The sequence below is a fragment of the Oceanobacillus sp. FSL W8-0428 genome, from assembly GCF_038004405.1.
GTDB classification, from domain to species: Bacteria; Bacillota; Bacilli; order Bacillales; family Amphibacillaceae; genus Oceanobacillus; species Oceanobacillus sojae.
Genome location: NZ_JBBORB010000001.1, coordinates 3056586 through 3114256 on the forward strand (window position 1 = coordinate 3056586; position 57671 = coordinate 3114256).

At 37.5% G+C, this 57671-nt stretch carries 56 protein-coding genes, 1 riboswitch and 1 other annotated feature (1 of these 58 only partly in view); of the genes, 38 read left to right on the plus strand and 18 right to left on the minus strand.

Going from position 1 to position 57671, the window contains the following annotated elements; translation table 11 throughout:
- The first annotated feature begins 4 nt into the window (after positions 1–4).
- Positions 5–222 (plus strand) — a binding site (T-box leader).
- A gap of 331 nt (positions 223–553) precedes the next feature.
- From thrS to MKY30_RS14605, 14 genes are all read left to right on the plus strand, one after another.
- The gene (gene thrS / locus MKY30_RS14540; protein ID WP_147209709.1) at positions 554–2485 is read left to right on the plus strand and encodes a threonine--tRNA ligase; all 1932 of its coding nucleotides are present in this window, start codon (positions 554–556) and stop codon (positions 2483–2485) included.
- Between the two features lie 111 nt (positions 2486–2596).
- Positions 2597–3052, plus strand: a complete 456-nt coding sequence (locus MKY30_RS14545) for a GNAT family N-acetyltransferase (protein WP_147209708.1) — start codon at positions 2597–2599, stop codon at positions 3050–3052.
- A gap of 276 nt (positions 3053–3328) precedes the next feature.
- Positions 3329–4054: a GntR family transcriptional regulator gene (locus MKY30_RS14550; RefSeq protein ID WP_147209707.1), complete on the plus strand. Its 726-nt coding sequence runs from the start codon at positions 3329–3331 to the stop codon at positions 4052–4054.
- A 59-nt stretch (positions 4055–4113) separates the two neighbouring features.
- Positions 4114–5166: a TRAP transporter substrate-binding protein gene (locus tag MKY30_RS14555; protein WP_198048702.1), complete on the plus strand. Its 1053-nt coding sequence runs from the start codon at positions 4114–4116 to the stop codon at positions 5164–5166.
- Positions 5167–5178: 12 nt separating this feature from the next.
- On the plus strand, positions 5179–7080 hold the full coding sequence (locus MKY30_RS14560; RefSeq protein WP_341084452.1) for a TRAP transporter large permease: 1902 nt from the start codon (positions 5179–5181) through the stop codon (positions 7078–7080).
- A 30-nt stretch (positions 7081–7110) separates the two neighbouring features.
- A complete protein-coding gene (locus MKY30_RS14565; protein WP_156987204.1) occupies positions 7111–8301 on the plus strand; it encodes an iron-containing alcohol dehydrogenase in 1191 nt (396 codons plus the stop codon).
- Between the two features lie 157 nt (positions 8302–8458).
- Positions 8459–9373, plus strand: a complete 915-nt coding sequence (locus MKY30_RS14570; RefSeq protein WP_147209704.1) for a selenium metabolism-associated LysR family transcriptional regulator — start codon at positions 8459–8461, stop codon at positions 9371–9373.
- Positions 9374–9517: 144 nt separating this feature from the next.
- Entirely contained in the window at positions 9518–11296 is a 1779-nt protein-coding gene (xsc, locus tag MKY30_RS14575) for a sulfoacetaldehyde acetyltransferase (RefSeq protein WP_339285502.1), read from the plus strand.
- Positions 11297–11492: 196 nt separating this feature from the next.
- Positions 11493–12650 carry a YeiH family protein gene (locus MKY30_RS14580; RefSeq protein ID WP_341084455.1) on the plus strand — a complete coding sequence of 386 codons (1158 nt, stop codon included), beginning with the start codon at positions 11493–11495 and terminating at the stop codon, positions 12648–12650.
- Positions 12651–12911: 261 nt separating this feature from the next.
- Positions 12912–13454 carry a GNAT family N-acetyltransferase gene (locus MKY30_RS14585; protein WP_339285506.1) on the plus strand — a complete coding sequence of 181 codons (543 nt, stop codon included), beginning with the start codon at positions 12912–12914 and terminating at the stop codon, positions 13452–13454.
- Between the two features lie 12 nt (positions 13455–13466).
- Positions 13467–13913, plus strand: coding sequence for a metallothiol transferase FosB (gene fosB / locus MKY30_RS14590; protein WP_147209701.1), 447 nt, complete (start codon positions 13467–13469; stop codon positions 13911–13913).
- Positions 13914–14078: 165 nt separating this feature from the next.
- Positions 14079–14612: a cysteine hydrolase family protein gene (locus tag MKY30_RS14595; protein WP_147209700.1), complete on the plus strand. Its 534-nt coding sequence runs from the start codon at positions 14079–14081 to the stop codon at positions 14610–14612.
- Between the two features lie 328 nt (positions 14613–14940).
- Positions 14941–15126, plus strand: a complete 186-nt coding sequence (locus tag MKY30_RS14600) for a hypothetical protein (RefSeq protein WP_147209699.1) — start codon at positions 14941–14943, stop codon at positions 15124–15126.
- 15 nt (positions 15127–15141) lie between these two features.
- Positions 15142–15396, plus strand: a complete 255-nt coding sequence (locus MKY30_RS14605; protein WP_077603737.1) for a spore coat protein — start codon at positions 15142–15144, stop codon at positions 15394–15396.
- A gap of 123 nt (positions 15397–15519) precedes the next feature.
- On the opposite strand, the gene MKY30_RS14610 is transcribed toward MKY30_RS14605, so the two are convergent.
- Positions 15520–16143, minus strand: coding sequence for a response regulator transcription factor (locus MKY30_RS14610; RefSeq protein WP_186813576.1), 624 nt, complete (start codon positions 16141–16143; stop codon positions 15520–15522).
- Between the two features lie 309 nt (positions 16144–16452).
- Positions 16453–16833 (minus strand): SLAP domain-containing protein, encoded by a 381-nt coding sequence (locus tag MKY30_RS14615; RefSeq protein WP_341084459.1) that lies wholly within the window; start codon positions 16831–16833, stop codon positions 16453–16455.
- Between the two features lie 158 nt (positions 16834–16991).
- Here MKY30_RS14615 and MKY30_RS14620 point away from each other — a divergent pair, with 158 nt between their 5' ends.
- On the plus strand, positions 16992–17207 hold the full coding sequence (locus MKY30_RS14620; protein WP_147209696.1) for a DUF2187 family protein: 216 nt from the start codon (positions 16992–16994) through the stop codon (positions 17205–17207).
- Between the two features lie 116 nt (positions 17208–17323).
- Here the strand turns inward: MKY30_RS14620 and MKY30_RS14625 are convergent, their stop codons facing one another.
- The 6 genes from MKY30_RS14625 to MKY30_RS14650 form a co-directional block, all read right to left on the minus strand.
- Entirely contained in the window at positions 17324–18376 is a 1053-nt protein-coding gene (locus MKY30_RS14625) for a hypothetical protein (RefSeq protein ID WP_186813575.1), read from the minus strand.
- A 15-nt stretch (positions 18377–18391) separates the two neighbouring features.
- A complete protein-coding gene (locus MKY30_RS14630; RefSeq protein ID WP_341084461.1) occupies positions 18392–19348 on the minus strand; it encodes an acetamidase/formamidase family protein in 957 nt (318 codons plus the stop codon).
- 222 nt (positions 19349–19570) lie between these two features.
- A complete protein-coding gene (locus MKY30_RS14635) occupies positions 19571–21454 on the minus strand; it encodes a PTS fructose transporter subunit IIABC (RefSeq protein WP_341084463.1) in 1884 nt (627 codons plus the stop codon).
- Positions 21455–21468: 14 nt separating this feature from the next.
- Positions 21469–22383, minus strand: coding sequence for a 1-phosphofructokinase (gene pfkB, locus MKY30_RS14640; protein ID WP_341084465.1), 915 nt, complete (start codon positions 22381–22383; stop codon positions 21469–21471).
- Positions 22384–23130: a DeoR/GlpR family DNA-binding transcription regulator gene (locus tag MKY30_RS14645; RefSeq protein ID WP_339285515.1), complete on the minus strand. Its 747-nt coding sequence runs from the start codon at positions 23128–23130 to the stop codon at positions 22384–22386.
- Between the two features lie 398 nt (positions 23131–23528).
- Positions 23529–24437 (minus strand): helix-turn-helix transcriptional regulator, encoded by a 909-nt coding sequence (locus MKY30_RS14650; protein ID WP_339285517.1) that lies wholly within the window; start codon positions 24435–24437, stop codon positions 23529–23531.
- 75 nt (positions 24438–24512) lie between these two features.
- On the opposite strand from MKY30_RS14650, the gene MKY30_RS14655 reads away from it, so the two are divergent.
- Complete coding sequence (locus tag MKY30_RS14655) at positions 24513–24965, plus strand: VOC family protein (protein WP_147209934.1); 453 nt, start codon at positions 24513–24515, stop codon at positions 24963–24965.
- 123 nt (positions 24966–25088) lie between these two features.
- Here MKY30_RS14655 and MKY30_RS14660 read toward each other — a convergent pair whose 3' ends face one another.
- A complete protein-coding gene (locus MKY30_RS14660; RefSeq protein WP_339285519.1) occupies positions 25089–27002 on the minus strand; it encodes a vWA domain-containing protein in 1914 nt (637 codons plus the stop codon).
- A gap of 19 nt (positions 27003–27021) precedes the next feature.
- Entirely contained in the window at positions 27022–27891 is an 870-nt protein-coding gene (locus MKY30_RS14665; RefSeq protein ID WP_147209689.1) for an ATP-binding protein, read from the minus strand.
- 601 nt (positions 27892–28492) lie between these two features.
- Here MKY30_RS14665 and MKY30_RS14670 point away from each other — a divergent pair.
- The 3 genes from MKY30_RS14670 to MKY30_RS14680 all read left to right on the plus strand — a co-directional run bounded on the left by MKY30_RS14670 (position 28493) and on the right by MKY30_RS14680 (position 30920).
- Positions 28493–29446, plus strand: a complete 954-nt coding sequence (locus MKY30_RS14670; protein ID WP_147212341.1) for a D-2-hydroxyacid dehydrogenase — start codon at positions 28493–28495, stop codon at positions 29444–29446.
- 46 nt (positions 29447–29492) lie between these two features.
- On the plus strand, positions 29493–30023 hold the full coding sequence (locus tag MKY30_RS14675; protein ID WP_339285522.1) for a thermonuclease family protein: 531 nt from the start codon (positions 29493–29495) through the stop codon (positions 30021–30023).
- Between the two features lie 300 nt (positions 30024–30323).
- Positions 30324–30920: a peptidoglycan-binding domain-containing protein gene (locus MKY30_RS14680; protein WP_147212342.1), complete on the plus strand. Its 597-nt coding sequence runs from the start codon at positions 30324–30326 to the stop codon at positions 30918–30920.
- Positions 30921–31419: 499 nt separating this feature from the next.
- On the opposite strand, the gene MKY30_RS14685 is transcribed toward MKY30_RS14680, so the two are convergent.
- The gene (locus MKY30_RS14685; RefSeq protein WP_147212343.1) at positions 31420–32292 is read right to left on the minus strand and encodes a GNAT family N-acetyltransferase; all 873 of its coding nucleotides are present in this window, start codon (positions 32290–32292) and stop codon (positions 31420–31422) included.
- 173 nt (positions 32293–32465) lie between these two features.
- On the opposite strand from MKY30_RS14685, the gene MKY30_RS14690 reads away from it, so the two are divergent.
- The 3 genes from MKY30_RS14690 (at position 32466) to MKY30_RS14700 (ending at position 33980) form a co-directional block, all read left to right on the plus strand.
- Positions 32466–32753 carry a GNAT family N-acetyltransferase gene (locus tag MKY30_RS14690; protein ID WP_147212344.1) on the plus strand — a complete coding sequence of 96 codons (288 nt, stop codon included), beginning with the start codon at positions 32466–32468 and terminating at the stop codon, positions 32751–32753.
- Entirely contained in the window at positions 32754–32984 is a 231-nt protein-coding gene (locus tag MKY30_RS14695; protein ID WP_147212345.1) for an excisionase family DNA-binding protein, read from the plus strand. It begins immediately after the preceding gene.
- Positions 32985–33068: 84 nt separating this feature from the next.
- Positions 33069–33980 carry an RluA family pseudouridine synthase gene (locus MKY30_RS14700; protein ID WP_341084469.1) on the plus strand — a complete coding sequence of 304 codons (912 nt, stop codon included), beginning with the start codon at positions 33069–33071 and terminating at the stop codon, positions 33978–33980.
- A gap of 82 nt (positions 33981–34062) precedes the next feature.
- Here the strand turns inward: MKY30_RS14700 and MKY30_RS14705 are convergent, their stop codons facing one another.
- Entirely contained in the window at positions 34063–35049 is a 987-nt protein-coding gene (locus MKY30_RS14705; RefSeq protein WP_341084470.1) for a P1 family peptidase, read from the minus strand.
- 98 nt (positions 35050–35147) lie between these two features.
- On the opposite strand from MKY30_RS14705, the gene MKY30_RS14710 reads away from it, so the two are divergent.
- The 6 genes from MKY30_RS14710 (at position 35148) to MKY30_RS14735 (ending at position 40181) form a co-directional block, all read left to right on the plus strand.
- On the plus strand, positions 35148–35669 hold the full coding sequence (locus MKY30_RS14710; protein ID WP_147212348.1) for a TlpA family protein disulfide reductase: 522 nt from the start codon (positions 35148–35150) through the stop codon (positions 35667–35669).
- Positions 35670–35826: 157 nt separating this feature from the next.
- Complete coding sequence (locus MKY30_RS14715) at positions 35827–36159, plus strand: PadR family transcriptional regulator (RefSeq protein ID WP_147212349.1); 333 nt, start codon at positions 35827–35829, stop codon at positions 36157–36159.
- 1 nt (position 36160) lies between these two features.
- Complete coding sequence (locus MKY30_RS14720; RefSeq protein ID WP_339285531.1) at positions 36161–36784, plus strand: permease prefix domain 1-containing protein; 624 nt, start codon at positions 36161–36163, stop codon at positions 36782–36784.
- A gap of 240 nt (positions 36785–37024) precedes the next feature.
- A complete protein-coding gene (locus MKY30_RS14725; protein ID WP_147212351.1) occupies positions 37025–37210 on the plus strand; it encodes a hypothetical protein in 186 nt (61 codons plus the stop codon).
- 28 nt (positions 37211–37238) lie between these two features.
- Positions 37239–39128: an ABC-F family ATP-binding cassette domain-containing protein gene (locus tag MKY30_RS14730; protein ID WP_341084472.1), complete on the plus strand. Its 1890-nt coding sequence runs from the start codon at positions 37239–37241 to the stop codon at positions 39126–39128.
- A 384-nt stretch (positions 39129–39512) separates the two neighbouring features.
- Positions 39513–40181: a hypothetical protein gene (locus MKY30_RS14735; RefSeq protein WP_147212353.1), complete on the plus strand. Its 669-nt coding sequence runs from the start codon at positions 39513–39515 to the stop codon at positions 40179–40181.
- A 104-nt stretch (positions 40182–40285) separates the two neighbouring features.
- Here MKY30_RS14735 and MKY30_RS14740 read toward each other — a convergent pair whose 3' ends face one another.
- On the minus strand, positions 40286–41635 hold the full coding sequence (locus MKY30_RS14740; RefSeq protein ID WP_341084473.1) for a CoA-disulfide reductase: 1350 nt from the start codon (positions 41633–41635) through the stop codon (positions 40286–40288).
- A gap of 399 nt (positions 41636–42034) precedes the next feature.
- Positions 42035–43390 (minus strand): sodium-dependent transporter, encoded by a 1356-nt coding sequence (locus MKY30_RS14745; RefSeq protein ID WP_341084475.1) that lies wholly within the window; start codon positions 43388–43390, stop codon positions 42035–42037.
- Positions 43391–43623: 233 nt separating this feature from the next.
- Between MKY30_RS14745 and MKY30_RS14750 the strand changes: the two genes are divergently transcribed.
- Both MKY30_RS14750 and MKY30_RS14755 read left to right on the plus strand, forming a co-directional pair.
- Positions 43624–45123, plus strand: a complete 1500-nt coding sequence (locus tag MKY30_RS14750) for an aldehyde dehydrogenase family protein (RefSeq protein WP_341084476.1) — start codon at positions 43624–43626, stop codon at positions 45121–45123.
- Between the two features lie 45 nt (positions 45124–45168).
- A complete protein-coding gene (locus tag MKY30_RS14755) occupies positions 45169–46341 on the plus strand; it encodes a saccharopine dehydrogenase family protein (protein WP_341084477.1) in 1173 nt (390 codons plus the stop codon).
- Between the two features lie 326 nt (positions 46342–46667).
- On the opposite strand, the gene mreBH is transcribed toward MKY30_RS14755, so the two are convergent.
- The gene (gene mreBH / locus MKY30_RS14760; RefSeq protein ID WP_147212358.1) at positions 46668–47675 is read right to left on the minus strand and encodes a rod-share determining protein MreBH; all 1008 of its coding nucleotides are present in this window, start codon (positions 47673–47675) and stop codon (positions 46668–46670) included.
- A gap of 589 nt (positions 47676–48264) precedes the next feature.
- Between mreBH and MKY30_RS14765 the strand changes: the two genes are divergently transcribed.
- Positions 48265–48990 carry a CAP domain-containing protein gene (locus tag MKY30_RS14765; RefSeq protein WP_147212359.1) on the plus strand — a complete coding sequence of 242 codons (726 nt, stop codon included), beginning with the start codon at positions 48265–48267 and terminating at the stop codon, positions 48988–48990.
- Positions 48991–49084: 94 nt separating this feature from the next.
- Here MKY30_RS14765 and MKY30_RS14770 read toward each other — a convergent pair whose 3' ends face one another.
- The 3 genes from MKY30_RS14770 to MKY30_RS14780 all read right to left on the minus strand — a co-directional run bounded on the left by MKY30_RS14770 (position 49085) and on the right by MKY30_RS14780 (position 52102).
- Positions 49085–50305 carry a CaiB/BaiF CoA transferase family protein gene (locus MKY30_RS14770; protein ID WP_147212360.1) on the minus strand — a complete coding sequence of 407 codons (1221 nt, stop codon included), beginning with the start codon at positions 50303–50305 and terminating at the stop codon, positions 49085–49087.
- Between the two features lie 33 nt (positions 50306–50338).
- Entirely contained in the window at positions 50339–51115 is a 777-nt protein-coding gene (locus MKY30_RS14775; RefSeq protein WP_147212361.1) for an enoyl-CoA hydratase/isomerase family protein, read from the minus strand.
- Positions 51116–51286: 171 nt separating this feature from the next.
- On the minus strand, positions 51287–52102 hold the full coding sequence (locus tag MKY30_RS14780) for a MetQ/NlpA family ABC transporter substrate-binding protein (RefSeq protein WP_341084479.1): 816 nt from the start codon (positions 52100–52102) through the stop codon (positions 51287–51289).
- Positions 52103–52196: 94 nt separating this feature from the next.
- Positions 52197–52307: riboswitch (SAM riboswitch) on the minus strand.
- A 236-nt stretch (positions 52308–52543) separates the two neighbouring features.
- Between MKY30_RS14780 and MKY30_RS14785 the strand changes: the two genes are divergently transcribed.
- The 7 genes from MKY30_RS14785 to MKY30_RS14815 all read left to right on the plus strand — a co-directional run.
- Positions 52544–53539, plus strand: coding sequence for a glutaminase (locus tag MKY30_RS14785; protein WP_147212363.1), 996 nt, complete (start codon positions 52544–52546; stop codon positions 53537–53539).
- Between the two features lie 190 nt (positions 53540–53729).
- Positions 53730–54200: a low molecular weight protein-tyrosine-phosphatase gene (locus MKY30_RS14790; RefSeq protein WP_147212364.1), complete on the plus strand. Its 471-nt coding sequence runs from the start codon at positions 53730–53732 to the stop codon at positions 54198–54200.
- Positions 54201–54213: 13 nt separating this feature from the next.
- Positions 54214–54510: a YtxH domain-containing protein gene (locus tag MKY30_RS14795; protein WP_147212365.1), complete on the plus strand. Its 297-nt coding sequence runs from the start codon at positions 54214–54216 to the stop codon at positions 54508–54510.
- A 167-nt stretch (positions 54511–54677) separates the two neighbouring features.
- The gene (locus tag MKY30_RS14800) at positions 54678–55493 is read left to right on the plus strand and encodes a YhjD/YihY/BrkB family envelope integrity protein (protein WP_147212366.1); all 816 of its coding nucleotides are present in this window, start codon (positions 54678–54680) and stop codon (positions 55491–55493) included.
- Between the two features lie 189 nt (positions 55494–55682).
- On the plus strand, positions 55683–56546 hold the full coding sequence (locus tag MKY30_RS14805) for a transporter substrate-binding domain-containing protein (protein WP_341084481.1): 864 nt from the start codon (positions 55683–55685) through the stop codon (positions 56544–56546).
- Between the two features lie 9 nt (positions 56547–56555).
- Entirely contained in the window at positions 56556–57242 is a 687-nt protein-coding gene (locus MKY30_RS14810; RefSeq protein ID WP_147212367.1) for an amino acid ABC transporter permease, read from the plus strand.
- 194 nt (positions 57243–57436) lie between these two features.
- Positions 57437–57671, plus strand: partial view of a YfkD famly protein gene (locus MKY30_RS14815; RefSeq protein WP_246145265.1) — the 5' portion only. Its footprint extends 506 nt past the window's final position; 235 of the gene's 741 nt are visible here — the first part of the coding sequence; its start codon is at positions 57437–57439; its stop codon lies off the right edge, out of view.

Here is a 57671-nt window from a genome sequence, read left to right on the forward strand (position 1 = left end):
TTTTTGAGAAGCAATGAAGAGGACATGAATTACTTGGAAGGTTTAAAGAGAGGAAAGTAAAAGGTGAGAGCTTTCTAACCAGGAAATGTAATTTACCACCTCAGAGCTGCGTTGGAGTAACAACTAACGCCGTAAGCATGCAACGTTACTGCAAAATGAAGCCGTTAATAATGTTGACGGAAATTTGGGTGGAACCGCGGAGATAACACATTCGCCCCTTCTTAGGAAGGGGAGGGTGTGTTTTTTTAGTATCATAAAAGTTATTAAAATAGAAAAAGCGATGAAGAGGATATGAATTATTTGGAAGGTTCAAAGAGAAGGGAGCAGCAGGTGAAAGCTCTCTAACCGGAAGGATAATTTACCACCTCAGGAGCTGCGTCAGGGTAACAACTGGCGCCGTAAGCATGCAACGTTACTGCAAAAATGAAGCCGTCAAATTAATTTGATGGGAAGCTGGGTGGAACCACGGAAAAGCATATTCGTCCCTTTGTATGGAGGGAAGAGTATGCTTTTTTACTGTATAAAAATTATAAGTCGAAGGAGTGTTTAGAAAATGAATAATAAAGTAAAGATTATACTTCCAGATGGAAAAGAGAAATGCATCGAAAAAGGGACTTCATTAAGAAAAATTGCAGAACAGATATCAATGAGTTTAGCGAAAAATGCTGTTGCAGGAAAAGTGAACGGTAAGCTGGTAGATATAAGTTGCGCTGTTTCAGAAGAGAGTCATATTGAGCTGTTGACACTGGATTCAGAAGAAGGGCTGAACGTTATGCGGCATACTGCTGCCCATATTTTGGCACAGGCTGTGGAACGGCTTTACGGAAAAGGCAACGTACAGTTTGGTATTGGGCCAGTTATTGAACATGGTTTCTATTATGATATGAAATGCCAAGTATCCATTAATCAATCTGATTTGGTGAAAATAGAAAAAGAGATGCAAAATATTATTCAGGAGAATATTCCAATCCGCTCATATGAGCTCTCTTTGGAGGAAGCTCAGGCTTATTTTAAAAAAAAGAAGCAGCCTTATAAGGTAGAGCTGTTAGAGAGTATTCCTGCAAATGAAGCTATTACTATCTACGAACAGAGGGATTTCTCTGATTCATGCAGAGGTCCTCATTTACCGTCGACAGGTTACGTAAAGGCATTTCATCTTACAAAACTGGCAGGGGCATATTGGCGTGGAGACAGCAATAATGAGATGCTTCAGCGCATTTATGGAATTGCATTTGCAAGAAAAAAAGACTTAGATGCACATTTGCATTTCTTAGAAGAAGCTGAAAAACGGGATCATCGTAAATTAGGAAAGCAGCTGGAGCTGTTTATGTTTTCTGAAGAAGCACCAGGTATGCCATTTTATTTGCCAAATGGTCAGATTATCCGTCAGGAGCTTGAGCAGTTTTCCCGTGAAGCGCAGTTAAAAGCGGGCTATCAGGAAGTACGTACCCCACTTCTGATGAATCAGCAGCTATGGGAAGAATCCGGCCATTGGGATCACTATCATGAAAACATGTATTTTTCCGAAGTGGACCATACAAACTTTGCACTAAAGCCGATGAATTGTCCGGGACACATGTTGATGTATAAACAGAAGCTGCGCTCTTACCGTGATTTGCCAATCAGGCTGGCTGAATTTGGGCAAGTACATCGCCATGAATACAGTGGAGCTTTAAACGGATTGCTTCGCGTCCGTACTTTCTGTCAGGATGATGCCCATATTTTTGTAAGGGAAGATCAAATTGAAGCGGAAATGGAAAAAGCAATTCATTTAATTGACGAGGTATATGGTGTGTTTGGTTTTTCTTACACTGTTGAATTATCTACTCGTCCAGAGAATTCAATGGGTGAAGATGCGGCCTGGCAAATGTCGGAGCAGGCTTTAGCAAATGTTTTAGAGCGGATAGACCTGCCTTATCAAGTAAATGAAGGAGACGGCGCATTTTATGGACCGAAAATTGATTTTCATATTAAAGATGCTTTAGGGCGCAGCCATCAATGTGCAACACTGCAGTTGGACTTTCAAATGCCGGAGAAGTTTGATTTAACTTATGTCAATGCAGATAATGAAAAGCAGCGTCCAGTGGTTATCCACCGGGCTATTTATGGATCAATTGACCGCTTTTTCGGAATTCTGATTGAACATTTTGCAGGTGCTTTTCCTTTGTGGCTGGCTCCTGTTCAAGCAGTTATTTTGCCGGTATCGTCTGTGCATCAGCCTTATGCTGCTCAATTGAAAGATACTTTTAAAGCAGCGGGCATCCGTATAGAAGCAGACTGCCGGGAAGAGAAGCTCGGGTTAAAATTAAGAGAAGCACAAATGAAGAAAATACCTTATATATTTGTTATTGGCAATGAGGAAGAAGAAAAACAAACAATAAATGTTCGGAAATATGGAGAGAAGCAGAGCCAGAGCTTGTCTATTATGGAAGTGCAAAAGATTCTTCAAAAAGAAATCGCAGAAAAGGCAATAAGACATGTGTAATTTCACGAGTCTAGGATAAAAGGACTGGAAAAAATCGCGTAATTACTATTCATTCTTGTTCAAGTAGTATAAAATGTAATTATCATCTAAAGCTGAAGGGGATGAGTGAGGATGACAATTACATTTAAGAAAATTGATAGCTCAAATTATAAAAAATGTTCGTTATTAAAGGTGAATGATAATCAAAAAGATTTTGTAGCTCCTAATTGGTATTCTGTACTGGAAGCAGTTTATGAAGAGGAAGAGAAACATCCATATGCTATTTATTATGGAGAGGATATGGTTGGATTTTTAATGTATTCTTATTATCCGGCAGATGAAGAATATGATAAAGATTCATGGTGGATGGAACGTTTTATGATTGCCAAGGATTTTCAAGGAAAAGGCTATGGTAAGGCTTCTTTAAGCAAATTTATAGAAAACTTTCAAAAAGATTATCCGGAAGAAGAATTGCGCACATCTGCTGTAAAAGATAACCATGTTGCTATAACATTGTATGAACATAGCGGTTTTCAACGGACAGGTGAATTTGTTGAAAAAGAAGCAGTGCTGCTGCTAGATAGTTAGAAGTTCTAAAAATATTAGTAAAGGGCGGATGATTAATTAAAATCATCCGCCCTTTTGTAATTCGAGAATCTTCTTTCTTCTAAAAAAATATTTAGAGCCCTATATAATCCCCATTATAGATGCATTTCTAAGAATTAATAAAAATTATTAATAAATCTAATAAGATTTTATAATAATGTAATTTTTCGTAAAATATTGATTTATTATTAAATTAATGTTTTAATTTCTAATAGTGATAACTGGTAGTGACGTCACAACCAATGAGGTGGAAATAAGATGATTGATGATACATTATATATTCCATTACACGTTCAGCTTAGTAAAAGTTTAGAAGAAAAAATAAAAGCGCAGGAATTTATCGAAAAAATACCAAGTGAACGAGAATTGATGGATATGTATTCAGTAAGCAGAACTACGGTAAGAGAAGCTGTCACAAAGCTGGTAAATGACGGATTGTTAATTAAAGTGCACGGAAAAGGGACTTATGTAAATAAGAAGCCTCCAATTCAGGAGTGGTTATCTTCTTTAAACAGTTTTACAGAAACAGTAAGAAGAATGGGAATGATGCCAACAAGTAAATTATTAACATCTAAAAAGTTAACAGCAGATAAACATGGAATTGAAGTATTTAAAGAAGAAATATTTATGATAGAAAGACTTCGTTACGCTGATGAAAAACCTATTGCAATTGAGCGGCATTATTACCCGTTATCAATTGGAGAACGTTTATCTGAATTTAACCTGGATAAGGAAACAATATATGATTTATTAGAAAATGAGTTAGGCATTGTTCTGGATGAAGCAGAGCAGTATATAACATCAGAAATAATTGAAGATCATCTAGCACCATATCTGGAAATACCTAGCGGATCAAATGTATTGCTTGTAGAAAGGACAATAGTTGATGAAAAAGGTAATGTCGTTGAGTATTACATTGGACAGTACCGCCCTGATATGTACACATTTCGGATAAAAACCAAAAGAAATTTAAATAAAAAATAACTGATGGTGCAGCTGATTTTTATTAGTTTAAATGTAAGCGCTGTCAAATGGAGGCTGTTATGAAAAGGCTGTTTCTACCGATCCTCGTTGTTTTCGTATTTTTCATGATGGTATTTTTAGGTGATGAAAGGTTAGCCAGACTTTCCGGATCGACAGAATTAGATGTTATTACACTTAGAGCTGCTCAGTCAAAAGCCTGGAATCATCCCGTTTCACAGGGGATTGATAAGTTCGCGGAATTGGTGGAGGAAAAATCAGATGGAGAAATAATTATTGAAACGTATCATGATGGGCTGATTGGGGATGACAGGGAAGTAATTGAAAGTGCTCAAAGAGGAAGTATCGCTTTCGCCAGCTCCTCTACACCGAATATGACAAGCTTTACAAATTATTTTACGGCTTGGGATCTGCCTTACATTTTTGAAAATAAAGAAGAAGTATATAAAGCAATTGATGGAGAGCCTGGGGATATTGTACGGGCAGAGATGGAGAAATCAGGGTTTAAAGTTATTTTCTTCCCAGACTACGGTTTTCGGCAAATTGTCAATAACACGAAAGCAATTGAAAAACCATCTGATCTTGATGGGATGAAAATTAGAACAACAAATTCAAGAATTGAGCAAGCTGATTTTACAGCCTTGGGTGCAAGCCCGACTCCAGTTGCCTGGTCTGAAGTCTTTACAGCACTTCAGCAAGGAACGGTCGATGGCGAAGGAAATACGTATTCGCTTCTTTGGGATTCAAAGCATCAGGAAGTGCTGTCACATGCTGCAGAAGTAAATTATAATTACAGCTCAGATATTCTTGTTATGAATAAGGATCTTTATGAAGAGCTTGAACCGTACCAGCAGGAAATTATTATGGAGGCAGGGCAGGAGGCGATGGAGTGGCAAAGAGTCGTTGCAACAGAAAGAGATGAGGAGGCAAAGCAGCAATTTATTGATTATGGAATTGAAATATACGAGCCTACGGATGAAGAATATCTGGAGTGGAAGCAGGCGACAGAAATTGTTTGGGATCAATATGTCAGAGAAGGATACGCAGAGCCTGATTACGTTGACACTATTCTAGATACCTTAGGGAAGACAAAAGAAAGTATTTTTGAAGAATAGGAGGTGAGACAAGTGGAAGCGGCTGTAGAAAGTAAAGTAAATAATTATTCCGGCAAACCGCCAAATTTTTGGATGAAGGGTCTTTCTGTTCTTGATCGCAGATTTGAAGAAATACTCATTGTCTCAGGTTTTTTGATTTTTATTATTCTAATCAATCTTCAGGTGATTAACCGCTATTTACTTCCATTCTTAGACATTGGAAATATTACTACATGGACGGAAGAGCTTTCGAGATATTTATTTATACTTGTTTCTTTTTTAGGAGCCAGTCTTGCAATACGGAAAAGAGAATCTATTCAGGTCAGTATATTAACGGACAGATTGCCGGCAAGCATTCAAAAAGGCCTTCTGCTGTCAAACACATTATTTATGTTTTACTTTAGCTACATGATGGTAGTGAATGGTTTTGAGCTTATATCCTTTCAAATTGAAACAAACCAGACAACTCCAGCTTTGTCCATACCAATGGCAGTTCCTTACAGCGCTGTACCGATTGGATTTGCGTTAATGATGATTCGTCTAATCCAGATGTTTATAAAAGATACCAAAGAAATAACTATGAAAGAAGGGCTGTTAGGAATCTCCTTTGCTATTGTAATGATTCTTCCAATTGCTTTTCTCGGAGATGCAGCAATTGCGCTCGTCTTATTTGGTTACTTTGCTCTATTTATTCTAATTGGAATGCAAATTGCATTTGCACTAGGGGCGAGTACATTAGCAACAGTTCTGGCAACTGATGCAATTCCAGTTGATTTCTTTCCACAGACAGCATTTACAAGTATAGATAACTTTCCAATCATGGCGGTCCCATTTTTCATCGCAGCAGGGATTATCATGGGCGGAGGAGCAATTATCAAACGATTATTAAATTTATCAGATGAATTGATAGGATTTTTACCTGGTGGATTGGCGTTGGTAGCAATCATTACTTCCATGTTTTTTGCCGCAATAAGCGGTTCAGGACCAGCTACAGTGGCTGCTATTGGAACATTACTTATTCCGGCGATGATTAAACAAGGCTATAATCCAGGCTTCGCCACTGGAGTTGTAGCGACAGCCGGAACGATAGGAGTCATTATACCACCAAGTAATCCCTTGGTTATTTATGGGGTAGTATCACAAGAGTCTATTTCTCAATTATTTCTTGCCGGTATACTTCCGGGGGTTTCTACCGGGATCGTTTTATTAATCGTAGCTTTTATTATTTCTAAGAAAAATGGCTGGCGGGGCGAGCGGACATCCTTTAACCTCAGAAATTCTGCAAAAGCTGCCTGGGATGCAAAACTTGCCTTATTAGTTCCAGTTATCATTTTAGGAGGAATCTATGGGGGCTTTATGACTCCTACTGAAGCAGCGGCAGTAGCCGCGGCTTACGGGATTATTGTCGGTATGTTTGTATATAGGGACCTTGGCTTAAAAGGTGTTTATCAAAGTCTTGTTAAAGCAGGTGTTACCTCTTCTGTAATTATAATGTTAATGGTTATGGCAAGTATATTTGGCCGGCTAATCACATTGGAAAAGGTAGCGGAATTTGTAGCAGAATTTGTCTTGTCATTAAGTGAAAATAAATTCGTTATTCTCTTGCTCTTGAACCTGTTTTTATTACTTATAGGTTTAGTTTTGGAAGCACTGGCTGCCATTGTGATACTGACACCAATATTATTACCGATGGCAGTGGCAATCGGACTTGACCCGGTTCATTTTGGGCTTATTATGATTTTTAACTTAGCGATTGGGTTTATTACACCTCCAGTAGGAGTAAATTTATTTGTAGCAGCAAGCACTGCAAAAATAAAGATTGAAGAAATTATTAGAGGAAATAAATACTTACTCTTAACGATGATTGTTCTTCTTTTATTATTTTCATACATTCCGCAAATTAGCATGTGGCTGCCGGAATTAATTAGAAACTAGATAATAAAAGTTACAAAGGGAGGAACTATTATGTATATTACGTATCAGCCGAAACAAACCGCAATAGGTGAAAACAGCTTGAGGAATTTGGGGGGGAGCGCTAAAAAACTAAAGGTAACTCATCTGTTAGTTGTAATAGATCAATTTTTAACAACTGACCCATTAAATTATGATGACAGAATCACACAGATTTTAAATCAGGAAAATATTAATGTCTCCTTCTTTTCAGACTATCAAGGAGAACCAACTACAGACCATTTAGGGGCAGCTTTAACCATTGCGAAAGAACAAAAGGTTAATGGAGTAGCGGCAATTGGAGGAGGAAGCGCTATTGATATTGCGAAAGCAACAGCGCTCTTTTGTAAAAGCCCTCAAATGGAATGGAATGCAATAACGAAGCAGGACAATTTGGAAAGACTGCCTTTAATTGCTGTTCCGACTACTGCAGGAACAGGTTCGGAAGCAACAAAGGTGATGGTTATTACAGATACGGAAAAAGGCATTAAAATGAACCCGGGACACCCAGATTTAATTCCTGATATAGCCATTCTTGATCCTGCTTTAACGAGCAGTCTGCCGAAAAATTTCACAGCGTATACTGGGGTTGATGCTATAACTCATGCGATTGAAGCCTTTGTATCAACAAAAGCCAACATAGCAACTGATCAATATGCTTTAACAGCAATTCAAATTGCAGGGAGATCTTTACCAGTTGTATATCATGATGGAACGAATATCAAGGCAAGAGAAGAGATGCTGCTGGCCAGTACGTATGCGGGAATTGCCTTTTCAAATGCTTCTACTAATTTAGCACATGCAGCAGGAAGGGCTTTAGGAGCCAGATTCCATATCCCGCATGGATTAAGTGTGGCAGTGCTATTACCATTAGTGATGCGTTTTGGCTTGCAGGCAGCACCCGAGAGATATGCGCAAATTGCAGTTGCTTTAGGAGAGGATGCAAATAAAGACATACATGAACTGGCTGAACAATCAATACAGATAATTGAAAAATACTGTGATGATTTTCAAATATGGAAGGATGCATTGAAATTTATTGATCTTCAGGATTTAGAAAATAATATTGATTTACTGGCAAAGGATGCATTAGACGGCAATGGGATTTTAACGAATCGTATTGTTCCTTCCAATTCTGATATAAGAAAACTATTTTTAGATTTGATAGATAAATTAAATAAAGTAAAAGCAATTGAACAAGTATAAATATACAAGGGTTGATCATACAATTAGTTCTGGAGAGAAACAGAGAAGAAAGTATCTTATTGTAAAACGCTTATTTCTTAACTGGTCGTGATGTCAGTATCTCTATAAAAGATAAGTTCCTGACAATTAAAATGAATGATTGATGGGATGGAAAAATATGAACTATGAAAAATTAAAAACCTTTATAGTGGTTGCTGAAAAGAAAAGCTTTTCTGAAGCCGCAAAGCTGTTATTTGTTACCCAGCCTACCATCACAGCGCAGATTAAAGCTTTAGAGGAGGAGCTGAGCACAAAATTATTTGAACGGACCACCAAAAAGGTGAGCTTAACTCAATCAGGAATAATTCTGATGAACTATGCAAAGGAAATAGTCCGGCTAAATGATACAGCCCGAAAAGAAATTACGGAAATAGAGAATACAGTCTATGGTGAATTAAGTATCGGCTGCAGTTTTACTATCGGCGAGTATATTATGCCCGAGTTTCTAAAACAATTTAAAGATATGTATCCACTTATTCAAATAAAGGTAGATATCACTAATTCCAATAATATCATTTCCGATATTAAAGATCAGCGTGTGGATGTTGGTTTGATTGAAACGCCGATAGATGATTCGGAAATAGTTGTTGAATCCTTTTTAGAGGATGAATTGATTCTTATTGCTTCTCCGTTATCTTTTTCATCAGAAAATCCTGTCATATCAGTGGATGAATTAAAAGCGTTACCGCTGATAGTAAGAGAGAGAGGATCAGGAACAAGAGCCGTAGTAAACCAATATTTAAATCAATCTGGTGTGAGAGAGGAGGACCTGAATATTGTAATGGAGCTGGGCAGTACAGAGGCAATTAAAGCGGCGGTGGAAGCGAAGCTGGGTATCTCAATTACTTCTAAAAGTGCTATAAAAAAAGAGCAGAAGCTGAATTTATTAACAGCATATAAAGTAAAGGATGTATCCTTCTATCGATTTTTTTATACTGCTTATGGGAAAAATCAGGTTTTGAAATCTACGGCAGAACTGTTTATAGAAGAGTTATATAAGATGACACGGAAAAGGAGGGAGCTCACTTTGTAACAGCATTTTTCAAAATAATATCTTAAAGGGGGTGTTTACAAAAACACGACTCCAAAAGTTTTTATGGCGATGGTAATAACGTGAATGGTTAATTATTCGGACAATTCATAAATAAAATATAAATATTATCAAGGAGGAATTATAATGGCAAAGCAATCATTGGATGTAAAACAGGTGACAAATCAGAAAATGAAGATGACTCCAAGTGAAGCAATTGTTGAGACCCTGGTAGCAGAAGGAATAAAAGAGGTCTATGGTATCGTTGGTTCTGCATTTATGGATATGCTCGATTTATTTCCAACAGCAGGAATCCGATTTCTACCGGTAAGACACGAGCAGAGTGCAGCTCATATGGCGGATGCCTATACACGTGTTTCTGGTACTGCCGGGGTTGTTATCGGTCAAAATGGCCCCGGGATTACAAATATGGTTACGTCTGTTGCTGCTGCAAACCAGGCACATACTCCAATGGTAATCATATCACCATCAGCGGGTACACCTACAATTGGCTGGGACGGATTTCAGGAAGCAGATCAGGTCTCTATTTTTCAGGCTATTACAAAAGAAACAGTAAGAGTGACGCATAAAAGCAGAGTTGCAGATTGCTTGCGTACAGCATTTCGGATAGCTTATGCAGAGCGTGGTCCAGTGCTTTATGATATCCCTCGTGATTTATTCTATGGAGAGCTGGAGGATCAGATTTTACAGCCTTATCAATATCGAGTAGACTCACGCGGCAGCGGAGATCCTGTCTTATTAGACAAAGCAGCAGATTTATTAAAGAATGCAAAGTATCCAGTAATCATTTCTGGTCGCGGAGCAGTTGATTCTGATGGGGTAAATACTGTCAAACAGATTGCGGAGCATTTAACAATTCCGGCGGCTGTATCCTATATGCATAATGATGCCTTTCCAGCAGAGCATTCACTGGCAGTAGGACCGATTGGATATATGGGCTCAAAAGCAGCGATGCATACCCTGAAGAAAGCAGATGTGGTATTAGCAATCGGAACAAGGCTGTCGGTGTTCGGTACACTGCCTTGTTATGATATTGACTATTTCCCGAAAAATGCTAAAATTATTCAAATTGATATCAATCCAAGAAATATTGCCAGAACACATCCAGTGGAAGTGGGGATTATAGGTGATGCAAATGCGGCAACAAAAGCATTGTATGAAAAACTAACAGAAGAGGTACCAGATGCTGTAGAAAATCAAGGCAGATTAGAGGAAATTGCGAAAGCCAAAAAAGAGTGGGAGCAGGAACTGGTTGACTTGGCGATGGAGGACGGGAATCCGATTAATCCGCGCCGTGCCTTGCTGGAGCTGACAGGAGTATTACCTGAGAATACGATTATTTCCACAGATATCGGTAATGTTTCCTCCACAGCAAATGCTTATTTAAAATTTAATCAGACAAGACGCCATATCGCTGCTCTGACATTTGGAAATACGGGATTTGCATACCCGGCAGCACTGGGAGCACAGCTGGCAGAGCCTGATGCACCAGTAGTTGCAATCATTGGTGATGGAGCATGGGGAATGAGCTTACATGAAGTAAGTACGGCAGTAGAGCAAAATATTCCTGTAGTTGCCTGTGTATTCAATAATAAATCATGGGCAGCAGAGAAGAAGAACCAGGTGGATTATTATGATGATCGTTATGTTGGATCTGATATAGAAGCACCAGAGTTTGCAGAAGTAGCTAAATCAATGGGAGCTTTAGGATACACTGTTGAAAAAGCAGAAGATATTGGACCAATTATTAAGGAAGCTTTAGATGCCAGAAAACCTGCTGTCGTCAATATTTATGTAGATGGAACACAATTAGCTCCTCCTTTCCGGAGAGATGCATTACAAATGCCAACCAGATATCTTGATAAATATAAGCATTTGGATTATGAAGTGTGGGGGAAAGAATAATCTGATATAATAAAGCGAAACTTCCTTTAAGAGGAAGTACAATAGGAGTTTTACGGACGGCTATCTACAATGAATTTCCGTACCGGTTTATCCGGTGCGGAAATTTTAGATATATTTACATGTATTTTTAAAGTACTAAGAGCGGTATGTTAGGTTAAATGATTCTCAAACAGTTGTACATAAGGGAGTTGATAATTTGGGGAAATCAAGAAGTAGTAACATTTTAATAGACATACTGCCTGGGTTACTGCTCTGTATTGTTGTGATGTTTTTGGGTATCTATGGTGCGGAACTGATTGGATATATCATGATATGGACGGGATTATTATCAGAAGGAAGCGCAACGCCGGTTTCCGGTATATTTGTGGCAATTTTAATTGGAATTATTATCCGGAATGTGATAAATCTATCAGATAGATTTACAAAAGGAATCAGTTTTTCCATGAAGTACGTATTGCGTGCCGGAATTATTCTGCTGGGGCTGCGTCTTAGTCTGATGGAGGCGTTAAAGCTTGGCGCATTTGGAATTCCACTGATTGTTGCCTGTATATCTGTCGGTTTAGCTTTAACACTCTATTTGACGAAAAAAATGAATCAATCCATGAGGCTTGGAACATTGATTGCCAGCGGTACCGGCATTTGTGGAGTGACCGCCATTATGGCAACATCTCCGGTTATTAAAGCTAAGGAAAATGAGATTTCTTATGCTGTGGCTAATATTACTATTTTTGGTTTAACCGGTATGATGCTCTATCCTTTTCTCGGCCATTTTTTATTTGCGGACGATCCAATTAAAGCAGGCTTATTTTTAGGAACGGCAATACATGACACTGCTCAGGTAACCGGAGCTGCATTAATTTATGATCAGCTCTTTCAAAATCCTGCTGTCATTGAAATAGCGACAGTGACGAAATTAACTAGGAATTTATTTATTATTGCAATCATTCCGCTTGTATCTTATATATTTTTCAATTATTCCAGAAGGGAAGCTGGAGAGGGTAAGCCGGAAAAGGATACATTACCGAAGTGGTATACATTTATCCCATTATTTGTAATTGGCTTCTTGATTCTTTCCATTATCCGTACGATTGGAGATGCAACTTTGGAAAGTACTGGAGATGCCTTTGGTTTATTTGCAGGGAGAACATGGGAATCAATTTATAATAATCTAAGCTCATTTGGAACAACATATCTTCTGGGGGCTGCCATGGCAGGTGTAGGTCTGTCTACGAACTTTAAAAAGTTTAAAGGAATGGGGCTTAAGCCATTTTATATCGGATTTATGGCGGCAGTAGCAGTAGGTGTTGTAAGTGTTATTTTAGTTTCCTTATTCGGCGGATTTGTCAGGGTTTAATTATTTATCATAGTACAGCTGACTGTAAGACCCTGCTTTACGAATAGAGAATATTCTAAGTGGAGATGGAAAAAATCACTGCGTAAAGTTTCGCTAAAACAAATAGTATCTCTCTTTAGAGTGAACGGGGAAATAATAAATATTCTCTTAACTTGTAAAGAGGGATTTTTTTGTGCGGGAAAAAAGTTTGAGCAGGCTTTAGGTGATTTTCTTACTATCCTGTTATAAAATGAAGGAAGTAACGTAACAGGAGGTAGTATTGTGGATTGGTTCCAGCGGTTAAATGAATATTTTCCGGTAGAGGAAATGAAAGCAAAAGAACAAATAGAAGCTTTACTGAAGGAAAAACCAAATAATTATTATAAGGATGAAAGTGACCTTCATATTATGATGTATGCAGAATATGAACAGTTTGTTTTTGTTGATTTTTTGTGGGTTTCTGAAAAAGCCCGTGGAAAAGGAATTGGTAAAAAATTGATTCAGCAGTTAAAAGATAAACAGAAAACAATTATTTTAGAGGTAGAGCCGGTAGATGAAAACAATGAGGATACAGAAAAACGGCTGCGCTTTTATTTCCGTGAAGGGTTCAGGATATCAGAAGCAATTTCTTATCAGTTTCAGGCATTAGTATCTCATTCGGAAACAGAATTGGATATTATGTATTGGGATGCACAGGAGAAAACGGATGAGCAATTATTGGATTATATGGTAACAATCTATGAAGAAATTCATTCTTATAATCAGAAGCAAATTTATGGATATGAGCCGAAGCCGACAAGTGAAGTATTGAAGATAGAGGCTTAACAGGAGGATTCAATGCAAATTCAAGGAGTAAATCATTTTTTATATTCTGTATCTGATTTAGAAAAATCTATCGCGTTTTACAAAAATGTATTTAATGCAAAATTACTCGTAAAAGGAAGATCTACTGCTTATTTTGATTTAAACGGAATCTGGCTTGCTTTGAATGAAGAAAAGGATATTCCCCGCAGTGAGATTCAAGCTTCCTACACACATCAGGCATTTTCTGTTAAAGAGGCAGAATTAGAAGCCTGGGAGCAGCATTTAAAACAATTAGGGGTTCATATATTGGAAGGACGGGAACGTGCGGAAGAGGATAAGCAATCCATTTATTTTACTGATTTAGACGGACATAAGTTTGAACTCCACACAGGAACACTTCAGGAGCGTTTAGACTATTATCAGAATGAGAAAAAGCATATGCGTTTTTACCCGGAAAATGTAAATAACTTAAAAGAATAAATGGATAAAAAGAGTTCTCGGACAGAGAGCTCTTTTTTTAGCGGAAAGCAGGAATTTGATGAATAAAACGGAAGTTATATAAAAGAAGGAGTTGATTCCAGTGGTATATCATACGTAACCAAATCATTTTAGGAATAAATTCAATATCATTGGAGGGCTGTAATATTGAAAGCATTATTAGCAATAGATATGCAAAAAGCACTAATTAATGAGCGGCATGATTTAGGAGAGCGTGTTAATAATATGGAGCTTATCTTAAAAGACTTTTCAAAGCAAGGCTTACCAATTTTTCTGATTCAGCATACTAGTGAAAATAAAGAAGATCCATTTTATATAAACGGAAGTGGAGCAGAGATTTATCCACCCTTTAAAAAGTATGGTACAGAAATAATTCAAAAAGAAACACCGAGCGCATTTTATCAAACTAATTTGCTGGAGAAGTGTAAAACATACAATGTGGACGAACTTGTCATTATCGGTCTTAATACAGAATTTTGCTGTTTATTCACAGCGATTGCAGCATATGATCGCGGATTTAAGGTTGTATTTCTGGAAGATGCTACTGCAACAGTAAATAATGGAGATATATATGAAATGAAGGATTTAGATATTCCAGATTTTATTGGAACGGTTTTGCATTGGTCAAAAACGGTGAATGTCCTTGATTTGGATGAATATAAAGAATGGCGTAATGAATGATTAAATCCTGTATAAGGAAATTTAAAAGCCGAATGAATGGTCTTGAGAAACTGCTTGGTTAAACAAGGGAAAAAGTAATGAATTTGTTAATAATACCCTTCTGTGGGCATATAAAATAATTCGTCGGGCATAATAACCTTGATAAAACGAAACTGCATTCAATGGAAGGTTTTTCGATGCACGATTCTTTACGAGGGAGCGGATAATCGCACTCGTTGATTATGCGTACTTAATCCGCTTCCTCTTTTCCTATTGAATGTCAGTTGCGTAATTCAGGGAGTTAGCGTTTGTTATCTCCGTGATAAATTTTTGGAAAGGGGTTTGTCTGATGAGCCAATTAACGCAAACTGAACTGGAAACATTGCGTAAAGTCATTGGAGAGCATGGAATGATTGTCAATAAACTGGAGGCTTATGCTGAACAGGCACAAGATCCGGAATTTAAATCAATGCTGCAATTTGATGCAGAAGATGCTCGCAATGCCAAGCAACAATTAATGTCATTTTTACAATAGGAGGGTGGTTTGAAAATGTTTCAGGATAAAGAGATGGTGAATGATTATTTAAACGGTCTTAATGCAAGTTTAAAAGGTTATGCTGGCTATATTTCAGAATCAAATAATCCCCAGCTGCGCCAAAAATTTGTGGAACTGAGAAACCGTGATGAGGCACGTCAATTGAAAGTATACCAATATGCATTGCAAAATGGATATTATCAGCCTGGTCAGCAGGCAAGTCCCCAAGAAGTGCAGCAAGTGCAAACTGAATTATCTCAGGGCAGCTAATAAAACAGGGCATGTATATGACGGCTTAGAGATAGCGTCATAATTTTAAAATATGTATGCATTAAAAAACGAGAAGTCTATTTCTTGCATAGGCTTCTCGTTTTACTTCATTACATTATTTTTCTAAATCCAGCCTTTACGATATGCCAAAAGCATTGCGTTAGTCCGGTCATTTACATTTAGTTTCCTTAGAACTGTTGTAACATGGTTTTTAACTGTTTTATCAGATATTTCTAAGTTTCTGGCGATAATTTCGTTATTATTGCCTCTTGATATCTCAAGCAACACATCCCATTCCCGTTTTGTAAGGAGTCCCTCAGGACGGGATTGTAATGTAGAAGAGAGGGTTAAAAATTCGTCATGTAAATCCTTAGCTAACTCAGGATAAACATAAATACAATCTGAGTCAATAAAACGAATTCCTGATACGACTTCATTTAAACTCATATTTTTAACAAAATAGCCATCAAAATCTAATTCATATAAGCGGATAATATCCTTCATATGCAGATTAGGCAGGATAATAGCAGTTTTAACATCATTTAATTGCTCCTGTTCAAGAATACGTGTGATGTCATTATATTGATAAATTGGTACCATGACTAAATCTGGTACATTTGATGAATCAAGCTGAAAATCATCTAAATCTCTTAAAGATAGTATAGAAATATTTAAATTCGTTTTTTCGGATAACGTAAAAGCGTCAATAAAATTCAAAGTTCTGTTCGAAGTTGGTGTTATACTCAAAATTATCATCTCCTGTCATTTGAGTGAGTATTTTCGTGATGTAAATAAAAAATGAATAATTATGCGATATTGATTCTTGAGTCTAGTAGCAGTTCAAAATAAATATTTGGCAAAACTATTCGAGCTTGTTTTCTATAAGAAAAGGGGATATGAATTTTTAGACTTCTGCTGATGAAATCATATCTTCAAATATAGCATAGGATTGTATGAATTTAAATCCTGAAAAAGATTTTAATTAAAAAATGATAGTTAAATCCTGGTTTAAAAAAGTAAAAGTACCTACTTATGCATGATTATCCAAGAAATATACTATTTATAAACTAGGTTACCGTGTAAAATGATAGGGAAATCTGTAAAACTGGACTCTGGAAAAATAAAAGTCCAGGGCATGCTTGAATCTGGAGGTACAAAAACCCTTTCTAAAGTAAATTGTTTTTCTGCTTTTACTACGTCGTCTTCTACATATTGTAATGTTGTGTTACTAAATGAGCACGCTTGTCTGCTGTAATTATTAATTAAAACAGTTACCAATAAATCTGACCGATGGTTTCTTGCTTGCCACAAAGCAGTGAATGTCATCTGCTTATCAACCGTGTTATGTTGTATAGAATTTTGAAATATTTGTTCAATCTTGCGCCGGTCAGTATCGGGAAGCGCTTTATCCCATTTGGGTTCAAAAACAAGGTTCATAACAAATCCTCCTTATAGATACCTTGATTATATAAGATTCGAGCATAGAAATAAATTTTTAGCGTTTCTTTTGAAAAAAAATGTCATTCGTTTTAGACTTATGTTACGATAAGTGGGATAAAAACACTAGTCAGCTATGAACTAAGGGAGGTTATAACATGGAAGAGGAAAATTTAGAGCAACAGGCAGTGAAGCCGGAGAATATTGCGGAAGTTGGAGAAACAATCAGTATTGTACGCGGAGAGCATAAAGGTAAAAAAGCAGAGGTGCTTATTGTACGCGAAAATTCTGTTATTGTCCGTATCGGAAATCATCCATCTACTGGAGAACCGATTAAAACAGTAGTAAATCATAAAAATTATAAAAGAAAATAATTTGGATAGTATAAAAACAGCCCTGGTGAATAATGTGCTAGAGCTGTTTTTATATAGAAGAAAGAAAATGGTTTCCATCTGGATAGTATTCGTTTTTCGTGAATAAAATACAGACGTTATACTACGGTGTCTAAATCTCCTTTGTAGAGTAATGATGAAGCTTCTAATTCTGCCAAATCTTCAGTAAGTATTTTATTAATATCATTAAAAAGTGCAACGATTTTTACAAAGCAGCCTTTTTGTCCCGTATACGGCTCTGCGATAAAAAAAGGTTGTGTTAAATAAGCTTCCAGCTTTTGACCGCGCGTAAAGTCGTTCTTTTCCTTTTTACTCATTTTTTCATATCCTCTAATAGCATAAAGCGCTCGCAGTTCCCTATAGCGCCGTAAAGTCTTCCTGGCATCCTGCTGCAATCTGTTTTGTTTTTTATCGAGCGGGTAGCTCTCTGAAATTGAAAAGAGAGGGTGAATGGCAGGATAGTACTTTTGAGCAACGAGTTCTGCATCAAATTGCCAAATTGTATCCAGAGGGCCAAATGGAAGGTCCTCATCAGGAGCCTCACCACTTAAATCCATTAAAAAAGTTGTTAAGCTGAGAACTTCTTTCAATTGAAGATTTTGATTAAAGTCTCCCAGTTCTCCGGATATAACATGGGCTCTGTCAACGACAAGCAAAATATTTTTATTTTTCCATTCATCTGATAAGAGAACAGCAATTTCCTCAAACCCCGCGGCAATATAGTCCGATTCATGAAGTAAATCTTTTAATCCAGGGTCTTCCTGTTTTGGTGTGAGAGTTATTGTCTTAAAGGAGTTATTTTTTAATCTGTGAAACACTTCAGCTAAGAGAGCGAGCTGTCCCATATCAGGCCGTGCAATTAACCCTACTGTACTATTCAAGACAAGTGGAGCGAATAAATCTATTGTTTTTATACCAGTCTCTATTTTTTTGCTGTAGTCTTCTATAATAATTAAATCATCTACACTACAATTTGCTAATTTTGCAAGCAAAACAATCGTTCTAATTTCTGCACGTCCTAAAGGAATCTTACCTGTACAGAGATTGGAGACAGTTGCAGGCCGCAGTCCAGCATTTTTTGCTGCGACTGTCAGGTTAGGCACTCTGCTTCGTAAAAAAGTTGTATTCAATCTTATGGTAAGAGGGTCCATTGCAATGCTCCTTTCTTATTTACAAATCTTATCTTTTGCTAAAAAAGCATGAACTCCTTTGTTTCCATTAACAATTTGGGTGATGCGTAAATCAACAGCCAGTGAAGCCCATGCACTTGCTTCAGCTCTTGAAAATGAGTAGATTTCTATCATCCAGTCTATCATATTATTTAGTGCTAACCACATAGCTTCGTCTAAATCTTCATGGAATGCCATGGTAATCCATGCTTCTGGTGTTTCAGCTTTTGGAAATGAAAGCTTTTGTTTCTTATGAAGAATGAAGGTTAAATCAACTTTCTCCATTGGACATTCTAAAGCGGGACCGCTAATTTCACCATCGCCTTGAATAGCATGACCATCTCCTGTTGAAAAAAGCCCGCCCTCAACAGAAACCGGCAAAAACAAACGACTTCCAGCCTGGAGTTCCTTACAGTCTATATTCCCTCCAGATGGTCTCGGAATAAAAGTACTATGTTTTCCTTCAGTGTTAGGAGGCATGCCCATTATCCCCATAAAAGGAGCTATTTTAATTTTATAAGGAAAATTACCAAACTGGCTCACTGCTTCTTTACGATTGTTATCAACTAAAAAATCAAGCATAGCTTCTTTTTCTTCTGCGATTCCTATTTTTTTGTTCCATTCACTGGGAAATCCTCCCCCGGAAGTCCATCCCCATTCACCTGGAACAATTTCATTAATTTTAATTTCTAAGGTATCTCCGACTTCTGCATGATGAATAGAAATCGGACCAATGAGAGAATGACCGAAGAAGGAAGCTTGCCTCTCCGGGTTGATTTCTGTCCAACGTTTTCGTTGAGCACCGGGAGCACTCCTTTTCTCCATACCCCAAGCGGAGTCGAGTGTTTTAAACACAACAGAATCTCCACTGTGAATAGTAAGAATTGGATCTAAATCTTGACTGAAATGATTGTGTAAAGAATTTTTGTCAGGGATTAAATAATAAGTCTTCAAGAAAATCACTCCTTATATATTTACTTTATAAAGTAACATTACTCATGAAAGTAAATATATAAATTGAAATAATCTGAATTTATTAGGATTGTTTAACTTGATGAAAGTAGCGAAAGACAATTTTTATTTTATATTCGATAGTTTTTAATTCCGTTCTTAATACATAAAAAAAGGAAGTCCAACATCTGTTGAACTTCCTCAGAAATCTGAATTGTTTTCTATTTATTGTGAAACAGGCTTTTTCCATAATCCAAGTATTAGCCCTGAGATAACCGCACCGATAATTAATGATAACAAGAAGAATATTGGCGCATCACCTAATGGAACAACGAAAATACCACCATGTGGAGCCGGGATTGTGCTATGGAATAATTGTGTCAGTCCACCAGCAATTGCTGCTCCGATTACAGATGAGGTAATTACACGCAATGGATCTGCTGCTGCAAATGGAATGGCTCCTTCTGTAACAAAGGATAATCCCATAATATAGTTAGCTGTTCCAGATTTACGCTCATCTTCTGTAAATTTATTTTTAAAGAAGGTTGTTGCCAGAGCAATCGCTAGAGGAGGTACCATACCACCGACCATAACTGCGGCCATAAAAGCTCCGTCTCCAGTATCTGTGAAAATACCGATGGAGAATGCATATGCTGCTTTGTTAAATGGTCCACCCATATCGATAGCCATCATACCGCCAAGGAGAATACCCAGTAAAACAATATTTCCTGTACCAAGACCTGTTAAGAAGTCTAAAATATAATTATTTAGTGTTGAGAAAACAGGACCGATTGCAAAATACATCGCTGCCCCAGTTACGAGTAAGCCGATTACCGGGTACAATAAGATCGGTTTAATACTTGCCAGAGATTGTGGCATATTTCTTAGTAGATGCTTGATTAATACTACGATATAACCTGCAGCAAAACCGCCGACAAGACCACCGATAAAACCTGCGTTACTGTCTACTGCCATTAGACCGGCTACCATACCAGGCATTAATGCTGGTCTGTCACCAATACTCATTGCAATATAGCCAGCAAGAATCGGTATTAAGAAGTTAAATGCCATACCACCGACGCCATTAAAGAAAAGGAAGAACTGTGATTCATCTCCTAATACATTTTCAAACAGAAAGGAGATAGCTAGTAAGATTCCGCCCCCGATAACAAATGGAAGCATATGGGAAATTCCGTTCATTAAATCTTTATAAATTTTACCCCAGGTAGATTGCTTTTCATATTCTCCATCGTCCTCAGATCTTTCTCCCGAGTCACGATAAATTGGTGCATCTTGGTTTGATGCTTTGGTAATAAGCTCTTCTGCTTTTTTAATACCATCTACTACAGGACGTTCGACTACGTGTTTTCCATCAAATCGCGCCATTTCTACTTTTTTGCTGGCAGCAACGATAACGCCGGAAGCACGTTTGATTTCTTCAGATGTTAAACGGTTTTTTGTGCCGTCTGAGCCGTTTGTTTCCACCTTAATGTCTACATTCATTTCTTTAGCTTTTTTCTTCAAAGCATCTTCTGCCATATAGGTGTGAGCAATTCCAGTAGGACATGCTGTTACTGCAACTACAAATGGCTTTTCATCTGTTGCTGCTGTAGTACTTTTTGCAGCTTCATTTGTTTTTTCCTGAGCTTCCTCTTCTTTCGTTGATTCAATGAATAGCGCTTCTACTTCATCAGGAGTCGAAGCATCTTTTAACTTATTTACAAAGTCCGGTTCCATCAGAAGACGGGACAATGCCGCTATCGTTTGCAGGTGTGTATCATTTCCGCCTTCAGGAACAGCGATCATAAAGAAAAGGTGGGCAGGCTGTCCATCTAAGGAATCATAATCAATCCCAGCTTTACTTTTCGCAAATAATACAGTAGGTTCTTTCACAGATGCCATTTTTGCGTGGGGCATTGCGATTCCATCACCTAACCCGGTTGAGGATTGTTCCTCGCGGGCCAGAATTGCTTTTTTAAATGACTCTTGTTCAGAAATGATTCTGTACTTATAAAGGTTTGCGATCATTTCATCAATGGCAGCTTCTTTGGATGTAGCTTTAAGGTTTAAAAGCATTACATCTTTTTTTAATAAATCTGCAACTTGCATGTCTATCATCCTTTCTATTTTAGGTTTTCTACTTGTACATGAGCTAACAGGTCTTTAATCACTTCGGTGCTGGCAAGATCTTCCGAAAAAGCAGTTGCACTGCCGGAAGCGACAGATGTTCTAAAGGATTGTACAGAATCCTTTGATTTTAAGTAGGAGCTGATAAATCCAGCAACCATCGAATCACCAGCACCAACGGAATTAATTAGTTTACCCTTAGGAGCTTCGGCTTTATACGTTCCTCGTTCGGATATGAGCAAGGCGCCATCTCCACCCATAGAGATAATAACGTGTTTTGCTCCTTTTTCTAACAGCTTCTTCCCGTAGGCTATAACTTCTTCATTTGTTTCCAGCTTCATATTAAATAATGCTTCCAGCTCATGAATATTTGGTTTAACCAATAATGGTTTATAGCTTAAAGATGCTTCAAGTGCAGCGCCTGTAGTATCAATAGCAAATTCAGCGCCTTGACTCGTTACTTGCTGGATTAATTTCTCGTAAAAATCTTCGGGCAGGGAAGGGGGCTTGCTTCCGGATAAAATCACGGTATCTCCCTCTTTAATCTTTTCCAATTGCTTTAGGAACGCAGCAACCTCTTCATCTGATAAAGCAGGACCGCGCCCGTTTATTTCTGTTTCCTGATCCGATTTAAGTTTAATATTAATGCGCGTATCTTCTTTGATGTTGATAAAGTTTGTACGCACATCTAATTCGTCTAAGGCATCTTCAATAAACTTTCCTGTGAAGCCGCCTACGAAGCCAAGGGCAATAGATTCTGTTGAGAGTGCCTTTAAAATTCGCGATACATTAATACCTTTTCCGCCAGGGAGCTTATAGTCGTTCTTCATATAACTCAGCCCGCCCAATTCTATTTTGTCGACAGGAACAATGTAGTCGATCGATGGGTTTAAAGTAATCGTATAAATCATCTAATCTACCTCCAAAATGGTTGTTTGATTTAAATAAGGCTGATGTATATTTGAGATTTTATCTGTAATAAATGTTACATCAGAAACATCACATATCTTTGCAAAACTGACTTTATTCCATTTACTATCATCTGCAAGAAAATAAATGTCTGAAGCTCTTTCAATGGCTAATTGTTTCATAGAAGCTTCCTCAGGATCTGGTGTTGTACAGCCAAATGTCATATCAATACTATCCACACCGAGAAAGACTTTTGTAAATTGATAATTCATTAAAGAACGTTGACTGGGTGCGCCTACCATCGCTTTTGTAGAATGCTTTAATTTACCGCCTACGAGATAAGCATCAATTTGCCTGTCTGCAAGCATAGAAGCATGGGCAATACCATTTGTAACAACTGTAATAGACAAATTAGAAAGAAACGGAATCATTTCAAGTGTTGTCGTACCTGCATCTAAATAAATGACATCATTCTCTTCTAAAAGTGAGACGGCATACCTCCCTATATTCATTTTTTGTTGACTGTTTTTGATCGTTTTTTCCTGATACGTCAGCTCTGCTCCAAACGTTGCGTTCAATTTCGCACCGCCATGAATGCGGAGCAGGAGCCCTTTACTCTCTAATTGAGCGAGGTCTCTGCGAATTGTTGACTCTGAGCAGCCAAGGCTCTCGATTAAATCAACAGACTTGATTACACCGCTTTCATTTAGACGACGTAAAATATACTGATGGCGTTCATCTGTTAGCATATCCTCACCTCTTGTTTTTATAATATCATCTAAATCATTCAAAAACAACCAAAATCATTCAAAATAAAGCTGAGAAATAAATAATAATGAACGTGGATGGAAGATAGGTATAATATACGTAACATTTTCTATTTGAAATTGAATAATATTTCCTTCCTGTAAAAAGAAAAGGAATAAAATGAAGAGGCGGGAAAGTGAAAGAATCAATCAGATAGTGCATAATTGATTGAGTATGCGAGGTATCATAGGAAACAGCTGATGGTTTCTTAGTGTGGAATTAAAATTATATAAGATGTTGAGGACTGCTGGTTTGGTAATGATTCTGTTTTTTGAGCTCATACGCCATTTACTTATATCTATATGAGCCCATTATTTATAGAAAGCCAGCCCGAAGAAACTTATTGATAAAGCTTTAATGCCTCCTCCAAAAAAAATTTATAATTAGCAATAAAGCTTTCGGGTTTTATAATTTTAATTTTATCGCCGAATCCTGCTAAAAATTGATAGGAAAATGGATTCTCAGGCAGTTCAATAGTTGCAAGATAGTTTCTTGGGGTAACTTCTGTTACAGCGTTTTTTCCGTATCTCTCGATAAATTGATCTCTTACAGCGACATCTATCAATACTTGCACACTAACCAAATCTTGTTGTTTATTATATTGTTTTTCTTCCTCAAATATCTTATCTGTTTTTGGGGTGAAAAAACCTTCTTTTTCGATATTTGTTATCCTTGTTAACTTAAACGTCCGATAGTCTTCCCGTTCTAAGCTAAACCCGATAAGATACCAATGCATTTCACTTAAATGTAATTTATAAGGTTCTACAGATCTGTATGTTATATTTCCTTTTTGGTCTACATATTCAAACTTTAGTAACCAATTATTTTCAATGGCTTGTCTGATAAATGAAACATCTTCTTTAATTTGTCTTCTTCCAGTCCAGTCATAAAAGGATAAATCATATTTCGGGGAAATGTCAGCACTGGTCATTCCTTTAATTTTCTGGATAGTCGTTTGAATTTCCTGGTTCGTGATTAACTGTTCAAAACCGCTTAATGCTACAAGTATATTTTCAATATCACTGTTATTTAATAAACGTTTATCGAATTTATAATCTTCCATAAGGGCGTATCCTCCTTCAGCACCATATGTTGCATAAACAGGTATTCTTGCATAACTTAATGTTTCCATATCGCGCTGAATCGTCCGTTTGGATACATTAAAAAGCCTGCTGAATTCTGAAGCGGAGACAGATTTCTTTTGTAATAAAATCATAACGATGGAGATAAGCCGCTCAATTTTTTTCATGTTTTCCTCCCATATACGACATACAGTTGTCGTCTTTGTTCTATTATACTTCAAATATGAAAAGGGGGAATAATGATGAAAGCAATAGCTTATTTACAATTTAATGGGGAAGCAGAGGAAGCAACAGCTTTTTATGAAAAAGCTTTTCAGGCAAAAAGCGTTAAAGTGAAATTTGGTGCTTTTGGTCAAAATTCAGAATATCCGTTATCGGAGGAGGAGGAAAATATGATTATGGAATCTCGTATGGAGTTTTCAGGGAATATTTTAATGATCTCGGATGTTCTGCCTTCTATGCAGGCTGTGACAGGCGCAGTCACAAAGGGGTGTATGGTCTTAATCAGCATTATTGATGCTGATCCGGAAACGAATAAACAATTTTTTGAAAAGCTTTCGGAAGGCGGTACTGTGATTATGCCTTTATCTTCTACGCCTTGGTCAGCAAGCTTTGGCATGTTAGTTGATAAATTTGGTGTGACATGGAAATTTAATAGTGAGGCAAGTAAATTTCTAGATAGCTTCTTAAATTAAATTTGTAATATTAGAACGAGACTCACATAATATTTTAATGTAATGTCCACGTTAAGACAGCAATACCTTAACAGGCCCTGAAAATCCTATATAATTGAAGATTTTCAGGGCCTGTTATACTTTTTATATGGCCTTGAGCAATAAACGCTTGAGTAAAGGTGTGAAATGCTCTGGCAGAGCACTCACATCCGGAACCATAATGCGCTCTTTTCCATAAATATTCTGCATCATGTTATCATCATTCTCGTCAATTTGTCCGTTTGCAAGAAACATACCGACTACATCAATTTGATGTTTACGGGCCTGGGCAACAGCCTGGTACGTATCAACAATGCCATTTTGGTCATAACCGGAAGCTGCCGGCTGTCCGTCGGAAAAGACAAGTAAAAATTTATTCTTCTCGCTGCGGCTGATTAATTTTTTAGTGACATGACGAATACTGAAGCCGTCCCGATTATCCTCCTGTGCTTCCAGCTGCATAATTTTAGCACCCTGTTCTTTATATAAGGAATCCTCTAACGTCTGGATATATTGGAGATAATTCGGCTGATAATTTTCACTGACTTTATTGGCATCCTCCCAAAAGCCGATAATTTCATGGGGGATGCGTAATTCTTTTAGTACTTCATGAAACAGGGTAACACCCCGTTTTGTTTCCTCCATTTTGTTTTCCATAGAAGCAGAGCAATCGATTAATAAAGTGAAAACCGCATCAAATTCCTTTGATTCTTGTTCTTTTTTATAAAAAACTCGTGGAGAATCCTCCAGGAAGACAGGAAGCAGCTTTTTAGAAAGTCTGCCAAATAAAAGGTTTGTTCTCGGTGTATTCTGCTTATGCTCCAGAGTTAATTGAATGGTTTTGGCAAGCTTTCTTTTAAAGGGGTCAATTTCCTCTATAAATTGCCGATATTGCAGCTCTTCATCCTCTGTAGGAGCCTCTGCATATTCTGTAAACATCCGAGCATGCTCATTCTCTTTGCCAAAGCTCGATTCACTGCTGTTTTCCGAAGTATTCTCTTCCTTATTTAGAGATTCTTTATCAGAATAATCATTTTGTGTGCTCTGGCCGGATGCACCTTGAATCGCAGCCATCGCCTGATCACCATCCTCTGTTTCACGGGCACCGCCACCCAGTATAGAGGTTTTTGTTCCCTGTTCTAATTCAAATTGCAGGAAATTCTGTTTGCGGTCATCATTTTTATTTTCACGATGCCATGTAGAGAAGGTCTCATCAAAGTATTCATTTTCTTCGTTTGTTTCTTCCTGCTGATCTTCATTCACAAGTGGATCTGTCCGTGTCAATTCATCAAAAAGTGTATTTTTCTCATAAGTTTCCACATGCCCGATTGGCAAGATAAAATATTCATGAATGGAATCTGTATAGCCTGCCTGTTGCATTCTCTGAACAATTTTTTCTGTTAAAGCAACATTATCCCGCGTATTTCTAGTTTCAAAAACGCTATATAGCTGAGGTTTTAAACTATCGAGCATATCCAGCTGCTCCTCTTCTACGCGAGGAAAATCCGGATCTGGCTGATTGGCAAACAGTAATAAATAAATCATACAAAAAATTTCATCTGTTGCGTAACTGCGTGTCACATTAGACTGCAGCTGTGTCGTGAAATAATGATGAAAATATTGTTGCCGATAAGTGAAGTTCCGTTTTGTGCCAGGGCGTTTTTTGCGAATATCGTCTTCTAAACGAATATCTTCTAATAAAGTCATTAACTGTATTGCGAATTTAGGAAGAAAGGAATCCTGCAAACCTTCTTTAAATTGCTGCAGGCTTTTCACATCTGTTTGATGCAGTGTCCCTAATGTCCGCAGAATGACATCTGATTTAGCGCCTGCTTCCTTCATTTCTGATGGGAGCCGGTCCCAGAAACGGCTGGCTGTTACTTTGTTTTCTACTAAATCAATAAAGGAGCCAAAGCTGGATTCAAATTGCAGCTGTCCATTCTTTGCCAAAACAGTGGTCAAATCCTGCAATTGCATAAATAAATGGGTGTCGACTTTTGTTTGATGAAATCGATACATATGAATATAGCTCCTTTAATTAAAATAGTGTATCTGCCAGATTTTCAACGAACGATTTTTCGCGGTCTTCTTCCAGCTTATCAACGATACTGCGTAAAATAGCACGCTTAGGCGGAAGATAAATCGAAAGATCACAGGCATCCAACAGAGCGCGGATTGAAGCAGCATCCTCCGATAGTTTCCCCTGACTTACTGCTGTGATTAAATCATTAGATAATGTGACAAAATGACTGATCAGCTGCTTGTCTGTCAGATTTGTTGAATCGTTTATTAACTGTTCCAGCTGCTCCCCTTGAATATATGGTACATCAATAACGATAAAACGGTTTTTTAAAGCTTCGTTTAATGGAACTGTTCCAATATAACCCTCGTTAATGGCTGCAATCACACCAAATCCCTCTGCAGCAGTGACAATTTCATTGGTAAAAGGGTTGGTAATCGTTCGGCGATAGTCTAAAACTCCGTTAATCAGAGGTAACGTTTCTGGTTTGGCCATATTAATCTCATCAATATACAGAAAACTGCCTTGCTTCATTGCATTTGTAACAGGCCCGGGTACAAATTGGATTGTTTGCTTCTCTTCTTCATAGGCAAGCGTTTTGAAACCCATCAAGCTTTCTGCATCCAAGTCAACAGAACAGTTTACGCTGTACATTGGACGCTCAAAAAGAGAGGAAAGTGTTTCCGCAAACTTTGTTTTTCCAGCTCCGGTTGGTCCTTTTAATAAAATGTTTTTACCCATGCTCAATGCAACAATCGCATCAACTAATAATTCCTCACTCGGAGGAAGGTATCCGCCGGAACGGATCAGCTCCTGATGGTCTGTTGCTTGTTTTTTATTATTTTCAAGCAGCTCTTGAACTGCTTTTGGTAATTGATTTGTATTCATGGTTGGTTCTCCTTTTGAAATCATTTGCAGTGATTCCGTTTTTATTGGAGTTTTGAATATCCGCTATAGATTAAAAAAGCTCCGTTCACATTGTATTACTACTTGTACAAAAATACAAAGAATGCGCAGTCGTTGCGATATGGGGAAGCAATTGCTAAGATAAATATAATAACTCAACTTTCGTATCTAAAAAAATAACTTGCTTATCATAGAGACAGGTGTTGATTGTTTCTTCCATCTATCTCTTGTTAAAGCATAAACTCTAGCTAGAAAGAAGGTAACGTGTAAGGCCCCGCTGCGGCGGACCGTTTTGCTTTCCTAGGGGCACGCTCTTCAGCTAACTTGAAAAGCGGGTTTCTTTTCAAGTTAGCTGAAGCCGTCCCCATGGAAAGCGGAGTGGTTGGCCGGAGCGGAAGCTATACACAATAACCTGTTCAAAAAATAAAAAGATGAGTTAATTAAAAGCAAACATGATAATAGAGACCATGTACATCCTGGAACAGCAAGGTATAGATGTTTATTCTTAGGTGCGAAAGTTGAATAATAATATAGAGACAGGCATCATCACTTGTTATGAGAATGGTGCCGGATAGGAGGATATATGGCTAAACGGACAATTGCGATTCACTTAAACCTGGAGGATAAGTATGTAAAAGAAATTCAGAAGGTTGCTCCAGATTGGGATATTCATACTGGAAAAGAGCTTTCAGATGATATCCTCAAAAAAGCAGAAGTTCTTGTTAACTGGCAAAAGGACAAAGAGAGCACGTATCTGAAAAATAATCAGCTGAAATGGGTACAGTCCTGGAGTGCAGGTGTAGATTCCTTAAATCTGAATAAAATTGAAGGGAAAGGGATAAAGCTGACAAGTGCAAACGGGGTTCACAGCTATCCAATATCTGAAACAATTTTTGCTTATATCCTTGGATTTACAAGACTGATTCATACCTATGTCAGACAGCAGCAGGAGAAGGTTTGGCATCATGCAAAGCTTCGCGGTGAAATACATAATAAGACGATTGCAGTGCTTGGTGTCGGAAAAATAGGGCAAGAAACAGCTAAAATAGCAAAAGCTTTTGGAATGAAGGTGCTTGGCGTTCGTCATTCAGGAAAAGCAGCGGAATACGTTGATGAAATGTATCAGCCCCATCAATTAGACAGTGTGCTTCCACAAAGTGATTATGTTGTTGTTACTTTACCATTGACAGAGGATACACATCATCTGATCGGTGAGGAACAATTTAAACAGATGAAAAAAAATGTTTTCTTTGTCAATATAGGACGCGGTCCGATTGTTGACGAAAAGGCATTGATTGCAGCACTGCAGAATAACGAAATTGCCGGTGCAGGAATGGACGTATTTGAAAATGAACCATTAGATCATACCAGTCCGCTCTGGGATATGGAGAATGTTATATTGACTCCACATACAGCAGGAGCAACGGAATTTTATAATCAGCGTGTCATTGAAGATATATTTATTCCAAATTTAAAAAGCTACTTAAATGGGGAAGCACCAGCGATTAATCTATACCAGCATGAACGTGGATATTAATTGTTAGCTTAAAAATAGAATTTAGATGAAAGTAAGGATGCAGGAAATGAAAAAGATACTGATTTTGCTCGCATTGCTGTTTATGTTAACAGGGTGTGAGCTGCTTGATTTTTTAGAAGACAGTGAGCCGGCAGAAGGGAGAGAATTTGTAACCATTGAGCGTGTTGTTGATGGCGATACGGTGATTGTGCATTTGGAAGATGGAACAAGAGAAAGGGTTCGTCTGCTCTTAATTGATACGCCAGAAAGTGTGAAGCCTGATACAGAAGTGCAGCCATTTGGTGAAGAAGCAAGTGATTTTGCGAAAGAGCTGATGCCTGAAGGCGAAACTGTCGAAATGGAGAGAGGGAATCCGGACCGGGATGATTATGACCGGATGCTTGCCTATATCTGGGTGGATGATGAAAATGTTAATCAGATATTAGTTAAAGAAGGCTATGCAAGGGTGGCTTTTGTTTATGAGCCGAATACGAAGTACTTGGAAGAACTAGAGGAAGCACAGGAAAAAGCAAAGGAAAACGAAGAAAATATCTGGTCAATCCCCGGCTATGCGGAAAGCAGATTTCATGAATATTAAGCGGGAACAGAAAAAGTAAAAGTTTTTGTAAATAACAGAGGGACTTAACTGAAAATCAAATAATTTATTACAATGGAAAATCTGAACATATTTGACTTCTTGTAAAGAGACGTTGAATGATGGTTTAGACTTTCCTTTTTTAGTCTGGACACGAGCAGATACTTGTAGTTGAAACGAGGCAGGATTTATCTAATTATTGCATGTTGGTTACAATTAAGTTAAGTAACAATATATAAGGTTTCATTTATAAATTGGGTGGTATTGGTATAATGTAACAAATTTTAGAGGAGGACTCTATCTATGAAGAAGAAATGGTTTGCTGTTGTGCCGTTAATAGCCTTGAGTGTAGCACCGCTCCAATTTCAATCAGTAGAAGCCTCAAGCGGAGAGGTAGTTCAGGCGGAGGAGCACCCTGAAGTTTCAGAAGAATTAAAGCCTTTATTAGATATTGCTCCAGAGCATCAACCTACCCTGGAAAACGCTGATTCTGGATTAGAAGTTCAATTAGTACAGGAAAAACTAAATCATTTCGGTTTGAAGGTTGAAGCCGATGGTATATTTGGTCCCGAGACGGAAAAACAGGTGAGACAATTTCAAACAGATCATGATTTAATAGCTGATGGAATTGTAGGAGAAAAAACCTGGACAGAGTTATTGTTTGAAGAACGTAAAGGCCAGTTCACAGTAGATGATGCTATCAGCCTTGCTGAAAATAAGATGGAGAACGAAGATCTTATATTTAGCAGTGACGGTGTATTATATGAAGAAGACGGGAAAACATTCTACTCGTTGAAAGCTTCCAGCCAATCATTAATAGATAACGGTGGAACCGGAACAGTAGGGTATTATCATGTTTATAGTAACGGTGATGTTGTCGAATCTGAACCTCCAAAATAATAAACTCAACTTTTGCGCATTAAAAAATAACTTGCTTATCATTGAGACATGTGTTGACCGTTCCTTCCACCTATCTCTTGACAAAGCATAAACTCTAGCTAGAAAAAAAGTAATGTGTGAGGCTACTACTGCGGCGGGCCGTTTTGCTTTCCTAGGGGCGTGCTCTTCAGCTAACTTTTGCCAAGAAGAGCACTTGGCAAAAGTGGTTTTCTTTTCAAGTTAGCTGAAGCCATCCCCATGGAAAGCATAGTGGTTGGTCGGAGCGGCGCTATACACAATCTGCATTTCAATAAAAAGGTGACAAAATGCAAGCAGGATAATGAGGAACATGCCTAATCCTGGTATAATAAGGTATAGATGTTTATTCTCAGGTGCGAAAGTTGAGTAATAAAGAAGTTCGGTTAAATTTTTCGTGAAATGAATAAGAATACAAATAAAAAAGATTTTTGCAGCCATATTATGGTTACGAAAATCTTTTTTTATTTCAGTGTATGCAGACTTAGTTATTTAACCATGTATCCCGGTCCGTCCCGTATAACAGCCATGGAGAACCCAATTCAAATGGGTGGTTTTCAGGCAGGTGGTTTATAATGGAAGCCGGAATATCAATCCATATATGGACTTCTTCATCAGGGCATTGGTTTTGTAAATCTTTTTGTGCCGCAGCAATAGTTTCCCATAGGCCTCGTCGATCAAATAAATCCTTATATGGATATACTGCGTGAAGATAAATCTCTTTTTTAATATCCTTTTTTGTAATTAAAGGGGGAAGTCCTTCCTCTTGAAAAAAACGCCAGCTTTTAATTTGATCATTTTGAAAAAGCTCCGGTAAGCTTGGAAAAGGGTAGTAGCATTCAAGCGGAAAGAACGTTTTCTTTGCAATGTGATATGTATTGAGTAATTTATTTTTCAATTCTTTCTGCGTTACTTCTTGCCAGCCGGGTTCTTTATCCATCAATACATCAAGTCTCTTTGCTGTGCATCCATAAAATGCTGTCTGCTTTTCCAAATGAATATGGTTCAGCACCTTTTGTGCGGGAATATTATCGGCTTGTGTATTTGCACCTAGCCATTTCAGCTCCTTTGTTTGAAATGCCTGGTCAAGTACATATTTTGTTAACTGCTTTGAATAGCCATGCCCCCGGTAGCGGATATCACTTCTTAATCTTCCAAGCATGGCAAGTCCAGGCCCAAATATAGTGTAGCCGGCAGTACTTACTAACTGATTATTAATAAAATATCCAAAAAGTACATGGTTTCCAGTACATAATCTATCGAAAATACGTATAATATAATCATCAGCTATGCCTGTATGCATGCTCTCCATAAAATTTTTGTCTGATGGTAATAATTGTCGGATTACAGCATTCATCAAATCACCTCAAAGTTTATTATAGGAAGAGGTTTATAGTTTCGTCCAGCAATTCAATCTGAGAAAAAGAGTTTAATTTCTTAATATTTAAAACGCTTACAAAAATAATATCTTGAGACAAGAAACCTGAAAGAGTATAATGAAAGATAATGTTGTGATTTAGGAGGGCTAAAATGGCTACAATTCATAAAGGAGAAACTAAATTTTATGTTGGGGAGGACATCCGGGATCCAGAAGCAGAAATCACTTTTGTTCAATCAGGGTCGAATCGTCTAGTTATTGATCATACGTATGTGGCAAAGGAACTCCGAAGCCAAGGAATTGCTCAACAGTTACTGAAGCATGTTGTTCAATATGCAAGAGAAAATGATAAATATATTATCCCTTTATGCCCGTTTGCAAAAAATCAAATGCAGAAAAATGAAGCGTATCATGACGTCCTTCAAAAACAATTTATTTAAATGTATCTGACAATTAAAGAGACAGCGGCATATTTATCTATAGATGAATCTATTGTACGGACGTATGTGTTACAGGGGAAAATCCGTACAATTTATGATGGGGAGAACTATTTAATCAACAGAAACCAATTTACAACATACTTCGAGCAGGTTGAGAAATACAGAAAATTAGTACAAGCGTACTTAGACGAACCAATTCCAGAAGATATTGATGTGAAGGATGAAGATTAATTTTGATCCACAAGGCTGAATATACAGATGATTCTCTGAAATAATAAGAAAATCGATACAGCAAAACATTAAAGGAGTTTTTAAATGAAAAACAAAAAACGTCCCCGATCGAAAAAGCCCGCCCCGTATTTGACTTATGAGGTTACGGAATCGAAGGAATTATTTCCTTTTTTAAGAGAGGTTTTAGAAAATCGCAGCCGTAATTCAGTAAAGTCTATTTTAACCAGAGGGCAGGTTTCTGTGAATGATCGTATACAAACTCAGCATAACTACATGCTGGAAAAGGGACAGGTTGTTAAAATATTAAAGAATAAAGAAGCTGTAAAACAAGAAGTCTTTATTGGAATGTCCATTATTTATGAGGATGAAGATATTATTGTCATTGATAAGGAAGCTGGACTTCTCTCAATTGCAACAAAGGAAGAAAGACGCCAAACTGCCTTTCATCAGTTAATGGATTACGTGAAGCAGGAAAATCCGATGAATCGCATCTTTGTTGTCCATCGTTTGGATAAGGAAACTTCTGGAGTCATGGTTTTTGCAAAAAGTGAGAAGGTAAAGCGTAAACTTCAAGATAATTGGAAAGATATTGTTAAAGAAAGAACATATGTCGTTTTAGTTGAAGGAAAGGTTTCAAAGGAAAAGGGTTATATTGTTTCCTGGTTAAAAGAAAGCTCGACACATAAGATGTACTCCAGCCGAGTAAAAAATGACGGTCTGCGTGCAGCGACACGTTATCGGGTCATTCAATCGAACCAGCAATTTTCTTTACTGGAGGTAGAACTGGAAACGGGAAGAAAGAATCAAATCCGTGTTCATATGCAGGAGCTTGGCCATCCGGTTGTTGGTGATAAGCAATATGGGGGCGGACATCGTCGTATACTTGGCCGGTTAGGGCTGCATGCAAAAGCATTAGCGCTTTACCATCCAAGAACAGATAAATTGATGTTTTTCCGTTCCGATGTTCCAACATCTTTTTACCATAAATCTAAATAATAAATAAAGCCATTATCCTTTTGAAATATCAGGATGATGGCTTTTTACGTGCCTGGAGAGGATAAAACAAGAAAATCTGTTATTAAATTGGTGCTTTTTCTAATTTTCTTCCTCCGCGTCCAATTGTTGTTTCTGCCTGCTGTAAAGAGTTGTAAATGGCTTCTTCAATTACTTCTGCCGCAGCCCGGAAAAATTGATTCATGATTGGATGATCATCTCGAATCGTGGTGATAGAGCTTGTTATCTCGTTAGAATGATGATCGATTTTAGCAGCTGTTGAGAAGGCTATGGCAATATCACCGCTGCCATTATCTATCGTGCTTCCCGTTCTTCCAAGACCAATGGAGCAACGCTTTGCCAGCCGCTTTAACTGACGATCAGAAAAAGGAGCATCTGTTGCAAGGATCATCATAATTGAGCCATCTGGCGTATCCGGGTTTTCTTTAGAATCACTGGCAAACAAAGCTTGTTCACGTCTGCCGAAGTTACTGACAACGAGTGCGCCCAGTGTAAAATTTTCTTCTTCAGCAGCAATTATTCTCGAGGAAGTACCAATACCACCTTTATACCCCAGACATTGCATACCAGTTCCTGCGCCGACAGCACCTTCAGCAACTCTTTCATTTGTTGCGTCTTCAATGGCGGCGATAGCATGCTCTGGTTTTATCGCCTGAAGCCGGATGCTGTTTAAATAACCATCATTACATTCTCCAACTACTACATTAATCGTTCCTGTAGTATCGCCGATTTCCTCCGTTTCATTCAGCATATAAGTTAATGTACCCTGCATGACAGCTCCCACACTTAATGTATTTGTCAGCATAATCGGTGATTCAAGAACACCGAGCTCATCAATCTGTACTAAACCTGCTGTTTTACCAAACCCATTAATAACACTGTTTGCAGCAATTACCTTTTTTCGAAATAAATTTTCTGTATGGGGCAAAATAGCTGTGACCCCTGTACAAATGGTTTCTTTATCGTTTAAATGCTCATACAGTGTAATATGACCGACCTGCACACCACTAACATCTGTAATACAGTTCTTTTCTCCTTTTGGTAAAGTCATACGCTTCAAAACCCTTCATTTTTGATTAAATTATAACAAATCATTGTTCACTTGTATGGAATAAGACATCTTGGAAAAATTAACAATGGGGTGATGATATGAGGGGAAGAATAATAAGAATTTTGTTTTTTAGCGTACTTTGCTTTGTTTTAACAATAAATTCTGTAAGTGCCAATGATGATGTTAAGGAAGGTTTAGAAATCGGCGATAGGGCTCCGGATTTTAAATTGAATACACTGGAAGGAGAAACATTGCAGCTGTCTGACTTCCGTGGCGAGCGGGTAATGATTAATTTTTGGGCAACCTGGTGTCCTCCCTGCCGTCAGGAAATGCCGGATATGGAGCGGTTTTACCAGGAGCATAATCCGGTTATTTTTTCTGTGAATGTAACTGATGAAGAGTTAAACACGCAATTGGTGAAAGATTTTATGCAGGAATTAAAACTGACATTCCCCGTTTTATTAGATAAAGAAGGCGAAGTCAGTAATTTGTATCGCATTCAGGCAATTCCGATGACGTATATGATTGATGCGGAAGGTATCATTCAATTTAAATCTTTTGGGGCGTTAAGCTATAAGCAGATGGTGAAGCAGTTTGAGCAGATGAATAAAACAGATTAGCCTTTGAAAAGTATAAGAACAAGCATGTAGCAAAACAACAAAGTTATTACATGCTTGTTTTCCTATGTGTAGAATTCAAATCTAAGTTGTATTAATATCTATATGTCATTGCCATATAGTATTTTTTGCGATATAGTAGAATCGAAGAGGTGAAAGGATGGAAACAGATAAATGGCAGCTGCAGTTTAAAAAAGGCGTCATTGAGTTAATGATTATGCTGCTTATTAAAGAGAAGGCTTACTATGGTTATGAACTGACAGCAGCTTTAAAAGATACAACCTATTTGGGGCTGTCTGATGGAGCTATCTATCCTATTTTAAAAAGACTTGAAAAAAACGGATGGACCTATTCTTATTGGGATACGCCGGAAGATGGTCCGCGAAGGAAGTATTATCAGTTAACGGAAAAAGGTGCAACTGCTTTGGAAAAACGTTTAGAGGTATTTATGTATTCAGCGGATATGATTCAATCTATAAAAGGCGGTGATTAATTTGGATGCATTAATCAATAAGTATTTAGGTGAATTATCGAAATATTTGAGTGTCTTACCAAAAAGAGAACGGGAAAACATTGTGATAGAGATTGAATTACATTTAAATGAGAAAGTCAACGAATTAAAAGAGGAAGGTTACAATGATCAGCAGGCAGTAAATAAAGTGCTAACTGAATTTAAAACTCCCAAATCATTGTCTATGGAAATGATGGAAGAATATGATGATAAAGAAATAAAAAAGAAACCTACATTTTTCTATTTCTTTTCTGTATTTTGCTTAGCGGGATTTTCACAATTGGCCATACCTATTTTAAGAAGGGAATTAGATCTAGCTTTTATATCATTTGGATTAATTTTAATTACATGCGGAATTATCTCCATGTTCTTAAAGAATAAATGGAGGATAATAGAAATAGACTTATTGAGAATTTTTCCAAAGATCATATTGTCTGTACCTTTTCCTATTTCAATACTTTTCTTTTGGATTGCAGTAAAGCAACAAAACTCGCTTGTTTTAACATGGATATATTATGTAGTAGCTTACTGGCTTTTGCTCTTGATTTACGGGCTTCTTTCAAAGAAAACATCTCAAAAAGCTGAGAAGACTTTTTATGAATTTTAGTAAGTGAAGATAAGAGGTTCTTATTAATCATACACGTCGTTAAATGAAGTACTTTTCAAATAAGAATAATGAATAAAAATAGAAAAATGCCTGCGTATGCGATAAACTATACGTTAGGCGTTTTTAATTTTGTTCGAAAAGATAATCTATATTTAGATATTAGCCCTGATAGAGCTTTTATTCAATTTATATAAATAATTTCTTTACATAAAATATTTTAAATTGGGGGAGGGTGTTAAAATGAAATTATTATTAGGACAATTTGTTATTATTTTCATTGTATGGATTGGTTTGCTTACTTTTTTTCAGGATATGAGCAATGCAAGTCAGCTTATCTTCTACTTAGTTACTTCATGGCTTCTATTACTAATCGTTTTAATAATAAAAACATGGATTCGAGAGAAGAAAAAGTCGAATCAACAATAATCCATCTTTTATAAGGAAGTGATGCGTTATGCTACGTATTGAAAATATCAGCAAGTCCTACGGAGATAAAAGTCTTTTCACAAATATAAATACAACTATCGGTGAATTTGAACGAATCGGCTTAATCGGTGTCAATGGAACTGGGAAGTCGAGCTTTTTAAAAGTAATTGCGGGAATAGATGAACCGGACCAGGGAGAAATTAAACACGCGAAGGATTATCAGATTGAATATATTGCACAGGAAACAGTGCTTTACGAAGATTTGACGGTTATTGAACAAATTTACTATGGAGAATCGGAACAGATGAAGCTGATGCGTGCTTATGAGCAGGCTATGTTAAAACTGGAAAAGGCCCCTGAAAAAGAAGCATTTCAACAGCAGTTATTACAGCTGCAGCAAAAGATGGATCAGGAAGAAGCATGGGAAGCTAATGCGAATGCGAAAACTATTTTAACAAAGCTTGGGATTACTGCATTTGATAAAAAGGTTCATGAGCTTTCCGGCGGTCAGCGAAAAAGAGTTGCCATCGCCAAAGCACTGATTCAGCCTGCTGATCTGCTTATATTAGATGAGCCGACAAACCATTTGGATCACGAAACGGTAGAGTGGCTGGAGAGATATTTACAGAGCTATCGCGGTTCTATTTTATTAGTAACGCATGATCGCTATTTCCTGAATCGTGTAACGAACCGTATTTTTGAACTGGATAAAGGAAATCTGTATGTCTATGAAGGAAATTATGAGTTGTTTTTAGAAAAGAAAGCAGAAAGAGAAGCACAGGAAATAAGTGATGAACAAAAGCATCGTAATACATTAAAGCGTGAGCTCGCCTGGCTGAGAAGGGGAGCAAAGGCAAGATCAACGAAGCAGCGTGCGCGTGTAGAGCGGGCAGAAGAGATGAAAGAAAAGAAATTTGATACAAAAAAAGAGAATCTTGCTATCCAGGCTGGATCGAAAAGACTGGGGAACGATGTTATCGAGCTGGAAGATATCTCAAAAACCTATGATCAAGAGACGCTTATCAACCATTTTTCATATCAAATTATCCCTGGTGATAGAATTGGGATTATCGGTCCTAATGGCACCGGGAAAACGACTTTACTCAATATAATGGCAGAACGAATCTTACCAGATGAGGGAAATGTAAAGCTTGGTGAGACTGTTCAAATCGGCTATTATACACAGGATGATGAGGACTTGGACGGGAATTTACGTATTATTGAGTATATTAAAGAAGTAGCAGAGGTAATGCACACTGCAGATGGACAGGTTATTACAGCTGAACAGCTCCTGGAGCAATTTTTATTCCCGAGAGCACAGCAATGGTCCTATATCCGTACATTATCAGGCGGGGAAAAACGAAGACTTTATTTACTCAAAGTATTGATGCATGAACCGAATGTCTTGTTCTTAGATGAACCGACAAATGATTTAGACACACAAACACTGGCTGTCTTAGAAGAATATTTAGAAACATTTCCGGGTGTCGTTGTAACTGTATCCCATGATCGTTATTTCTTAGATCGAATTGTTGAAAAGTTATTTGTGTTTAGAGGTGCAGGAGAGGTTTCGGTTTACTATGGTAATTACAGCGAATTTCTGGAAACCAACTCCATCCCAAAACAAATGAAAACTTCTGCTTTGAAAGAAACAAAAACTGAAGCTGCAGTTAAAACAAAAAAGAAACTATCTTACATGGAACAGCGCGAATGGGAAACAATAGAGGATGAAATTACACAGATGGAAACACGTCTCAGTGAAATTGAACAGGAAATTGCTGAAGCGGGAAGTGATATAGAAAAGGTGCAGCCTTTATTTACAGAACAGCAGGAAGTTGAACAGAAATTAGAAGAAAAAATGGAACGCTGGGAAGAACTATCACTGTTAAAAGAGAGTTTTGAATCAGGTACTGAATAAAAATTGCAGTGTAATATAATGGACTTGTATTATCTTACAATAAATAGGTGCAGTCGAGAACAATGCAGTATAACAAATTTGCAGTGTCAGATATAAAATCCGGGTAGCATTCGCATGTTTGCCATGTTATACTTACGTTTGAAATCACCAGATAAGTAAAGGAAGCCTAGTGTAAAGAGGCATATCGCTTCATATGCTGGAGAAAAGACTTCTTTCTTCGTGAAAAATAAACAATGCCAATCCCTGCTCCTCAATTTAAACAGTCTACAGCTTCTCCAAATGGAAAAGAAAGCTTTTAATATGTTTCATTTTTACGAGTATAAGGGAATACAGAGAAGAAGAGTGTACCTTATTTTGGAATTGATTAATCAAGGAGGTTATTTAATGAAGCTTTTTCAAGTAAGAAAAGGGCAATTTGTATTTTATGAAAATGAATTGCATAAGGTTTATTCTGTAAAACCAATGTTCAAAAAATCTGTTCACATGTATCGGCTGAAAGATATGAAACAGGTATTAACAACAGCAAGAGAAATTAATTTTTATCGCCCTAAGCATAATGATACGTTTATTTTTTATGGGAAGCGATATACGATTGATCAATATGCAAAACCAAAAGCCGGTGATTATATTTTAATTGTGAAGCCTACTCCCGACTTCCTGGATCATTATTCATTGAATGAGATTGAGAAAGTAGAACGGGTAGAAGATGGAAATGTAATTACGACCCGTGATAATGGTGTAAAGCATAGTGAATATGTTGTGATGGTTCCAGGAAAATCGGAAGCAAGCCAGGAAATTGCTTATTTCGATAAGACCCTTGTTCCAGAAGAAAAACAGCTTCAGGACGAGTCTATTTCTTACTTAGCAGAAAATGATGATACGTTGAAGCCGGCTGTTGGTGACATTTATTTAGATGTTCATAACAATACCCGCGCTATGATTGTAGCGATGTCCAGTGATGAGATTGTATTTGGACATGGTGTTCGTGTACATGTTGCTGAACTGTTAGATGAAACAAGGTATGAGCTTGTTTATCAATTTGAAGATCATTAAGCCATTTAGCTCTAAGCTGAACGGTGCTATCTTTTAAAAAGATTATTTCGTATAAAAATCCGGCTGAATTTTACCCAGCCGGATTTTTATATGATTTTATCGGTTTAGCTGTTTGATTTTTTCCATTGCTCCCGTGCTTTGTAACCTAAAATATTGATTGCATCCTTGGAACTCGAGTAAATAGGATTGTATCCTAACTCCAGGTCTGTTAAATCGTCGACAGTAAGTTTGCCTTTAATGGCTGTAGCTAACACAGCCATTCGTTTATCAGCCCCTTTTTCTCCAATAACACTGCCTCCTAATAATCGCCCTGATTTCGGGTCATATACAATTTTCATCCAAAGCTTTTCTGAGCCGGGATAATACCCTGCATGGGAAAAGCCTTTTGAAGTAACAGATTTAAAAGGAATATTTAATTCTTTTAATGCCTGGCTGTTTTGGCCTGTAATAGCCACTGTTAAATCAAAGACCCGGAAAAGAGAGGAACCTAAAATACCATCACGCTGAATAGTTTCTCCATTTAAATGTGATGCAATGACAAATGCCTGCCGGTGTGCAGGCCAGGCTAAAGCAACATGTGCCGGTTTTTTGGTTATGAAATCAACCTCTTCCACGGCATCGCCCAATGCATAAATAGAAGGATCATTCGTCTGCATGACTTTATTTACTTTGATGGCGCCGGTTTCTCCTAATTCCAGTCCTGCATCCTTTGCAAGCTCCACGTTTGGCGTGATACCGACAGCCATAAGTGTAATATCTGCCTGAATCGTTTTTCCGCTTTGAAGATGCAGGGTCGTGCCATGATTGGAATAGCTTTTTAATTTATCGTTTAGATAAAGCTCAACGCCATTTTCTATTAAATGTTCATCTACATGACTGGCCATATCAGGATCTAAGCGTTTCATTACATGCTCTGAATGGTCAATAAGGGAGCACTGCAGCCCCCGCTTATGCAGGTTCTCCACCATCTCCAGGCCTACAAAGCCCCCGCCGATAATCGCAGCTGTTTTTGGTTTTTTCTCTGAGATAAACGCTTCTATCTGATCCATGTCTTCAATAGTGCGCAATGTAAAAGTATTGGACTGAATACCTTGTAAATCTGGCATAACGGCCCGGGCTCCTGGAGAAAGAATTAATATATCATAATCCATCTCATAGGGTTTATTATTTTTTTTAAAAAAAATTGTTTTCTTCTCCCTTTCAATATGTGTAACCTCAGCATGGGTTTCAATAGAAATATTATATTTCTCTGCAAAATCATTCTCGGAATAAATAATGCGGTCTCTATCGGTAATATCTCTGCCTAAATAATAGGGCATGCCACAATTAGCAAAGGAAATGTACCCACAACGGTCAAGAATATGAATTTCTGAATCAGGATCAGTTCTCCGTATTTGTGCAGCAACCGTAGCTCCTCCGCCAACACCACCGACAATTACAATTTTATTTACCATAATATAATAGCCCCTCTCGAAATAACTTCTCGAAATATCTTAGAATTAATTCATTAATATAATAGTTCCCCAAATTGCCTTAATCGAAAAGTGATTTATTTGTAAAAGTAAATATGAAACCTAAATGTCGTAATTAAAGTGCGTGTTCAAAAAGTACGGTGAAAAGGACCAAGAAGTTTAAGGCGATAAGCTTTCTCCAAGGAGCGTATACTTTATAATACGTGAGTAACGCTTTTGGTGGGGCGAGTAATCGCAAATGTTTTCGATGGGACGAGTAATCGCAGTCCCAGTCCCATTGAAAAAAGCTTATCAAGGCAGAAATTCGCCGTGTCATTTTTATTGGACTTTTTGAACATCCTCTTAAAAAAAACTCTCCACCGAAGCAGAGAGTTTTTATTCTTATATTTTCAATATATCTCTAATTGAGTAAAGAAAAACAATAATAATCATCACTGGAGCAAGCCATCGTAATATTTGATACCACACTAGAAACATTCCGTTACCAAACTGATTTCCTGCATGAAATTCCTGCTCAACTAATGTACGATTCATTTTAAAACCTACAAATAACGCAATCAGTAAGCAGCCGCCAGGAAGCATAATGTTACTGACTAAGAAATCACTTGCATCAAATGCAGTTTTTCCGAAAATATGAAAATCAGCTAGAACATTAGATGATAAAGCAGCAGGTATACCAAAGATAAACACTGCCAGTCCGGCAACCCATGCGATTGTATTACGTGATGCCTTCACTTTTTCGTTTACGGAAGAAGTAATAATCTCCAGCATACTGAAAGAAGAAGTTAAAATGGCAAACAAAAATAAGAACAGAAATAAGCTCAGGAATAATTCTCCAAAAGGCATTTGTGAGAATGCTTCTGGAAGAACAATAAATAATAGCCCCGGGCCTTCCGCCGGTTCAAGTCCAAATGCAAACACGATTGGGAAAATCGCTAGGCCGGCAAGCAGAGATACCATAATGTTCATAACAGAAACAGAAACTGCTGACTTTGTTAAACTGACATCCTTAGCTAAATAAGAGCTGTAAGTAACCATAACAGATATCCCGACAGCAAGGGAGAAAAATGCCTGTCCCAGTGCGTATAAGATATTTTCGCCGTTTAGCTGAGAAAAGTCAGGCTGAAGGAAAAAACGTATACCTTCCATAGCGCCTTCAAAGGTTAAAGCACGGGCGACAATAATAATAAAAAAGATAAATAATAAAGGCATCAGTACTTTATTATATTTTTCAATACCATTTTGAATTCCGTTAGAGATAACAAAGGAATTTATTAATACGAAAGCAGCAAGGCCTGCAACCGTAAGCAGCGGATTACCAGTAATCGTATCAAATAGCGCTGCATAATCTGTACCATTTGTAATAAGCATGCCGGGAACGGACATTAAACTGTAAATAAGCACCCATCCACCGACAACACTATAAAAGGACATTAAAATAAAAGCACCAATTACTCCCCAGTGTCCAATAAAAGAGAAGATGCTCTTTTTTGGTGCGAGCTTTTGATATGCACTGACTGCCTCCTTCTGAGCACCGCGCCCAATAACAAATTCGGCAATAAGCAGGGGAAGACCAATTAGTACGGTAAATAATATAAAGATAAAGAAAAATGCTCCTCCACCGTTTATCCCAGTCATATACGGGAATTTCCAAATAGCACCTAAACCGACTGCAGCACCGGCAGAGGATAAAATAAATCCAAGTCTTGTTGACCATTGTTCTGTCTTCTTTTCCATATTCGTAAAATCCTTCCTATTAAAATCAATGTTCAGTATAACATAAAACACAATTACATTCAGTGCGCTTTTATTCCTGCAGAAACAATATTGTTTCCATTTTCTGAATATTATTTGAAAATAGTTGTAAACATATTTGAGCTTCCATTATACTAGTATTAGAAAGAATAGAAATTAATAGTTGGAAAGCAGTGCCGGAAGTAGTAATTACTTAATGACAAGGAGGAATTAAAATGATAACGCTTACATCAGAGGAGAAAAACTTAAAAAACTTTATTAATGGGGAATGGATAGAGGTCTCTAATAAGGAAAAGGTTTATAATCCAGCCAATGGAGAAGTCCTTGCAGAAATTCCTAATTCTGATTCTACAGCTATTGATATGGCTGCAGAATCCGCCCGCATCGCTCAAAAGGAGTGGGCACGTGTGCCTGCGCCTCAGCGTGCTGAACTGCTGTATAAAGTTGGAATAAAGATGAAAGAGCAGAAGGAAAGGCTCTCTCAACTATTAACATTAGAAAATGGAAAAGTGATTGAGGAAGCGCGTGGAGAAGTCCAGGAAGGAATTGATATGGCTTTTTATATGGCTGGAGAGGGCAGGCGTTTATTCGGGCAGACCACACCATCTGAATTAAAGGATAAATTTGCGATGAGCCAGAGGTGCCCGGTTGGCGTTGTGGGAATTATTACACCGTGGAATTTCCCGATTGCAATAGCAACATGGAAGTCATTTCCTGCTATTGTTTCCGGAAATGCAGTTATCTGGAAGCCTTCTTCAGAAACGCCGTTCATGGCAAAAGCATTAGCAAAAATATTTGAGGAAGCAGGATTGCCAAAAGGAGTTATTAATGTTGTATATGGATCAGGAGCGACAATCGGGCAGGCTATGATTAATCATGAAGCTATCCGTGTTATCTCTTTTACCGGCTCCAATGAGACAGGCAGGAAAGTCGCAACAGAGTGCGGAAGACAATTGAAAAAGGTATCTCTGGAAATGGGTGGTAAAAATGCAGTGATTGTTATGGAAGACGCTGATATAGATTTAGCAGTGGAAGGAATTCTATGGAGCGCTTTTGGAACGAGCGGACAGCGCTGTACAGCCTGCAGTCGTGTTATTGTTCATAAAGATGTCTGCAAAGAACTGGAGAACCGGCTGCTGAAGGCAATGAAAGATTTAACCATAGGGGATGGACTTAATCCAAATATTAAAGTCGGTCCAATTATTAATCAGGCCGGATTAGATAAGATTTTAAAATATATTGAGATCGGAAAAGAAGAAGGGGCAAATTTAGTTACAGGTGGTAAACAGCTGACAGTGGAAAATTATGAGAATGGCTTTTATTTTGAACCGACACTGTTTTCAGATGTCACCATAGATATGCGGATTGCACAGGAAGAAATTTTTGGTCCGGTAGTTTCACTTATCGAGGTGAATGATTTTGATGAGGCTATCGCTGCAAATAATAAAGTGAAATACGGCTTGTCCAGTTCTATTTTTACACAGGATGTTAATCGTGTTTTTAGAGCACAGCGCGATTTAGATACTGGAATTGTTTATGTAAATGCAGGAACAACAGGTGCAGAGATTCATTTACCCTTTGGAGGAACAAAGGGGACAGGAAATGGGCATCGTGATTCCGGTGTACAGGCACTGGATGTTTTTACAGAGTGGAAGGCAGTCTATGTCGATTATAGCGGGAAGCTGCAGCGTGCCCAAATCGATACAGATGCATAAACTGTAAGTGCCTTTAAAAGCAGTAAGTGAAAAGGAGGAATTAGCATGAAAATAGGTGTATTAGGAACCGGTCTCATGGGAAAAGAAGTGGCAAGAGATCTGGCAGGAAGTGATGGTATTAGTGATATTGGTCTAGCAGATATAGATTTACAGCGAGCTCAGGATATTTGTTATCAATTACAATCCCCATTAATGACGGCCTACCAGGTTAATGCGAAAAATGAAGATGAGCTTGCGGATTTTATGAGCCGTTTTGATGTTGTTGTGAATGCGCTATTTTATACCTTTAATGAAGTAGTTGCCAAAACAGGTATCAAAGTAGGAACTTCTGTTGTTGATTTAGGCGGACATATTGATCATATTACGGATAAAGTGCTAGATTTAGAAGGAGAGGCAAGAGCGGCAGGTGTAACAATTATTCCTGATTTAGGCGTTGCGCCAGGCATGATTAATATATTATCCGGTTATGGAGTCAGCAAATTAGAAAAAGCAGCCTCGATTCAATTGTTTGTTGGTGGAATCCCTGTTCATCCAGAGGATCCATTGAAATATAATCATGTATTTTCCATGGAAGGCGTACTGGACCACTATACTGATCCGTCAGAGATTATCCGGGAAAATAAATTAATTACTGTACCTTCTTTATCAGAAATTGAATCCATTGAATTTGATGATTTTGATGAACTGGAAGCATTCCATACGTCAGGTGGAACATCGACATTGACAAAGTCTTTCCCTTTTTTAGAGACATTGGAGTATAAAACCATCCGCTATCCCGGGCATGCTGAAAAATTTAAGCTTCTAGTAGATTTGAACCTGACCAGAAATAATTATGAAGTAGTCGTAGATGGCATACAAATCAGCCCTCGGAAGGTTTTATTAAAGGTACTGGACCCAATTGTTGATTTAAAGGATAAAGAAGATGCCGTTTTATTACGTGCTATCATTACAGGCTATAATAAGCAAGTGAAAACACAATTCACATATGAAATGACAACATATAAAGATCAGCAAACAGGGGTAACTGCGATGGCACGTGCTACTGCAAATACAATTTCTGTTGCTGCCCAAATGATTGCTGATGGAACAATTACTAAAAAAGGTGTCTATCCACCGGAGAAAATTATCCCGGGTGAAGCTTATATCGGAGAAATGGCGAAAAGAGGAGTAATCATAAAAGAAAAAATATCTATGGAGAACCACTCAACTATTTCCTGATAAAGTGAAAGAAATCTTATAAGAAATCAAGACAAATAAGCTTCCTAATTGTTAATTTTAAAAAAAGGAAGAGGATTAATTTTTTTTGCAACTTAAACTAAAATATGAAGCTGAATCACAAAAGAAATCAGATGAACTCATTGTCTGATTTCTTTTGAATAGAAACAGCTCTTTAAAGCATCTTTAAAAAGCCTTTTTAAATCAAATTTTTAAAAGGCTGGATAATCTGTGGGGTGCAGGAAAACCCCGCAGATTATATATGAAATTAATTAAAAACAAATACTGGTATACAACGTTATATATATTCTCTAGAGAAAATACAAGTTCTATTTTGCTGCTTTTTGCAATTTATGAATCATTTTTAGTGCACGGCCAGTTCCAATTGCTACAGATTCTAATGGACTTGGAGCCATATGAACAGGGACGCTGATCTCCTCAGCAAGCCACTCCTGCATACCGTTCAGTAGGGAACCTCCACCAGTAAGAACAATTCCATTATCAACAATGTCACCACTTAATTCAGGCGGGCATTCTTCCAGAGTTGCACGGATTGCTTCTAAGATTTGTTCTAAGGATTCTTTTAGAGATGCATAAATCTCTGTAGAAGTAACCTCAATCGTTTTTGGAAGCCCTGTAACCATATCACGGCCACGAATTTCCATTGTTACTTCTTTGTGGTTTGGATGTGCATAACCAATTTCCATTTTAATATTTTCGGCAGTACGTTCCCCGATTAAAATATTGTATTGCTTACGGATATGCTGGATAATTTCTTCATCCATTTTATCGCCGGCTGTACGCACAGAATTGCAGGATACAATTCCGCCAAAGGAAATAATACCAACTTCCGATGTTCCACCGCCGATATCCACAATAACATTTGCATAAGGTTCATCTACAGGCAGATCTGCTCCAATAGCTGCAGCAACAGGTTCTTCAATTAAATGAACTTGTTTCGCACCGTAGCTTGATACAGCATTATGAATTGCTCTTCTTTCCACACTTGTGCTGCCAGATGGGGTACATACAATAACATTCGGTTTACGCATAGACATACCCAGTGTTTTGCTTACTTTTTTTAGCAATTCTTTCAGTAATTGGGCAGTAACATCATAATCAGCGATAACACCATCTTTTAAAGGACGGATCGGGATGATGTTTTTTGGTGTCTTACCAACCATTTCTTTTGCCTCTGTCCCCACAGCCATCACCTGCTTAGTGTTCACATCGATTGCTACTACACATGGCTCGTTTAATACAATTCCTTTTGACTTTGAATACACCAAGATATTTGCAGTTCCTAAATCAATTCCAATTTCAGCGCTTGAAAACATATATAAAATCCTCCATATAAATACATTTTTTATTTTCGATTGTAGACAGAAAAGACAATATACGACACTTTTCCGTATTAAATAGTGTTCAAAATTTAATGAATTAGTTCTTGTTGTCAGCCTTTTGAACATATATTGTTATTCCATTTATACATTTCTTACACATTTCTATTTTATTTCAGTTTCTTAGAATACTATTCTATCAAATAATTGCTTTTTTGGGGGTGTTAAACTCCCTTTATTATATAGAAAGAACTAGTCTATAAAATAAAACATAAAAGAAATGAAATCAAGTAACATTTTCGTTACAATTTTGCTTATAATGTAACATTAGACCTGCTGTAGAAACTTGTCAATATTCGTTTTATAGAAATGATTTCCTATCTATTGTTTAATTTCCAACACAGGAGAAATATACCCAATTTAGAATAGTAGATTTGATAGGCTTTTACAAGTTTAAGAGCAAGAAAATAATCCCTTAGAAATGACTCTGGTAAACCTTGCCTTAATTATTTCAAATATTACAGGAAAACCCGTGTTATGATCATTTTGCACAAAACAAAACAACAAAACAAAGGAGTGTATGTGCATGTTTAAGAAAGTAGGCATTGCTACGGCGTTGTCAGCAACTGTATTATTCGGAGGAGCATTTGTTTCTAATGCTGAAGCATCTGCAAATAATGGAGCTTCTCCTCAAAATTCTATGCAGGTCTATTACTCAGCTAATGGACAGGGCTGGAACGAATTAAATAATGAGCAATTTGAACAAGGTAGCTTCGATTGCTTTAATCTAATAAATGGAGAAGCTGCTCCAAACGCTGAAGCTGAGGCAGAAGCACCAGCAGAAAACCAATCTTCTGAACAAGCAAATCAAGAAGAGACTGGTAATAAAGAAGAAGCTGAGAAAAATACAGAAGATCAGCAAGCAGATGGTGATGTTAGTCAATTTGAACAAGAAGTAGTTGACTTAACAAACCAGGAAAGAGAAAAACAAGGACTTGCTCCACTTGAATTAGATTCTGAGCTAAGCAAAGTAGCCCGCGCGAAATCTAAGGATATGCAAGCAAACAACTATTTTGATCACAATAGCCCAAACTATGGTTCTCCATTTGATATGATGCAAAGCTTCGGTATTGATTACAATACTGCTGGTGAAAACATTGCTCAAGGGCAACAGTCCCCAGAAGAAGTAGTAGATGCATGGATGAACAGTGAGGGACACCGCGAAAACATCATGAACGGTGATTTCACTCATATTGGAATTGGTTACGTAGAAGACGGTAACTACTGGACACAAATGTTTATCGGAAAATAAGCTGATAAACTTTATAGTTTAAATAAAAAACCTTCCCGTCTGGAATAACTATCTTTTAAAAAAGAGAGTACATCCAGACGGGAAGGTTTTTTTATTATGAATTTACTTTTTCGTTAATATGATTAACTTTTAAGATATTATTATTCATTAACTGCTCCAGATCCTCTAGGCTATAGCCGAGCTCTTCTAGAATTTCATTATTATGCTGGCCTAAAAGCGGGGCTGGTTTTTGAAGTCTGCCAGGAGTTTCGGAAAACTTGGCTGGAAAACCAAGTGTTTTCATAGAACCGCCTGCCGGGTGTTCATAATCTAAAATCATATCCCGGGCTTGAATCTGTTCATTACCGAGAGCCTGATCATATGATAAGATTGGACCAGATGGAATTCCATGCTTTTCTAATAAATTTAACCAATAATCAGAGGTATTGGTTGTTAATACTTTCTCAATCTCCGATTCTAATTCTTCTACGTTTTCTGCCCGAATACTATTTGTTAAGAAACGCTCCTCTTTGATCCATTCAGGTTTATGAAGAACGTGCTGACATAGATTTTCCCACAGCTTCTGATTTCCGGCACCAATCAGGATGAAGCCATCCTTTGTTTGGAATCCCTGATAAGGAGCTGAAACACGGTGTGCTGTACCATTACGGGTTGCAATTTCACCTTTTCCAAAAAAGGCAGCAGCCTCCCAGACAGTCCATGCTAACCCAGAATCGACGAGGGAAATATCGATATATTGTCCTTTTCCTCCTTTAAGCCGATGAATATAAGCTGCTAGAATGGACTGAATGGCTGTTTCTGCAGCAGCAATGTCATGGATAGCGATACCTACTTTTGCAGGTTTACCTTCTTTATCACCAGTCATATCAATTAAACCGGAAAGACCCTGTGCCATAATATCGAATCCGCCCTTATCACGATAAGGACCTGTTTGTCCATAGCCGGAGATAGAACAATAGATAATATCTGAATTAATTTCTTTTAATGTTCCATAATCAATACCGAGCTTTTTCGTAACGCCGGGGCGGTAATTTTCAACGAGAACATCTGCATCCTTAATCAGTTCATAGAAAACCTTTAATCCTGCTTCCGTTTTTAAATTTACACACATTCCCCGCTTATTGCGGTTTACCATCATGTACATATAGCTTTCTTCATTAATATAAGGTCCCATTGTCCGTGTATCATCACCCAGCGGGTATTTCTCCACCTTAATAACGTCTGCTCCCATGTCGCCTAATACCATAGTGCAATAAGGGCCAGCCAAAACCTGAGATAAATCTACGACTTTCATTCCTTTAAGAGCTTGTTCCAATATATTTCTCTCCTTTGTATATAAACCCCTTAATTAAGAAAAATCTGGTTTCCGTTTTTCTAAAAAAGCCTGAATGCCTTCTGTGTAATCATTTGAGCTGTAAGAGTCTAAGACAAGATTTGCGATATCTTCTGTTTCCTGATTTTCACCATCAATAATTGCCTGGATGACCTGTTTAATTCCTGCATTGGCAACAGGGGATTTTTGAAGCACGCGTTTTACAAATTTATTAACATCCTGCTCGATTTCATCAGGTTTACAGATAAAATCGACAAGGCCGATTTCTTTGCCTTTTTCTGCCGTAATTAATTCTGCTGTATAAAGTAATTTCTTCGCTTGTGATGGTCCAACCAGATTAAATAGACGTTTGGTGCTTGTTAGATTGTAAATAATTCCAATATTGGCTGCTGTAATGCCAAGCTTGCTTCCTTGCGTTGCAAAGCGAAAATCACATGAATTAGCCAGTTCGAGTCCTCCACCGATGGCAAGTGTTTGAATTAATGCTGCTGTCGGTCTGGGAAAGCGATAGAGCTTTTCAATAGCCCCAAGTGCAAAATCGTTATATGCTTTCGCTTTTTCAGCATGAAGGCGGACTTCCAGAAATTCAGAAATATCTGCGCCGGCAGAAAACGCAGTATCATCAACACCTCGAAGGATAAGGAACTTCACTGTTTGATCTTCTTTTAATTCATCTAATAAATCCTCAAGGTGACGGAACATCTCCAGAGAGAAGCAGTTCTTTTTTTCTGGCCGATTAATGACAATGGTTGCAATGGAGCCATTTCTTTCGATATAAAGATAATTAGACATACAAGATAAATCCCTTCGCAAATATTATTTTTGTCAGTATCCAGATATGTATTGATAGAGGTAATGTGAAACTTTATTTGGGGGGAAGTTATTTTTCATCCCCCGCTTAAAATGGGTATAACTTCTTTTTTCTTGAAGTAAGAGTCATACAGCTAGTTGTTAATAGATATTTTAATCCTCCCAGCCGGGGATAATGGAGCCTTCAAATTCTTCTTCAATAAATGCTTTTACTTTATCAGACTGATAAGCATTAACCAGTGTTTCTACGACTGGATCATCTTGATTCTCCGCACGGACCACAATGTAGTTTACATATGGAGAGTTTGTGGATTCCAATAAGATAGCATCATCTTTTGGACTGATTCCGGCCCCTAAAGCAAAGTTCGTATTAATCGCAGCAGCGTCTACTTCACTTAATTGGTTAGGAATCTGTGCAGCGTCTAATTCTACAAATTCCAGCTCGAGCGGATTATCAACAACATCATGAATAGATGCAGTTTCTTTGTTTTCTTCATCCAGTGTAATTAGGCCTGCTTCTTCTAAAATAAATAGAGATCTGCTTCCATTAGACGGATCATTAGGAAGCCCGAATGTTGCGCCTTGAGGGAGATCATCAATATTATCATATGTTTCTGAGTAAACCCCCATTGGATTTAAAATAGTTTCTCGGACTGGTACTAAATCTGTATCATGGTCTTCATTGAATTCATCTAAAAATGGTTTATGCTGATAGCTGTTTGCATCCAAATCACCTTCAGCTAACGTTGTATTTGGCAGTACATAATCAGAGAATACTTTTATTTCTATCTCAAGACCGTCTTCTGCAGCTACCTCTGCAGCAGCTTCTAAAATTTGTTCCTGCGGCCCGGCAGTAACACCGACAACAAGCTTATCTTCACTGAGTGCTTCAGCATTTTCCGCGTTATTGCCGCAGGCAGCAAGTATTCCGGATAATAAAATAACAAATAATAATGCTAATTTCTTCATGTTTTCCACCTCATATTCGTTTTTAAATAAAAAAAGAAAGCCTCTCTTACTTCGAATTAAAGAAAGAGAGGCTTGTCCAATGTACAAATTTCCTCTCTCATCTTCCAAAACGTATCGTTTTGCAGGATTTAGCACCTTTTTATGCATAAACATAAAAGGTTGCCGAGCTTCAACGGGCCAGTCCCTCAGCTACTCTTGATAAGAGATATATGGATTCAATTTTATTATTAAGTAATAACTTAATCTAAATTCTCATTTAAGTCAATACTTTTTTAATTATTATAATTTTATTTGTTTTTAAATAGTATTATTTCTTTTTAAGACACAAATAATTAATATTAAATATGTTAATGGGTAAATAATTGTTATATGGGGTATAGTTCAAATAAGGATATTCATAAATTTATCTGTACAATTATAATAGAAGCGGGGTGTCAATACATGGTACAAGGATATGTAAATTTAAATACTGAAAAAAATAAACAGTGGCTCCAGGAATATGTAGATAATTGGGTGACCTTTTTTAAGAAACAAACAGACACTGGGAAGGTTGCTGATTACATACCGAAATTAGAGGAAGCAGACCCTGATGCTTTAGGTATTACAATTATTGGTAAGGGAGGAATGCAGATCCGTTCAGGAGATTTAAATCACTCCTTCTCCATTCAAAGTATATCCAAGGTTTTAAGTTTTATTGTTGCATGTATTGATAGGGGAATAACTTATATCTTGCAGCGTGTAGATGTAGAGCCGACTGGAGAAGCATTTAATTCCATTATGCATTTGCAGATTAACAATCCGAAGCGCCCTTTTAATCCTTTGGTAAATTCAGGAGCGATTACAGTATCTTCTTTATTAAATGGAAATACATCAGATGAGAAGCTGGAGCCACTATTTAACTTAATGGAAAAAATAATTGGCTACAGACCTGAAATAGATGTAGATGTTTATGTCTCTGAACGAGATACATCGATGCGTAATCGAGCTATCGGTTATTATTTGCTGGAAGAGGGATATTTGGAATCGGATTTAGGGGTAACATTGGAAACTTATTTTAAACAATGCTCTATTAATATTACAACCGATGACTTGGCCCGTATTGGCCTGGTTCTTTCAAACGATGGGATTCATCCTGATACAGAAGAAATAATTATTCCTAAGAACGTAGCTCGAATTGCCAAATCTCTGATGTTAACATGTGGTATGTATGATGCTTCCGGGAAATTTGCCTCCTATGTCGGAATTCCAGCAAAAAGTGGTGTTTCTGGCGGTATTTTAGCAGTTGTACCGCCAAGGGTCCGTAATAATGATTTGCCATTTTTAGATGGCTGCGGTATTGGTGTGTTTGGGCCGGCGTTGGATAAGCAGGGAAATAGTGTTGCAGGAATTAAATTGCTCCGTCATATTGCAAACAGCTGGGATATGAGCGTATTTTAAAGGCTGTATCTTTTCGACAAAAATGGAAGCAGGATAACAACTTTCTACAATTAACTCTTTGCTTATCGGTCTAAGTTGCTTATAATAGAGTTACAGCAAAACACCCTAAACTTATTGTATACCGTTTAGGGTGTTAATTGGGAAGAGCTTATTTTTTAAGTCGACGCGAGATGAATGGGGTGAAAAACGATTGGTACGTGTATTATTTGTTTGTTTAGGTAATATTTGCCGTTCCCCTATGGCAGAAGCGATATTCAGGGATCTTGTAAAGAAAGAGCAGCTGGTAGATAGCGTGCAGGTTGATTCTTGCGGGACAGGAGATTGGCATCTCGGACAATCACCCCACCCGGGAACAAAGGAAATACTTGACCAGCAGGGCATTTCCTATGATGGAATGGAATCAAGACTGCTTACAGCAGATGATTTTAATCAATTTGATTACCTGGTTGCAATGGATCAGAATAATTATAATACGCTTATCGGGTCTAACCACCATGAGGGAACAGCGATTGTGAAATTAATGGAGTTTGTGGAGGACATAGAAGAAGATGATATTCCTGATCCATATTACACAGGAGATTTCGGACAGACGTATCGGTTAGTTTCAGATGGCTGTTACGGATTACTTCAATTTTTAAAAGAAAAGCATCATTTAAATTAAAGGAGAGATAATAATGGGAAAACGTAAAATTATTTTAGGTGTCGTTGCAGGAGCAGTTATTGGAGGAGCAGCATCATTATTTGATAAAGAAGCACGCAGTTATGCATGCGGAAAAGTAAAAGATATGAAAGCTGCATCATCTTATTATATCAGCAATCCTTCCGAAGCAATTCAAGGCCTGCAAAAAACAGTGGATAAGGTGAATCATGTTTTTGAAAGTGGATCTTCTAATGCTATGAACGCTTTAGAGCAAGTGGAGCAAACATTAGATAAAGTTACGAATAAATATTCAGGTAAAGCAATAGATTAATACAGGATGTTCAAAAGTAAGGGTTGATGGAAGGATAAGAATGTAAAAAAATAAAATGTTACCTTTATTTCGTATTGAGATAAAGATTTTAACATCTCCCTTCTCCTTTTTTGAACAAGCTGTTTTAAAGAGGAAGCTCACCAAGCAAGAAGGGCAGGTGGATCGGCATTCGAAACCTTCAGGGTATAGGCAAGGATTTTTGGAGACGTTATGGAGAAGTCGAGGTGTTTGGACTGGCAGCTCAGCTTTCTTATTTCTTTATATTGTCTTTATTTCCTTTTTTAATTTTCTTACTTAATCTAATTCCATACCTGCCGATTGATATGGGTTTGATTTTGGAAACAATTGGAGACTTCGCACCTGAGCAAGTGATGGGGCTTATTACAACAAATTTGCAATCATTAACTGTTCAAAACGGCGGTCTGCTTTCCATCAGTATTATTGGAACCTTATGGGCAGCGTCCAATGGTGTCAATGCAATTACCAGAGCATTTAACCACGCTTACGGGATTAAGACAGACCGCTCGTTTATAGTTTCACGGCTTGTAGCAATGATGCTTACAATAGGGATGGTTTTAATTATAATTTTAGCTTTATTGCTGCCGGTTTTTGGAAAAATGATTGGTACTTATCTTTTTTCCTGGATTGGTTTTACAGAATCTTTTTTAGCGGTATGGGGAACCTTGCGATGGGTAGTCTCATCTCTTATCTTCTTTATCGTGTTACTATTTTTGTATAAGCTTGCGCCTAATCGGCGACTAAAATTTTCACAGGTGGTCTGGGGTACAGCATTTGCAACACTTGCCTGGCAGCTGGTATCCTGGGGATTTTCCTTTTATGTGCATAACTTAGGGAATTTTTCTGCCACTTATGGCAGTTTAGGTACTATTATTATTTTGTTAATCTGGTTCTATTTATTTGGAATTATTATTATTATCGGCGGCATTTTAAATGCAACGATTCTAAATCAGAAAAGAGCTTAGAAAGGAAACGGCCAGATAATTAGCCGTTTCCTTTTTTATAGGGAGAAATTAATCAACAAATGTGCATTTGTTAAATTGTATTACTATAAGATTTAGAATTTATTATACAGAATTATAAAATGTTTTCATATAAGACTTTCTTTGTTATACTATTTCTGTATAAAAAGTATAATACAGGGAGGTTTTGTGGTGAGGAAGAACTTATTTGTTTTTAGTTTTATGCTTCTTACAGTATTTTTACTGGCTGCTTGTAGTGAAGGGGATAACGACAACGAAGATAATGCCGAAGCAGAGGATAAGCATTGGGAAGAAATTCAGGAAAAAGGCGAAATTGTGGCTGGGACTTCTGGAACCCTGATCGGTGCATCCTATTACGATGAGAATGATGAGTTAACGGGATATACGGTGGAGATTATGAAAGAGATTGGGGAACGTTTAGGCTTAGAGGTTAAATTTGAAATTTTGGGTGCGGATGATTTAGCTACAGCGATTAATAGCGGCAGAATTGATGTTGGAGCTAATGATGCAACTATAACAGAAAAAAATCAAGAGAAATTTGGATTTTCTGACCCGTATAAATACTCGTATATAGTGGCAGCAGTAAGAGAATCGGATAATTCAGGAATAGAAACACTTGAAGATTTAGAAGGGAAAAAAGCCGGCGGGGCAGCAACAACCATTTACAGTCAAATCGCAGAGCATTTTGGGGCGGAGGTTGTAACGTATGGAAATGCTCCAAATGAAGCTTACCTGAGTGATATAAGTACAGGAAGAACAGATTTGGTATTAAATGATTATTACCTGACTAAATTTGGAGTAGCAGCATTTCCTGACTTTGATTTACATCTGCATCCTACACTGAAATTTAATCCGACAGAGCAGGCGATTATGATGCCAAAGGATGCAAGCAAACTTCAGGAAGAAATTAATAGTGCTTTAAACGATATGCGTGAAGATGGGACATTAAGCGAATTGGCAAAAAAATTCTATGAAGAAGATGCTTCAGAGGAACCGGATATAGAAGTTGAAATTGTAGAAGGTCTGGACTTTTAGAGGCTTCTAATGAACATATCAAATGTGAATTTTGGTGGATTCTTTGATGTCCAATTAGCTTGGGAGAGCTTGCCATTTGTATTGGGAGGACTCCCCATAACCTTGCTTATTTCCATTGGAAGTATGCTTATTGGACTTATTTTAGGGCTGCTGTTAGCTTTGGCGAGAAGCTCTAAATATGGCTTAGTGAGATGGCCGGCACGGCTGTATATATCGTTTATGCGGGGAACACCGATTATCGTATTTTTATATATTCTATATCTGGGCTTGCCTTCAGCGGGAATTCAGCTTGTAGCTGTTCATGCTGCAATTATTGGACTGGGGTTGAATAGTGCCGCCTATATTGCTGAAATTGACAGATCCGCATTAAGTAGTGTGGAGAAGGGACAATGGGAATCGTCACGGGCGTTGAATATGCCTTATTGGCTGACTTTGCGTAAAATTATTTTGCCACAAGCCACCCGGATTGCAATCCCTCCATTAACAAATGTCTTTATGGATATTGTGAAGGCAACTTCTTTAACAGCAGTAATTACAGTGCCGGAGCTGTTTCAAAAAGCGCAAATTGTTGCAGGAAGAGAATTTGATGCAATGACCATGTATATTTTAGTGGCGCTTATTTATTGGCCGGTGTGTATTTTAATTGGCATGTTGCAGGAGCGTTTAGAGAAAAGGTATAGTGCATTTATAAAATAAATATAGGAATGAAAGAGATACTCTTTAAGGCTAAAAGGGTATCTCTTTTTATTTGCCAAAAAGTCTCAAAGTACCGGATGTATAGTTTTCTTCCTTTCAGAAAAAATAAAACAAAAAGAAAGGAAGGTACGGAAATGAAAAAATGCAATCGTGTTTATTTTTTTATGCTGCTCTTATGTTTAGCATGGCTGTGGATGCCAATGAACAGTTTTGCTGAAGAAATAAAAGAGAAAAAAGAATCTGATATACCTAGTCATGTATTAGATGTATCCAAAGAAAACACATTTCCAAATTCAACTGAAGACCAGGAAATTATTGAGGCGAGTGATTTAACAAAGGAGTTAATCGAGGGTGTCGATATACCAATTGAAAATCCGGAGCTGATCAAGATTTTAAATGAAAGCAATATTAAACCTTCTCCAATTGCAA

Excerpts from the sequence above, each read along its gene's own strand:
- thrS (WP_147209709.1), top strand. The coding sequence starts at position 554 with ATGAATAATAAAGTAAAGATTATACTTCCAGATGGAAAAGAGAAATGC.
- MKY30_RS14545 (WP_147209708.1), top strand. The coding sequence starts at position 2,597 with ATGACAATTACATTTAAGAAAATTGATAGCTCAAATTATAAAAAATGT.
- MKY30_RS14550 (WP_147209707.1), top strand. The coding sequence starts at position 3,329 with ATGATTGATGATACATTATATATTCCATTACACGTTCAGCTTAGTAAA.
- MKY30_RS14555 (WP_198048702.1), top strand. The coding sequence starts at position 4,114 with ATGAAAAGGCTGTTTCTACCGATCCTCGTTGTTTTCGTATTTTTCATG.
- MKY30_RS14565 (WP_156987204.1), top strand. The coding sequence starts at position 7,111 with ATGTATATTACGTATCAGCCGAAACAAACCGCAATAGGTGAAAACAGC.
- MKY30_RS14570 (WP_147209704.1), top strand. The coding sequence starts at position 8,459 with ATGAACTATGAAAAATTAAAAACCTTTATAGTGGTTGCTGAAAAGAAA.
- xsc (WP_339285502.1), top strand. The coding sequence starts at position 9,518 with ATGGCAAAGCAATCATTGGATGTAAAACAGGTGACAAATCAGAAAATG.
- fosB (WP_147209701.1), top strand. The coding sequence starts at position 13,467 with ATGCAAATTCAAGGAGTAAATCATTTTTTATATTCTGTATCTGATTTA.
- MKY30_RS14600 (WP_147209699.1), top strand. The coding sequence starts at position 14,941 with ATGAGCCAATTAACGCAAACTGAACTGGAAACATTGCGTAAAGTCATT.
- MKY30_RS14605 (WP_077603737.1), top strand. The coding sequence starts at position 15,142 with ATGTTTCAGGATAAAGAGATGGTGAATGATTATTTAAACGGTCTTAAT.
- MKY30_RS14615 (WP_341084459.1), bottom strand. The coding sequence starts at position 16,833 with ATGAACCTTGTTTTTGAACCCAAATGGGATAAAGCGCTTCCCGATACT.
- MKY30_RS14620 (WP_147209696.1), top strand. The coding sequence starts at position 16,992 with ATGGAAGAGGAAAATTTAGAGCAACAGGCAGTGAAGCCGGAGAATATT.
- MKY30_RS14625 (WP_186813575.1), bottom strand. The coding sequence starts at position 18,376 with ATGGACCCTCTTACCATAAGATTGAATACAACTTTTTTACGAAGCAGA.
- MKY30_RS14635 (WP_341084463.1), bottom strand. The coding sequence starts at position 21,454 with ATGCAAGTTGCAGATTTATTAAAAAAAGATGTAATGCTTTTAAACCTT.
- pfkB (WP_341084465.1), bottom strand. The coding sequence starts at position 22,383 with ATGATTTATACGATTACTTTAAACCCATCGATCGACTACATTGTTCCT.
- MKY30_RS14645 (WP_339285515.1), bottom strand. The coding sequence starts at position 23,130 with ATGCTAACAGATGAACGCCATCAGTATATTTTACGTCGTCTAAATGAA.
- MKY30_RS14650 (WP_339285517.1), bottom strand. The coding sequence starts at position 24,437 with ATGAAAAAAATTGAGCGGCTTATCTCCATCGTTATGATTTTATTACAA.
- MKY30_RS14655 (WP_147209934.1), top strand. The coding sequence starts at position 24,513 with ATGAAAGCAATAGCTTATTTACAATTTAATGGGGAAGCAGAGGAAGCA.
- MKY30_RS14660 (WP_339285519.1), bottom strand. The coding sequence starts at position 27,002 with ATGTATCGATTTCATCAAACAAAAGTCGACACCCATTTATTTATGCAA.
- MKY30_RS14665 (WP_147209689.1), bottom strand. The coding sequence starts at position 27,891 with ATGAATACAAATCAATTACCAAAAGCAGTTCAAGAGCTGCTTGAAAAT.
- MKY30_RS14670 (WP_147212341.1), top strand. The coding sequence starts at position 28,493 with ATGGCTAAACGGACAATTGCGATTCACTTAAACCTGGAGGATAAGTAT.
- MKY30_RS14675 (WP_339285522.1), top strand. The coding sequence starts at position 29,493 with ATGAAAAAGATACTGATTTTGCTCGCATTGCTGTTTATGTTAACAGGG.
- MKY30_RS14680 (WP_147212342.1), top strand. The coding sequence starts at position 30,324 with ATGAAGAAGAAATGGTTTGCTGTTGTGCCGTTAATAGCCTTGAGTGTA.
- MKY30_RS14685 (WP_147212343.1), bottom strand. The coding sequence starts at position 32,292 with ATGAATGCTGTAATCCGACAATTATTACCATCAGACAAAAATTTTATG.
- MKY30_RS14690 (WP_147212344.1), top strand. The coding sequence starts at position 32,466 with ATGGCTACAATTCATAAAGGAGAAACTAAATTTTATGTTGGGGAGGAC.
- MKY30_RS14695 (WP_147212345.1), top strand. The coding sequence starts at position 32,754 with ATGTATCTGACAATTAAAGAGACAGCGGCATATTTATCTATAGATGAA.
- MKY30_RS14700 (WP_341084469.1), top strand. The coding sequence starts at position 33,069 with ATGAAAAACAAAAAACGTCCCCGATCGAAAAAGCCCGCCCCGTATTTG.
- MKY30_RS14705 (WP_341084470.1), bottom strand. The coding sequence starts at position 35,049 with ATGACTTTACCAAAAGGAGAAAAGAACTGTATTACAGATGTTAGTGGT.
- MKY30_RS14710 (WP_147212348.1), top strand. The coding sequence starts at position 35,148 with ATGAGGGGAAGAATAATAAGAATTTTGTTTTTTAGCGTACTTTGCTTT.
- MKY30_RS14715 (WP_147212349.1), top strand. The coding sequence starts at position 35,827 with ATGGAAACAGATAAATGGCAGCTGCAGTTTAAAAAAGGCGTCATTGAG.
- MKY30_RS14725 (WP_147212351.1), top strand. The coding sequence starts at position 37,025 with ATGAAATTATTATTAGGACAATTTGTTATTATTTTCATTGTATGGATT.
- MKY30_RS14730 (WP_341084472.1), top strand. The coding sequence starts at position 37,239 with ATGCTACGTATTGAAAATATCAGCAAGTCCTACGGAGATAAAAGTCTT.
- MKY30_RS14735 (WP_147212353.1), top strand. The coding sequence starts at position 39,513 with ATGAAGCTTTTTCAAGTAAGAAAAGGGCAATTTGTATTTTATGAAAAT.
- MKY30_RS14740 (WP_341084473.1), bottom strand. The coding sequence starts at position 41,635 with ATGGTAAATAAAATTGTAATTGTCGGTGGTGTTGGCGGAGGAGCTACG.
- MKY30_RS14745 (WP_341084475.1), bottom strand. The coding sequence starts at position 43,390 with ATGGAAAAGAAGACAGAACAATGGTCAACAAGACTTGGATTTATTTTA.
- MKY30_RS14750 (WP_341084476.1), top strand. The coding sequence starts at position 43,624 with ATGATAACGCTTACATCAGAGGAGAAAAACTTAAAAAACTTTATTAAT.
- MKY30_RS14755 (WP_341084477.1), top strand. The coding sequence starts at position 45,169 with ATGAAAATAGGTGTATTAGGAACCGGTCTCATGGGAAAAGAAGTGGCA.
- mreBH (WP_147212358.1), bottom strand. The coding sequence starts at position 47,675 with ATGTTTTCAAGCGCTGAAATTGGAATTGATTTAGGAACTGCAAATATC.
- MKY30_RS14765 (WP_147212359.1), top strand. The coding sequence starts at position 48,265 with ATGTTTAAGAAAGTAGGCATTGCTACGGCGTTGTCAGCAACTGTATTA.
- MKY30_RS14775 (WP_147212361.1), bottom strand. The coding sequence starts at position 51,115 with ATGTCTAATTATCTTTATATCGAAAGAAATGGCTCCATTGCAACCATT.
- MKY30_RS14780 (WP_341084479.1), bottom strand. The coding sequence starts at position 52,102 with ATGAAGAAATTAGCATTATTATTTGTTATTTTATTATCCGGAATACTT.
- MKY30_RS14785 (WP_147212363.1), top strand. The coding sequence starts at position 52,544 with ATGGTACAAGGATATGTAAATTTAAATACTGAAAAAAATAAACAGTGG.
- MKY30_RS14795 (WP_147212365.1), top strand. The coding sequence starts at position 54,214 with ATGGGAAAACGTAAAATTATTTTAGGTGTCGTTGCAGGAGCAGTTATT.
- MKY30_RS14810 (WP_147212367.1), top strand. The coding sequence starts at position 56,556 with ATGAACATATCAAATGTGAATTTTGGTGGATTCTTTGATGTCCAATTA.